Annotated in this window: 48 protein-coding genes, 1 tRNA gene and 1 pseudogene (2 of these 50 running past the window's edge); 23 read left to right on the forward strand and 27 right to left on the reverse strand. The window is 52.3% G+C overall.

Annotation, left to right across the window (positions count from 1 at the left end):
* The 3 genes in view from yjjG to AAIE03_RS14875 are tightly spaced (at most 19 nt apart) and all read right to left on the reverse strand, a layout consistent with a single transcriptional unit that may run on beyond the window.
* Positions 1 to 257, reverse strand: the 5' portion of a protein-coding gene (yjjG, locus tag AAIE03_RS14865) for a pyrimidine 5'-nucleotidase (RefSeq protein ID WP_014606646.1). The gene continues 424 nt to the left of window position 1, outside the view; 257 of the gene's 681 nt are visible here — the first part of the coding sequence; its start codon is at positions 255 to 257; its stop codon lies off the left edge, out of view.
* Positions 258 to 276: 19 nt separating this feature from the next.
* Positions 277 to 717, reverse strand: coding sequence for a ribosomal protein S18-alanine N-acetyltransferase (gene rimI / locus AAIE03_RS14870; protein WP_014606647.1), 441 nt, complete (start codon positions 715 to 717; stop codon positions 277 to 279).
* A complete protein-coding gene (locus AAIE03_RS14875; protein ID WP_013024509.1) occupies positions 689 to 1,099 on the reverse strand; it encodes a DNA polymerase III subunit psi in 411 nt (136 codons plus the stop codon). Before AAIE03_RS14875 ends, rimI begins: the two co-directional genes overlap by 29 nt.
* Before the next feature lie 105 nt (positions 1,100 to 1,204).
* On the opposite strand from AAIE03_RS14875, the gene rsmC reads away from it, so the two are divergent.
* Both rsmC and AAIE03_RS14885 read left to right on the forward strand, forming a co-directional pair.
* Positions 1,205 to 2,236, forward strand: a complete 1,032-nt coding sequence (rsmC, locus tag AAIE03_RS14880; protein ID WP_019106889.1) for a 16S rRNA (guanine(1207)-N(2))-methyltransferase RsmC — start codon at positions 1,205 to 1,207, stop codon at positions 2,234 to 2,236.
* A gap of 161 nt (positions 2,237 to 2,397) precedes the next feature.
* A tRNA-Leu gene (locus tag AAIE03_RS14885) sits at positions 2,398 to 2,484 on the forward strand.
* A gap of 73 nt (positions 2,485 to 2,557) precedes the next feature.
* Here AAIE03_RS14885 and AAIE03_RS14890 read toward each other — a convergent pair.
* Positions 2,558 to 2,794 carry a DUF1435 family protein gene (locus tag AAIE03_RS14890; RefSeq protein ID WP_014606649.1) on the reverse strand — a complete coding sequence of 79 codons (237 nt, stop codon included), beginning with the start codon at positions 2,792 to 2,794 and terminating at the stop codon, positions 2,558 to 2,560.
* Positions 2,795 to 3,046: 252 nt separating this feature from the next.
* On the opposite strand from AAIE03_RS14890, the gene AAIE03_RS14895 reads away from it, so the two are divergent.
* Together AAIE03_RS14895 and AAIE03_RS14900 are read left to right on the forward strand one after the other, a co-directional pair.
* Entirely contained in the window at positions 3,047 to 4,144 is a 1,098-nt protein-coding gene (locus AAIE03_RS14895; RefSeq protein WP_013024506.1) for a GGDEF domain-containing protein, read from the forward strand.
* A 212-nt stretch (positions 4,145 to 4,356) separates the two neighbouring features.
* Complete coding sequence (locus AAIE03_RS14900) at positions 4,357 to 4,821, forward strand: YbaK/EbsC family protein (RefSeq protein WP_210451072.1); 465 nt, start codon at positions 4,357 to 4,359, stop codon at positions 4,819 to 4,821.
* On the opposite strand, the gene AAIE03_RS14905 is transcribed toward AAIE03_RS14900, so the two are convergent.
* The 4 genes from AAIE03_RS14905 to AAIE03_RS14920 form a co-directional block, all read right to left on the reverse strand.
* On the reverse strand, positions 4,818 to 6,038 hold the full coding sequence (locus tag AAIE03_RS14905) for an MFS transporter (RefSeq protein ID WP_498563064.1): 1,221 nt from the start codon (positions 6,036 to 6,038) through the stop codon (positions 4,818 to 4,820). The two genes, AAIE03_RS14900 and AAIE03_RS14905, sit on opposite strands and share 4 nt — an antisense overlap.
* Positions 6,039 to 6,234: 196 nt before the next feature.
* The gene (locus tag AAIE03_RS14910; protein ID WP_491652794.1) at positions 6,235 to 7,221 is read right to left on the reverse strand and encodes a nucleoside hydrolase; all 987 of its coding nucleotides are present in this window, start codon (positions 7,219 to 7,221) and stop codon (positions 6,235 to 6,237) included.
* Positions 7,202 to 8,257 carry a LacI family DNA-binding transcriptional regulator gene (locus tag AAIE03_RS14915; protein WP_491652795.1) on the reverse strand — a complete coding sequence of 352 codons (1,056 nt, stop codon included), beginning with the start codon at positions 8,255 to 8,257 and terminating at the stop codon, positions 7,202 to 7,204. Before AAIE03_RS14915 ends, AAIE03_RS14910 begins: the two co-directional genes overlap by 20 nt.
* Before the next feature lie 46 nt (positions 8,258 to 8,303).
* Positions 8,304 to 9,698: an MFS transporter gene (locus AAIE03_RS14920; protein ID WP_019106379.1), complete on the reverse strand. Its 1,395-nt coding sequence runs from the start codon at positions 9,696 to 9,698 to the stop codon at positions 8,304 to 8,306.
* A 585-nt stretch (positions 9,699 to 10,283) separates the two neighbouring features.
* Between AAIE03_RS14920 and AAIE03_RS14925 the strand changes: the two genes are divergently transcribed.
* Positions 10,284 to 10,838 carry a histidine phosphatase family protein gene (locus AAIE03_RS14925; RefSeq protein WP_072136387.1) on the forward strand — a complete coding sequence of 185 codons (555 nt, stop codon included), beginning with the start codon at positions 10,284 to 10,286 and terminating at the stop codon, positions 10,836 to 10,838.
* Here AAIE03_RS14925 and AAIE03_RS14930 read toward each other — a convergent pair.
* The gene (locus AAIE03_RS14930) at positions 10,835 to 11,785 is read right to left on the reverse strand and encodes a YncE family protein (protein ID WP_014595272.1); all 951 of its coding nucleotides are present in this window, start codon (positions 11,783 to 11,785) and stop codon (positions 10,835 to 10,837) included. The genes AAIE03_RS14925 and AAIE03_RS14930 overlap by 4 nt on opposite strands.
* Before the next feature lie 506 nt (positions 11,786 to 12,291).
* On the opposite strand from AAIE03_RS14930, the gene AAIE03_RS14935 reads away from it, so the two are divergent.
* From AAIE03_RS14935 to AAIE03_RS14945, 3 genes are all read left to right on the forward strand, one after another.
* Positions 12,292 to 13,305, forward strand: a complete 1,014-nt coding sequence (locus AAIE03_RS14935) for a glycosyltransferase family 32 protein (RefSeq protein WP_013024498.1) — start codon at positions 12,292 to 12,294, stop codon at positions 13,303 to 13,305.
* Between the two features lie 203 nt (positions 13,306 to 13,508).
* The gene (gene opgB / locus AAIE03_RS14940; protein WP_491652796.1) at positions 13,509 to 15,800 is read left to right on the forward strand and encodes a phosphatidylglycerol--membrane-oligosaccharide glycerophosphotransferase; all 2,292 of its coding nucleotides are present in this window, start codon (positions 13,509 to 13,511) and stop codon (positions 15,798 to 15,800) included.
* A 250-nt stretch (positions 15,801 to 16,050) separates the two neighbouring features.
* The gene (locus AAIE03_RS14945) at positions 16,051 to 16,485 is read left to right on the forward strand and encodes a CCDC90 family protein (RefSeq protein ID WP_230957789.1); all 435 of its coding nucleotides are present in this window, start codon (positions 16,051 to 16,053) and stop codon (positions 16,483 to 16,485) included.
* Between the two features lie 22 nt (positions 16,486 to 16,507).
* On the opposite strand, the gene AAIE03_RS14950 is transcribed toward AAIE03_RS14945, so the two are convergent.
* From AAIE03_RS14950 to AAIE03_RS14960, 3 genes are all read right to left on the reverse strand, one after another.
* Positions 16,508 to 17,215 (reverse strand): GNAT family N-acetyltransferase, encoded by a 708-nt coding sequence (locus tag AAIE03_RS14950; protein WP_041931038.1) that lies wholly within the window; start codon positions 17,213 to 17,215, stop codon positions 16,508 to 16,510.
* A gap of 143 nt (positions 17,216 to 17,358) precedes the next feature.
* Positions 17,359 to 17,865, reverse strand: coding sequence for an RcnB family protein (locus AAIE03_RS14955; RefSeq protein ID WP_014595268.1), 507 nt, complete (start codon positions 17,863 to 17,865; stop codon positions 17,359 to 17,361).
* Between the two features lie 131 nt (positions 17,866 to 17,996).
* A complete protein-coding gene (locus AAIE03_RS14960; RefSeq protein WP_210452967.1) occupies positions 17,997 to 19,139 on the reverse strand; it encodes a serine hydrolase domain-containing protein in 1,143 nt (380 codons plus the stop codon).
* A gap of 473 nt (positions 19,140 to 19,612) precedes the next feature.
* On the opposite strand from AAIE03_RS14960, the gene AAIE03_RS14965 reads away from it, so the two are divergent.
* Together AAIE03_RS14965 and AAIE03_RS14970 are read left to right on the forward strand one after the other, a co-directional pair.
* Positions 19,613 to 20,281 (forward strand): YecA/YgfB family protein, encoded by a 669-nt coding sequence (locus tag AAIE03_RS14965; RefSeq protein ID WP_014606658.1) that lies wholly within the window; start codon positions 19,613 to 19,615, stop codon positions 20,279 to 20,281.
* Between the two features lie 79 nt (positions 20,282 to 20,360).
* Positions 20,361 to 20,579, forward strand: a complete 219-nt coding sequence (locus AAIE03_RS14970) for a hypothetical protein (RefSeq protein ID WP_146109178.1) — start codon at positions 20,361 to 20,363, stop codon at positions 20,577 to 20,579.
* On the opposite strand, the gene AAIE03_RS14975 is transcribed toward AAIE03_RS14970, so the two are convergent.
* The 4 genes from AAIE03_RS14975 to AAIE03_RS14990 all read right to left on the reverse strand — a co-directional run bounded on the left by AAIE03_RS14975 (position 20,557) and on the right by AAIE03_RS14990 (position 24,747).
* Positions 20,557 to 21,267 (reverse strand): FadR/GntR family transcriptional regulator, encoded by a 711-nt coding sequence (locus AAIE03_RS14975; protein ID WP_013024491.1) that lies wholly within the window; start codon positions 21,265 to 21,267, stop codon positions 20,557 to 20,559. The two genes, AAIE03_RS14970 and AAIE03_RS14975, sit on opposite strands and share 23 nt — an antisense overlap.
* Before the next feature lie 99 nt (positions 21,268 to 21,366).
* A complete protein-coding gene (locus AAIE03_RS14980; protein WP_498563065.1) occupies positions 21,367 to 22,764 on the reverse strand; it encodes an MFS transporter in 1,398 nt (465 codons plus the stop codon).
* A 142-nt stretch (positions 22,765 to 22,906) separates the two neighbouring features.
* The gene (gene idnD, locus AAIE03_RS14985) at positions 22,907 to 23,938 is read right to left on the reverse strand and encodes an L-idonate 5-dehydrogenase (protein WP_498563169.1); all 1,032 of its coding nucleotides are present in this window, start codon (positions 23,936 to 23,938) and stop codon (positions 22,907 to 22,909) included.
* A 41-nt stretch (positions 23,939 to 23,979) separates the two neighbouring features.
* On the reverse strand, positions 23,980 to 24,747 hold the full coding sequence (locus AAIE03_RS14990; RefSeq protein WP_024472364.1) for an SDR family oxidoreductase: 768 nt from the start codon (positions 24,745 to 24,747) through the stop codon (positions 23,980 to 23,982).
* Between the two features lie 324 nt (positions 24,748 to 25,071).
* Here AAIE03_RS14990 and AAIE03_RS14995 point away from each other — a divergent pair, with 324 nt between their 5' ends.
* On the forward strand, positions 25,072 to 26,325 hold the full coding sequence (locus AAIE03_RS14995; protein WP_013024487.1) for an enolase C-terminal domain-like protein: 1,254 nt from the start codon (positions 25,072 to 25,074) through the stop codon (positions 26,323 to 26,325).
* Positions 26,326 to 26,548: 223 nt separating this feature from the next.
* Here AAIE03_RS14995 and AAIE03_RS15000 read toward each other — a convergent pair.
* The 3 genes and pseudogenes from AAIE03_RS15000 to AAIE03_RS15010 all read right to left on the reverse strand — a co-directional run bounded on the left by AAIE03_RS15000 (position 26,549) and on the right by AAIE03_RS15010 (position 33,846).
* Positions 26,549 to 30,303 (reverse strand): annotated as a pseudogene (locus AAIE03_RS15000) (beta strand repeat-containing protein).
* A 458-nt stretch (positions 30,304 to 30,761) separates the two neighbouring features.
* Positions 30,762 to 32,099, reverse strand: coding sequence for an ABC transporter ATP-binding protein (locus tag AAIE03_RS15005; protein WP_014595259.1), 1,338 nt, complete (start codon positions 32,097 to 32,099; stop codon positions 30,762 to 30,764).
* 10 nt (positions 32,100 to 32,109) lie between these two features.
* Positions 32,110 to 33,846 (reverse strand): ABC transporter permease, encoded by a 1,737-nt coding sequence (locus AAIE03_RS15010; protein ID WP_210512020.1) that lies wholly within the window; start codon positions 33,844 to 33,846, stop codon positions 32,110 to 32,112.
* A 958-nt stretch (positions 33,847 to 34,804) separates the two neighbouring features.
* On the opposite strand from AAIE03_RS15010, the gene AAIE03_RS15015 reads away from it, so the two are divergent.
* From AAIE03_RS15015 to AAIE03_RS15055, 9 genes are all read left to right on the forward strand, one after another.
* Positions 34,805 to 34,942: a hypothetical protein gene (locus tag AAIE03_RS15015; protein ID WP_019105056.1), complete on the forward strand. Its 138-nt coding sequence runs from the start codon at positions 34,805 to 34,807 to the stop codon at positions 34,940 to 34,942.
* A 330-nt stretch (positions 34,943 to 35,272) separates the two neighbouring features.
* Complete coding sequence (ssp4, locus tag AAIE03_RS15020) at positions 35,273 to 36,241, forward strand: Ssp4 family T6SS effector (RefSeq protein ID WP_013024482.1); 969 nt, start codon at positions 35,273 to 35,275, stop codon at positions 36,239 to 36,241.
* A gap of 5 nt (positions 36,242 to 36,246) precedes the next feature.
* On the forward strand, positions 36,247 to 36,843 hold the full coding sequence (locus tag AAIE03_RS15025) for a hypothetical protein (protein WP_064373173.1): 597 nt from the start codon (positions 36,247 to 36,249) through the stop codon (positions 36,841 to 36,843).
* Positions 36,844 to 37,003: 160 nt separating this feature from the next.
* Positions 37,004 to 37,600, forward strand: a complete 597-nt coding sequence (locus tag AAIE03_RS15030) for a hypothetical protein (protein WP_217268067.1) — start codon at positions 37,004 to 37,006, stop codon at positions 37,598 to 37,600.
* 133 nt (positions 37,601 to 37,733) lie between these two features.
* A complete protein-coding gene (locus AAIE03_RS15035; protein WP_498563066.1) occupies positions 37,734 to 38,324 on the forward strand; it encodes a hypothetical protein in 591 nt (196 codons plus the stop codon).
* 440 nt (positions 38,325 to 38,764) lie between these two features.
* Positions 38,765 to 39,601, forward strand: coding sequence for a 5-dehydro-4-deoxy-D-glucuronate isomerase (gene kduI, locus AAIE03_RS15040; RefSeq protein ID WP_013024477.1), 837 nt, complete (start codon positions 38,765 to 38,767; stop codon positions 39,599 to 39,601).
* Positions 39,602 to 39,656: 55 nt separating this feature from the next.
* A complete protein-coding gene (gene kduD, locus AAIE03_RS15045) occupies positions 39,657 to 40,418 on the forward strand; it encodes a 2-dehydro-3-deoxy-D-gluconate 5-dehydrogenase KduD (protein ID WP_013024476.1) in 762 nt (253 codons plus the stop codon).
* A gap of 419 nt (positions 40,419 to 40,837) precedes the next feature.
* Entirely contained in the window at positions 40,838 to 41,917 is a 1,080-nt protein-coding gene (gene bglB / locus AAIE03_RS15050) for a beta-galactosidase BglB (RefSeq protein WP_013024475.1), read from the forward strand.
* Between the two features lie 29 nt (positions 41,918 to 41,946).
* Entirely contained in the window at positions 41,947 to 44,436 is a 2,490-nt protein-coding gene (locus tag AAIE03_RS15055) for a hypothetical protein (RefSeq protein WP_498563067.1), read from the forward strand.
* Between the two features lie 155 nt (positions 44,437 to 44,591).
* Here AAIE03_RS15055 and AAIE03_RS15060 read toward each other — a convergent pair whose 3' ends face one another.
* Both AAIE03_RS15060 and eat read right to left on the reverse strand, forming a co-directional pair.
* Entirely contained in the window at positions 44,592 to 45,932 is a 1,341-nt protein-coding gene (locus AAIE03_RS15060; protein WP_014606667.1) for an aspartate aminotransferase family protein, read from the reverse strand.
* Between the two features lie 63 nt (positions 45,933 to 45,995).
* Positions 45,996 to 47,360 (reverse strand): ethanolamine permease, encoded by a 1,365-nt coding sequence (eat, locus tag AAIE03_RS15065; RefSeq protein ID WP_498563068.1) that lies wholly within the window; start codon positions 47,358 to 47,360, stop codon positions 45,996 to 45,998.
* A gap of 243 nt (positions 47,361 to 47,603) precedes the next feature.
* On the opposite strand from eat, the gene AAIE03_RS15070 reads away from it, so the two are divergent.
* A complete protein-coding gene (locus AAIE03_RS15070; RefSeq protein WP_275234030.1) occupies positions 47,604 to 48,608 on the forward strand; it encodes a phosphotransferase enzyme family protein in 1,005 nt (334 codons plus the stop codon).
* Between the two features lie 129 nt (positions 48,609 to 48,737).
* The gene (qhpR, locus tag AAIE03_RS15075) at positions 48,738 to 49,802 is read left to right on the forward strand and encodes an AraC-like transcriptional regulator QhpR (RefSeq protein ID WP_024472325.1); all 1,065 of its coding nucleotides are present in this window, start codon (positions 48,738 to 48,740) and stop codon (positions 49,800 to 49,802) included.
* A gap of 331 nt (positions 49,803 to 50,133) precedes the next feature.
* Here the strand turns inward: qhpR and AAIE03_RS15080 are convergent, their stop codons facing one another.
* The 6 genes from AAIE03_RS15080 to AAIE03_RS15105 form a co-directional block, all read right to left on the reverse strand.
* A complete protein-coding gene (locus AAIE03_RS15080; RefSeq protein ID WP_498563069.1) occupies positions 50,134 to 51,462 on the reverse strand; it encodes an MFS transporter in 1,329 nt (442 codons plus the stop codon).
* Positions 51,463 to 51,538: 76 nt separating this feature from the next.
* Entirely contained in the window at positions 51,539 to 53,050 is a 1,512-nt protein-coding gene (locus tag AAIE03_RS15085; protein WP_254877216.1) for a xylulokinase, read from the reverse strand.
* Between the two features lie 24 nt (positions 53,051 to 53,074).
* Positions 53,075 to 54,115, reverse strand: a complete 1,041-nt coding sequence (locus AAIE03_RS15090; RefSeq protein WP_024472328.1) for a zinc-dependent dehydrogenase — start codon at positions 54,113 to 54,115, stop codon at positions 53,075 to 53,077.
* Positions 54,116 to 54,144: 29 nt separating this feature from the next.
* Positions 54,145 to 54,954, reverse strand: coding sequence for a class I fructose-bisphosphate aldolase (locus AAIE03_RS15095; protein WP_041457461.1), 810 nt, complete (start codon positions 54,952 to 54,954; stop codon positions 54,145 to 54,147).
* Between the two features lie 25 nt (positions 54,955 to 54,979).
* Positions 54,980 to 55,990, reverse strand: a complete 1,011-nt coding sequence (locus AAIE03_RS15100) for a D-2-hydroxyacid dehydrogenase (protein ID WP_013024465.1) — start codon at positions 55,988 to 55,990, stop codon at positions 54,980 to 54,982.
* 462 nt (positions 55,991 to 56,452) lie between these two features.
* The gene (locus tag AAIE03_RS15105; RefSeq protein WP_498563070.1) at positions 56,453 to 57,127 is read right to left on the reverse strand and encodes an EAL domain-containing protein; all 675 of its coding nucleotides are present in this window, start codon (positions 57,125 to 57,127) and stop codon (positions 56,453 to 56,455) included.
* A gap of 430 nt (positions 57,128 to 57,557) precedes the next feature.
* On the opposite strand from AAIE03_RS15105, the gene AAIE03_RS15110 reads away from it, so the two are divergent.
* Positions 57,558 to 57,671 carry the start of a GNAT family N-acetyltransferase gene (locus AAIE03_RS15110; protein WP_498563071.1) on the forward strand. It continues 366 nt past the right edge of the window, so only the first 114 of its 480 coding nucleotides appear in the window; its start codon is at positions 57,558 to 57,560; its stop codon lies off the right edge, out of view.

Below are 57,671 nucleotides of genomic sequence, written 5' to 3' on the forward strand. Positions count from 1 at the left end.
TCGTTAAGGATCGCCGGTGCCACGCTGAGTTTCTGCCCCCAGCCGACAAAACGGCGGGTCTGGAGCTCCAGTGCAGACAGCTGGCCATTTTGATACTCCACCCAGAGTGGCTTGTTGACCGCCTGGTAATCCGCAAAATCCTGGTCGGTGAACTGCACATCGTATCCGGCAAACAGACGTTGCAGGCCGGCAAACGAGTCAAAGTGAAACAGCGTGTCATCCGCATCAAACAGGATGCAATCCCAGTTATCTAACATCAAAACTCCTCAGAAACGGCTACAGCGTGAGCGCCATGATCAGTGCATCTTCACGGCCGCTGGCGGTGGGATAATAGTGGGGACGGCGGCTGACCTGGTTGAAATCCAGCTGTTCGTACAGCGCGATAGCGGGTGCATTTGACGCACGCACCTCCAGCCACAATGTCATGACATCGCGCGCAATAAGTTGATCGATTAAATGCTGCAGCAGCGCCCGGCCAAGGCCGCGCCGCTGATAAGCCGGGTCGACAGCAATATTAAACAGCGACGCTTCATCCAGAACCACCTGGGTGATCGCGAAGGCGGCCATCTGGTTATCGACATCCAACCGCAGATTCAGAAAACGTTCGCCCTGATTGCTGTTAAAGGTCTCTTCGCGCCAGGGGAATGCATGGCTGCGACATTCAATAGCAAAGGCCTCAGGAATCGCGTCAGGCGTGAGGAAAGAAATGGCTGTCATGTTCACACATCTGTTGCCAGAGCGCGCGCCGGGCGGCACCGCTGCTAAGCAGTTCATTAAAAGAAGCGCTGGTTAAGGCAACGCCATTAAAGGTTTGTTCGCTCTCAACGCCCAATAGCCAGCCCGCGCAGTTGAGCGTTTCCGGCAGCATTTGCAGCTGGTCAGGCGTCACAGTCATCACCTGCGTCGGTTTAAGACTGAGCGTGTGCAGGACATCACGCAGGATGGGTTCCTGCAAACCTGGCGGATTCTCCGCCACAATAATCAGCTGCGTATCCGGCAAAAGCCGTACGGCGATCTCGCCCTGGAGCACGCGCGGGCGGCGCAGTTGATACTGCGTAATCCCCATTTGCTGTAAAAGCCAGTCGCGCCTGGACGTCATGATATACCTGCTTTGCTCGCTGAATGCGACGCTATGCTAGCAAACCCATCGAACATGCGCCAACAAACCACTATAATCTCCGCTCAGATCTTACAGGAGCCCTACATGTCTGCTTTTACCCCGGCCAGCGAAGTCATTCTGCGCCACAGTGATGAATTTACCGCCCGCCACGTTTTATTTGCTGGCGATCTGCAGGATGACCTGCCCGCACAGCTTGAGACCGCCTCTTCACGCGTGCACACTCAGCAATATCATCACTGGCAAAACCTGAGCCGTCGTATGGGGGAACAGGCGCGTTATGGACTGGTCGCTCAGGCAGAGGATGTTCAGGGCTGCGATACGCTGGTTTACTTCTGGACCAAGAACAAACCGGAAGTGCAATTCCAGTTACAAAATCTGCTGTCTCTGCTGCCGGTTGGCTGCGATGTCTTTGTGGTAGGTGAAAACCGCAGCGGCGTGCGCAGTGCGGAAGGGATGCTGGAGCAGTGGGTGACCCTGGAAAAAATCGACAGTGCACGCCGCTGTGGTCTTTATCATGGTCGTCTGGAGAAGCAGCCTGCCTTTGATGCCTCGGCCTTTGGTAACAGCTACCAGCTGGATGATCTGACCGTTCATACGTTACCCGGCGTATTCAGCCGCGACGGTCTGGATGCGGGCAGCGCATTACTGCTATCCACGTTCACGCCGCACACCAAAGGGAAAGTGTTGGATATCGGCTGCGGCGCAGGCGTGATCGCCGCGTCGTTACCGGCGCATTCACCTAAAGTGCGCCTGTGGCTGTGTGACGTACATGCCGCCGCCATCGAGGCCAGTAAAGCCACGCTGTCCGCTAACGGCCTGGAAGGCGAAGTCTTTGCCAGTAACGTCTTTTCCGACGTGACCGGGCGCTTTGACATGATTATCTCTAACCCGCCGTTCCATGAAGGCACGCAGACCAGCCTTGATGCCGCCCAAACGCTGATCCGGGGTGCCGTTAAGCACCTGAACAGCGGTGGAGAGCTGCGCATTGTCGCGAACGCCTTCCTGCCTTATCCCCAGGTGCTGGACGAAGCCTTTGGCAATCACGAAGTGCTGGCGCAAACCGGCCGCTTTAAAGTTTATCGTGCGGTTTACGGTCGCGGAGCCAAAGCCCGTTAATACATTTTCTCTGCCTTTTTCGCCGTTTTAGCGCGTCGCCAGGCTGAAAACGTTGCTTTTTGCAGCGATCGTTTCCGTCTGGCGAAATATGTGTTGACGCATTGAGTAAAATCTCTAAAATGCGCCTCCGTGGTTGTAATACGGTAACGTATTGCGGGTATGCGAAGGTGGCGGAATTGGTAGACGCGCTAGCTTCAGGTGTTAGTGTCTTAACGGACGTGAGGGTTCAAGTCCCTCTCTTCGCACCAACGTTGTCATTCCCACTCTATTATCCCTGCATTTTCCTTTCCCTTGCGTTACCCGTTTCACTCCCCGGACAGACTACAGCCCGCTGAATTTGAAGCCTGTTGCCGCAATGCCGCCTGCCAGCGCGAGACAGGAAGGCAGCAATACATAGTGCCGCATGCGCTGATTAAACAACATAAGCAGAGTGAGCAATAACGCGATTAACATCACGATGCGCCACTGCTCAAAGGTAGGCTGCCATGCTGTTATTACCGGTATTGCCGCACATGCCAGCATACTTCCCCATGCACTATCCAGTTTGATACCGCGCATTGCCTTCCCCCTGACCACCTGTGAGCCGTTTTAGTCAATCCGATATGATAACCATTCCCATTAGCATATGATAATAATTCTCAACTTTCAGCTTGTTTTTTTACAGGCGGGCGGGAAGATGACAGCTAAACAAGAAAATGTTAAATTGCAACCGATTACACTTTTTATAACAGCAATATAATGCCTGTCGACCGGCTGAAATCCTGCGCCGGTTTTTGCTTTGTTATTTCAGGGCCGTCACGAGTATGAATAATGAAAATAGAATCTTATGATGAATTGAAACACAGCAAATACCGCCTCTCGTTGATGCTCTTTTTGTTTTTAAACGCATCCGTTTCGCTATTTTGTCTGCTCCCTTTGGCCGAAAATAATGAAACACAAATCACCGTGCCGGTGATGATGGTGGCGTTCTTTAGCCTGACCATGCTGAGCACGTGTTTAATAAAAACTAAACTAAAATTACCGCTGTTAAATCCCGTCGCGCTCATCCTGGGCGCGCTATGGGCATGGCATATTCAGTATCGCTATCATTCTGTTTTAATTGACGATGGCGGTTTTTTGATTGTCAGTCTGCTGTGCGTTTTTTTTATCAGCGCCATTGCACTGAGCGATTATTTGGTCGCGTTTTGCCTGCACATTACACCTTCCATGTTAACAGTGCTCATGCTGGATCACGGGCAACATCTGCCGTTGATTTTATTGACGATTGCCTTACCCTTGATTGGCTTTTCATTGCAACATCTGATGCGACGCCGTTCGGAAGACTTTACGCTGCGCTTAATGTATCAATTGTATGAAGAAAAAGAGTCATTCAGCGATCTCAGTATGCTAGATCCCTTAACAGGCTTATATAACCGACGCGGACTGAAAAATCGCCTTGATAACATTCTGGATAATCATGTCGGCAGTCATTATGTGTTGCTGTTAGATATCGACCACTTTAAGGCTTACAACGATAATTATGGTCATGCGATGGGTGATCAGGCGCTGGCACGCGTTTCGGTTGCCATTCGCGATGCGGTACGCTCACGCGATGTGGTAACACGTTACGGCGGAGAAGAGTTTTTAGTATTAATGACCAACGTCAATGCATCAATCGCTATGAAGCTGGCGGAAAGAATTCGCCAATATGTGGTGAATCTGGAAATTCCCCATTTGTTTAATGAGCGCGTTTCGACGCATGTCACCATTAGTGCAGGTATTGCGCCGATTTACGACAATGAATTTGATCAGGCCGTTGCCAATGCTGATCGCGCATTATACGTCGCAAAAAATCAGGGGCGAAATACGATTCTGGCCTGGGAAGATCTGCCCGGTGTTCCCAGCCCCGCGACGAGTGACGTCATATAAGTGCGTGCCGGATAGCCATGTTATCCGGCGGCACTTAGTGAAAACAGGAAGAGATAAAACCGTGCCAGCCCCTTAGCGCCCTCTCGTTTTGCCTCCGCCCTTCCCCAGCCCTCTCGCCGCTATGCATTCTGTTACCTATTCTTTCTCTCTCTCGTTTACACCGCTGCGGGCTTGTGGCAATTTTTACGCCTTCAATTAGCATGGAGAGAAAAATGAGCCTGGAGTCTGTACGCCAGTTTTTTGCCGAGCGTGCGCCGGAAATCGACATCATTGAGATGCCTTACAGTACGGCAACGGTAGAAATGGCGGCTCGCGTTCACGGTGTGGCGCCGGGACAAATCGCCAAAACCCTTTCCCTCAAGGTCAAGAATGAGGTGATCCTGGTGGTGACCCGTGGCGATGCGCGGTTAGACAACCTCAAACTCAAAGCTGCCCTGGGTGCCAAAGCGCGGATGTTAAGCGTGGACGAAGTGATCAACTGGACCGGGCATCCGGTTGGCGGGGTTTGCCCCTTTGGCCTGGAAAATCCGGTCACGGTATATTGTGATATCTCGTTAAAAAGCTTTGATGAAGTGTTGCCCGCCGCGGGCGCGGTTCACAGTGCCGTACGCATTTCGCCGCAGCAGATGGCTGAACTCACTGCGGCAAAATGGGTAGACGTCTGTGAAACGCGTTAATGTGTCTGCTTTGCCATCGCGCCGGAAATTTTAATTCCGCGCGTTTCGCGGCCAAAGGCGACAAAAACACAAATCAATACGGCCACGGTTCCCGCTACGATGGCCATACCAAGCCCGTAGTTGCCACCGTGCGCTTCAGCAATCCGTGACCGCAGCGTCGCGTTGACGGACGCAATGAGATTACCTAACTGATAAACAAAGCCGGGCAATACCGCTCTTGCATTCCCCGGCACCAGTTCGTTCAGGTAAGTCGGTATCACGCCCCATGCGCCCTGCACCATAAACTGCATCAAAAAGGCACCAAGACCAATAGCCCATGAACCGCTGGAAAAGGCCCACAGCGGCAGCACCGGCAGCGTCAGCAATGCGGCGATAATAATGGCTTTCTTGCGGCCAATACGTTCAGACAGCGTGCCGAAGAAGATGCCACCCAGCATAGCGGCAATGTTATAGCTGATGGCAATAATACTCACGGTGTGGGCATCAAACTGGTGCTGCACTTTCAGGAAGGTCGGGTAAAGATCCTGCGTACCATGACTAAAGAAGTTAAAGCAGGCCATTAACAGCACCATGTAGATGCAGATTTTCCAGTGCTGGCGCAGTATCGGCATCAGTGCGCTGCTCTCTTTGCGCTCACGTGCCGCCAGCCACACGGGCGATTCAGGGACGTTGAAATAGATAAAGGGTAACAGCAGAATCGGAACAGCCCCGATGAGGAACATGCCGCGCCAGCCCACCGCATCAAAAAATAAACCAAAGACGATGGATGCAAGCAGGTAACCGCACGGATAGCCGGCCTGGAAAAGTCCCGACATCAGACCGCGGGAGCGATCGGGAATGGTTTCCATTGCCAGCGAAGAGGCCACGCCCCAAATGCCGCCCATGGCTATACCATAGAAAATGCGGAAAGCCAGAAATGCAGCGAAGGTCGGTGACCAGGCAGACAGCAGTTCGAACACGGAGAAAAAGACAATGTTCAGCATTAAGATCGGCTTACGGCCATATTTCTCCGCCATCCGCCCAAACAGTAGCGCGCCAATCGGGCGCACCGCCAGCGTTAGCATGATGGCGACGGACACATCGGTGACAGAATTGTGGAAGTACTGAGCAAGGTTACTCAGTACAAACACCAGAATAAAAAAATCGAATGCGTCCAACGTCCAACTGGCAAAACAGGCGAAAGCCACGTTGCGCTGGGTCGATGTCCAGTCAAGCATACACGTCTCCTCTGTGAGACACTCTGGCGCATCGCCCATAACGTTCCTGGCCGCTGTCGGAGAGTGATGTAATTGTTAATCAAATGTATACATCATGTTCTAGAGGAGAGCGTACCGCGCAATTGTCAGGCAGTGGATCAGGCTGTAAGAAAGCGTGTCTGACGGCAGAGAATCCAGGCGACGAATCGCCTGGGTTTTACTCGGGGAGGTGGTTAAAGGCCTGCTCAATGATTGACAGCAGGAGCGCGTTATCCACACTGTGCAACACATGCACCAGCGCGCCGGCGTCAGGCGGAATACCCACGTCCAGACGCAGTGGCTGCCGATAGCGCCAGGTTTTACCGCGCGTTGCGCCCGGACGAAGCTCAATATCAACACGGTAGTCCGTTCCCCATGCCACGCGCTGATTAAGCAGCCAGGCGACGACCAGCGCATCATGGATCCAGCATCCGGCCAGGTGACGGGTTTGCATTGAGTAGTCTATCCAAGGCTGCAAGGTGTCATGCACAAAGCGCGTCAGCGGATGTTCGCGACAGGTCATGCGCGTCAGATCGTCCTGAGTCAGCAGCGTTTGCGTGGTGACATCCATGGGGACCAGCGTAATGGCGGCGCCGCTGTGTAATACCTGATGAGCAGCTTCCGGATCGATGCCGAAATTGGTGTCTTTGATGTAATCATCCAGCGCAAAAACGCCGCCCATAATCACTATATCTGCCACCGATTCCGCCATGTCCGGAAAACGCTGCATGGCCAGCGCCACATTGGTGAGTGGGCCAATCGCAATCAGCGTGATTTCGCCGGGGTTATCGCAGATGAGTTGCCCCATCGCCTGCGCGGCATCCGTTGCATCGGCCTCTAACATGGCAGGCTGAGGAACGCCCTGCCAGAGTGACAGCAGATTGAGCTGTTCAACCCGCTTGTCCAGCACAGCGCGCCAGGGGCCGGGATCTTCACACAATGCCTGACGGGCACCCTGCACGACAGGCACGGCACAGCCCAGCCGTGTCACCAAATCTTTGGCGACCCGCGCACCGACATCACTCGGCGTATTCCCTGCTACGGTGGTAATTAATTCTAACGACAGCCCTGGTGAGGCTAATGCCAGAGAAAGTGCAAGGCCGTCATCCGTGTTCGCCCCTGCAATACCATTCCCCGGATCACAATCAATAATCAGTCTTTTCATTATTTGGTTTATTTACTCTGGCCTGTGATGGCCGACAGCCACAAGATTCACCAATTTCAAGATGGTGTGGAAACGATTCAATGCGTGCCTCGCCATTCCACTGTTTCAACATATGGATAGCGCAGCGTGCCATCTCTTTTACCGGCTGACGCACGGTCGTTAATGCCGGAACGTGATAGGCAGACTGTTCTGTGCCATTAAAGCAGACCAGCGCGACATCTTTCGGCACGCGAATGCCGTGCTGACTCAAGGCGCGGATACAGCCAATGGCCTGGCCTTCGTTACTGGCAAACAGCGCGCGGGGCAGCTTCTGGCTGGCTATCATGCGTAGCGTTGCCTGATAACCGCCCTCACGGGTATAGGTAGTGGGGAAAATCAGTGATTCATCAATCTGTACATTGTGCGCCTGCATCGCGTCACGCCAGCCCTGAATACGATCCTGGGCATTCAGCATATCCAGCGGTCCGCTAATCATGCCGACCTGCTGATAACCATGGCTCAGCAAATGTGCGCACACCTGAAAGGCGGCTTGTCGCTCATCCACCCGTAACATGCTGACCCCGGGCTGCGCTTCAACCCGATCAAGCATAACCAGCGGTGTCCCGCTGGCTGTGATGATATCAATGAAAGGATGGCGATCCACGCTGTTATAAAACAGGCCGTCGACCTGACGATTCAGTAGCCCCTGAATCAGCTCCAGCTCCCGTTTGCGATCGTCGCCTGCATCACCAAGCAGCATTACATGCCCGTGATTGAGCGACTCCTGCAGCAGCATGTGCGCCATCGACGCGACAAAGGGGTTGCTGATATTCGGCACCACCAGCCCAAAGGTTTTGGTGTGGCCTGACGCCAGGGCGCGGGCGGAGGCATTCGGGCGATAGCCGGTTTGCTCGATGGCGGCAAGCACCCGCTGACGGGTGGCATCCGCGACCGGGCGTGGTCCGTTATTAATGACGTAACTGACCACGGCAACCGAGGTCCCTGCGGCTTTTGCCACGTCGTTGCGCGTGACCGTCGTTTTTACCGGTTTCGCCACTTCGCCCTCCTCATCTAATGCCGCTTGCCATGTAACTTCATCGTATTCAGATGGCGTCCTCTGGCAGATTAAGATCGCGCCCGCGCGTTTCCGGTGCCACAAAGGTGGTCAGGAAACCAATGGAAGCCATCGCTGAGAAATAGATCGCAATGGACCACCAGTGCCCGGTGTACGACAGCATCGCCGCCGCCACCAAAGGTGCAGTGCCACCTGAAATAATCGAGCCCAGCTCTTTGGCCACGGCCATCTTAGTATAACGGTGGTTCACGCCAAACAGTTCCACGCCCCAGGCCGCCTGGACGCCAAAGATGCCCAGAGAAGCCAGCGCCATGCCCACCACGATAACCGGGATAACAATCGCAGGTTCGCGCGTATCCAGCAGCGTAAAGGCTGGCCAGGCATAAATCATCAGCAACAGGCAAAAAACCCGATAAACGACCCGGCGACCGAAGCGGTCTGACAGCCAGCCGGCCAGGGGAATAATCAGGAAGCCAAGCAGCGAGGCAATAAAGACCGCCGTGGTCGGCACGGATTTATCGACCATCAGGACCTTAGCGACATACCCGACGATAAAACCCTGCGCCAGATAAGAGGGACCGTTTTCGCCAATACGTAAGCCGACCATGGTCCAGAAAGCACGGGTACGCTGAAAGAAGGGGCGCGTATCAACCGTCTGATGCTGCGTGGCGATAAGGTTCGCCCGCTCCGCTTCCAGTTGCGCTTTCTTGCGCTCGAACACCGGGGTTTCCCGCAGGTTGCGGCGGATCCACAGTGCCACAAGGGCAATGACGGCGCTGCTCAGGAAGGGAATACGCCATCCCCATTCCAGCAGGCTTTGTTTATCCATCTGCACCACCAGCAGCCAGACAAGCGATGCCAGCAGCGTGCCGCTGTTAGAGCCGAGGGCGATAACGGAAGACACCAGGCCACGCCGCTTAACCGGCGCATATTCTCCCAGCATCACGGTTCCGCCGGAAAGCTCAGCGCCTGCGCCAAACCCCTGACTGAAACGTAGCAGAACCAGACAGGCAGGCGCCCAGATGCCAATGGAGGCGTAGCTGGGAATCAAGCCGATTAGGGTTGTGGATGCGCCCATCAGAATAATGGTGGTTACCATGACGACTTTGCGACCTTTTCGATCGCCCAGCCAGCCAAAAAATAACGCGCCGATAGGGCGGGCAACAAATCCAACCGACCAGGTTGCAAAGCTGGCAAGCAGCGCCATGGCGGGGGTTTGTTCAGGAAAGAAAACATCACCGAAGATAATGCCGGCGGCGAGGCCATAGAGTGCGAAATCCGCGTACTCCATTGCCGTCCCTAACCAGCATGAAACCGTAGCGCGCCAAAAATCTTTGCGGCCGGCTGGGGTAATAAACCGCTCATCAGCGGCGGAGGTGGAAGGCTGTGCTGCCTGCTGCGTAACGGAGTGCTGTGCCGTCATAAACGCTGTCCCTTGAAAATATGCAGATCGATAAATGCCATTCCGAGAGACGGTTCCCTGACTACGAGCAGAACGCCCCGGTGGCGACATTCAGTTGGCTAACCATGATGAAAGGAAAGTTAAAGATTCCCTGGTGTTGGAATCCGCAGTATCGCGAGCTTCGCCGCTGTATATTTCAGCGGTCGTATTAATCTGGCGAATGTAACTTGATCCTCGATCGGCCTACCGTGCATCGAGCACCGTGAGCAATCACTGGAAGCTAGTGTATCTACGCGCGTAGATAAATCAATAGCCTTTGAGAAAATTTGTTAAATTTCCTTCACTATCAAGCTTCATTAATATGCCATTTTAAGCGCAAAATCAGGCGGTTAATCCCGACCCGGCGCACAAAAAAACAGCATACACCGGAACCAGAGGCACTTTTCTTTTAACATTAAGCCAAACTGGCTGTCTGACCCTTTCATCGCCTGATGTTGTCGCACATTGGTGTGACTGACTGATGACAGCACAGGCAGCGATTGCCACATAACGCATCCTCAGATATACCTGACTGGCGCATAAACCGGAGAACGCCGTTAAATCATTATGACCATTATCCTGATGCGACATGGTAAACCTGACCACCCTTTTGCCGGACGTTTAAGCGCACAGGGGCTGGCAGACTGGTGTGAAGCCTATGATCTGTCACTGGTGAGCGATGGCCCGCCCGATCGCAGCATCAGCATCGCCAGAAAAGCGGCGGTTGTGGTCTGCAGTCCTCTGCCCCGCGCCCACTCTTCGCTGGAGCGCCTCGGACTGCATCCCCATCACGTTGATGCGCTGTTCAGTGAAGTCGGTATTCCTTTGCTCCGGGCTGATCGCATTCAGTTACCCACCTTTGTCTGGCAGGCCATCCTGCGCGCCATGTGGTTTTGTGGCTATGCCGGGGAGACCGAGCCGCTGCAGCATGCGCGCGCCCGCGCCTCGCGTGCCGCCGATCGGCTGATCGCCCTGTCGCAGCAGGGTACGGTTTTGTTGCTGGGGCACGGCATTATGAACAAGATGATTGCCCGTGAATTGCGTAAGCGCGGCTGGCAGGCGGAAAAACACGCCAGCAGCCGCCACTGGAGTTCGGCCATCTACCATCGCCCCTTTATTTAACCAATTTGAAAGTAGCTCAGCGTTTCGTAGCCAGCCCCCACCTCGGTTGTCGCAAGAACGGTTTTCTGTACCAGATCAATGACGCTCAGCGTCCGGTTATCATCATGGGTGATCAATAGCCGTTTCTTGTCCGGACTGAAACAGCCATCCAGCGGCTGGTGAGTCAGCGCTATATGCCCCAAAGGATTCAGTAATTCATCAAAAAGCGTGACGATGGGTTCCTGGTGCCCGATCGCCATCAGATACTCGCCATCCGGACTAAAGCGAACCTTCTGACAGGGCTGTTGATGGCCTGGAAGCGCCAGCCGCTGGCGGATTCGATGGCTCTGGCGATCGACGACATAGAGCAGCGGCACATCGGCGGCGCTGGCGATGAGATAGGGATGCCTGGGTGATGCAGTAAGGCCTGAAACCGGGCCGGGCATCAGGATGGTATCAATGACTCGCCCTTCCGCTTCGCAGAGGTCGACGACGGTAATGGTGGCATCCTGCTCATTGTCGGTAAAGAGCTTGCGGCCGCTGGGCGAAAGCGTCAGGCGATGGGTATTATCAAGCGGAATGGGAATCGTCTTTTCAACACGGTGGGTAAGGGGATCGATCACCACCACGACAGTAGGATTTTCGCAGCACAGATACACTTTGCCGTCGCGCCCTAACTGACCGCTGTGCGGCGCTTGTGACGGTGAGAGGTCGATATAGTCATTAATCGCCCGCTGTCGTAAATCAATGACCGCCACTTTATGGCCAGGATGAGGCGCATCGCCTTGCATATCGTCACCGTACAGAGGGAGAAAAGCCTTTTCCCAGGGCGCGAGCATCAAAAGCTCGTGCAGTCGCGTTGGGATAACGTCCACGGCCTGGCTGACGTCAAAGGTGTCAGGATCGAGAAACAGCGCCCGTCTGGTTTGCCTGTCAATCGCCAGTAATCCTCGAGATTCAAACGGCATGTCATCTCCTTTTCGTCTGTATAGCTAAAGCGTAGACAATGACTGTCAGGCTGCGCACATCTGTAAATTCATTAATCATGCTGAATATTTCACTTATCTCGATTCCGCACTGATTCTCATACTCGCGCACTGTTTATCGGTTTCATGACAGAAAAACGCCCCCTCTGTCGATATAAAGATATTGCCATAGCGGAATAAAACATTAGCGTAAATAAATATTTATTTTTATTTCAGGCGAATGCTTATTTCCGTTTTATCCTAAAGTTTCCATCAGGAATAGCGAATTGTTGAATTGTGTTCTATTAAATAAATGAGTCGCGGCCGCTCACGTCACGCTTGTGCACAGAAACTGTCGTGGCTCGCCATTGAACCATCACCAGGGAAATACAATAAAAATTGCGCAGCGCAGCATGTCTGCGTTTATGGCGGTTTATATACGGGATGACAGCTTAAGCCCTTATTTTGCCGACTGGCATAAACACTATAATCAAAATAACAGGTGAAACATGAATTCACACCGCCGTTCCTTGCATCATCTCTGGCGTCAATGGGAAAAACTTGCTTTCACCAGCCGCATGCTGTGGACGATTAAACAACACCGGGCCGTAAGCGCGCCTGAATACGATCCTACGCTGGAACAGGACGTGCTGCTGGAATCCGTACCTAAGACCCTGCCTGCCATTGCTAAAAAAGTCTGGCTGTACTGGCCCGGCGACCGGCTACCTGCTTCCGTTGCCCTTAACGCCAGTAAAATTTGCCGTGATAATCCGGATCATGAGATCCACCTGCTTACCCCTCAGACACTGGGACAGTGGCTGCCGGATGTGCAATTTGTCTCTTCCGATCTGACTCCGCAGCTAAAAAGCGACATCATCCGGCTGGAGCTATTATTACGTTACGGTGGCATCAGCATCGACTGCAACACGTTGCTGTTCGAGGATCTTGCCTGGGTCCATCAGGCCCAAAGCGACCGCCCCATGGATGTGCTGGGATATTATCGTCAGCAAAACACGGTTAACCCACTCAGACCGATGATTGAAACCGGCTTTATCGCGGCGCCTGCTCAAAACCCCTTTATTCGTGAATGGCTGAAACAACTGGCCCCGGTAAAATACGTGGGGAGACAAAACTATCTGCTGGAGTTAATGAAACGCAGTGATTTCCCTGCAGTGCAACAGAATCTCAGCAACCCCGGTGACGAACTCACGGCGCTGGCACATCAGTTGGCTATGGATGAGCATCGTCGGGTTAATACCAGGTTACGTAAAGCGGAAGCCAGCGTCGGCTATTATCAGCAGGTGCATGCTGGCAGCAACGATGCCTGTGTGCGCTCTGTTCTGTTTCAGCAGCGTCCGCTCACGCCGCCGCCGGTCATCCGGCTCAGTGACAGTGCGCGCGCGCACCTCGATTTTAACCTGCGGTTACGCTTTTACAATCGTGCCAGCCTGGTCGGAGAAGCGATGCACGACAGCCCATCCTCTCCCGCCAGACTTTCAGCGCCGCAGGAACAACGCGCGTAATCCGCCCCCTGCCCGGCCGTTTCATTAGAAATCGCCGGGCACTTCGCCCCTGTTTAACGTCGAATTGACTGTACTGTGAGTCTGCAGCCAAATCTGCGCAGAGATGTTGCAGCCTGATGACAGCCACTATAGATTGAGTCAAAAATCCATGGAATGTCCCCCTGTTGATAAGAGACATATTCATACGATAAGAGGATTTGACGTTGTCTGAATTCGTGTCAGTGATACTTTTTCTGACCGCGATTGCTGTTTATTCCTGTAAAGCAGGCCGAAGCAGAATCTGGTTTTCCCTCACCTTGTGCTTGTTAATGCTGTTCGTGCTGCTCAACGCCACGCTGTTCGCCAGTAATTATTTTACCGGCGACGGCATTACTGACGCTGTAGTGTATACCCTAACGAACAGCCTCACCGGTGCCGGCCTGAGTAAATACGTTGTGCCCGCCCTTGGGCTGGTCATCGTGCTGTTTTTACTGTTTTGTGCACTGTCATGGCTGCTGCGCCGCCGTGAGCGGCCCTTTCATTCAGGCTGGAGCCTGGTGGCTTTTGCCTGTGCCGCAGGCGCGGTACAAACAACGCCAGCCTTTCAGCAAGTGAGTTCTCTCATTACCTCGCACTCACTGCGCGAAAACTCCGACTTTGCCACCGTCTATAAAGTCCCGAAAAAGCGCATTGCGCAGCCCGCACTTAACGTGGTGTATATTTATGCTGAAAGCCTGGAGCGGACCTACTTCGACCCGATTGCCTTCCCTGGGCTGGCTCCCGAACTCAGCCGGGAAAAAGAGCAAAGCATCGACTTCACCCAGACCGAGCAGCTTCCCGGCACGGATTACACCATTGCCGGTATGGTCGCATCGATGTGCGGTATCCCGCTTTTTGCCCCTTTCGACGGAAATGCTTCCGCCTCCCTTTCCAGTTTTTACCCACAGAACGTTTGCCTGGGCGATATTTTAAAAAATTCCGGTTATGAAAACTGGTTTATTCAGGGCGCTGACCTGCGCTTTGCGGGTAAAGATGTCTTTTTACGTTCTCACGGCTTTGACCCTGCGCGCCTGTACGGTTCACAGGAACTCAAAGACAAGGTTAGCGATCCCACCTACCGCAACAACTGGGGTTATTACGACGATACCGTGTTGGACGAGGTGTTTGAAACCTATGAGGCACTTTCGCGCCAGCAGAAACGTTTTGCGCTGTTTGCGCTCACGGTGGATACGCATCATCCTGATGGGTTTATTTCCCGAAGTTGCCAGCGCAAAAGTTACAGCTATGCGGGCAAGCCAAATCAGTCGTTCAGCGCCGTATCCTGCTCGCAGGAGCATATCGCACGCCTTATTGCCCGTATTAAGGCTTCTCCCTGGTTTAAGAATACCGTGATTGTGGTGGCATCCGATCATCTGGCCATGAACAACACGGCGCATCCCTTTCTGATCAAGCGTCCTCGTCACGATCTGTTTATGGTGATCCGTGGCGATCAACCGCAGGCAGAAGTGATAGATATGAAACGCAGTACGCTGGATAACGGCGCGACGTTACTGGATATTCTGGGCGGCGACAATGCGATAGGTTTGGGACGTAGCAGCCTGTCTGCAGTGTCGTTGTCGAGCCAGTTTGAGGATATGAAAACCAAAGTGTTGAGCTGGAAAGCCGATATCATTCAGCTGTGGAACTTTCCCAAAAAGATCGACAGCATCACGCTGGATCAGACGAAAAATACGCTCAGCTTTTCCGGGGCCAGCTTTGCCTTGCCCATTCTGCTGCGGGTGACGGAGAAGCATGTAGAGCCACTGCCTGAGGGGGAATATTCGGCGCCTTTACGTTATCAGCTGGCCGACTTTACCTCGGCGGAAAAGTTTGTCTGGGTCGATCGCTGCTTTAAAATTGCCCGTATCTGGCAACCGGCGCTGGCCCTGTCCAGCGACTGGTGCCTGGCAATGGGCCAGCTCGCGGGCCATCCCTCCGTCATGCGTATGGATAGCCCCCTGTGGAAAGGAAAGGTGCAGTTCCCGGCAGGCCCCCAGAACGATGCAAACTATCAACATGCCGTGGCGCAGCTGCGCATCGACGATAATGCGATTCGTTATGATGCCGACAGCTTTCTGTTCGCGGTTCCCGGCGCACCCGCAAGCGTGAAGCAGTTCAGCGGCCTTTCCCGTACGGAAAACTGGGGCCGCTGGTCAAACGCCAATCTTGCCCCGGAAGTGACCATAGAATTCGTTAACCCTTTGCCCGCCAGATTTGATCTGGTGATTACCGCTCGCGCCTATGGCCCAAATGCGCACCGACCCACAAGGGTGCAGGTAGGCGACACAAAACAGCCCCTGATGCTGGGAGAAGAAGCATCAACCCAGACGCTGCGTTTTGATAACACCCGCGGAAGCCATCGGTTAACGTTTATCCCACCAGAGCCGCAACTCAGCAATCTTAACAACATCGCAGGTCAGGACCCACGCAAACTCGGCATCGGTCTGATTACGTTAAAGGTTGTCCCCGTTCCCTGATGTTTATTCACGATGACGGTTAGCCCCCACCTTTTACACTGCCTGGTAAGCGGGCTGTGTAAAAGAGGCTAACTGACAACTTTTTTTTTGCGGCCCACCCCGCAAAAAGATGAAAACTACGCGTTTAACTAATTGATATAATGGAATTTATTTCGCAATATGTTTTTTATCTTCTGTGACCAGACCGGCTCTCCTGACATGATATTCAAATAACGTGATGAATCGGGAAGGCTCTTGAATGACACTCACCATGATGAATACACACAAAGCGTTTAAACGTTTACAGCGCGCAGGCATCAACGATCGCCAGGCAGAAGCGATGGTGGATATTTTTTCGGCATTAAAGCAGGACAATGCGCTGTCCCGTGCTGATGTCATGCAGGCTTTTCAGCGTCAGAATCAGCATATCTTTTCGCTAAGCACGCAACTGAAGAAAACGGAGTCGTGCCTCAGAACCGATGTGGATGAACTCAAGGCAGACGTCAGCGTACTCAAAACGGACGTTGCCGTGCTCAAGACCGATGTCAGCGTACTCAAGACCGACGTCGCCGAGCTCAAAACGGATGTCAGCGTACTCAAGACCGACGTCGGGAGTTTAAAAAACGATATGCGTTGGGTACAGCGTCTGCTGATGATCATGACCACCACGTTGCTTATGGCGACCATTAAATATGTGCTTGCCTGAGCCGTTACCCGCGCTTCAGGCCTTAACCTCGCAGAGTTTCCAGCTTTTCACGCTGTCGCCCGTCGGCTGTAAAGTTAGCCTCTGCCAGCCAGCGTTCCAGCCCATTTTTAACAGCTGGCCATTCACTGTCGATGATTGAGAACCAGCTTGTATCGCGCGTGCGGCCTTTATAAACGCGGGCCTGACGAAATTCACCTTCAAAGCGAAATCCCAGCCGAAGCGCGGCCCGACGCGAAGGCAGATTACAGCTGTCACATTTCCATTCATAACGCCGGTAGCCCAGTTGCTCAAAGGCATAACGCATCAGAAGAAAATGCGCTTCGGTCGCCATTCTTGTTTGCTTTAGCAATCGGGAAAAGGTGACATATCCCACTTCCATCACCCCATTTTGCGCATCAACACGCATCAGCGATAGCGTTCCGACGGCCTTACCGGTTTCAACATCAATGACGCTGAAATGCAACGGATCCTGACTCGCCTCCATCGTAGCAGCATGGGGGAGCCAGGCGGCTTCATCATTAAACGGCCCCTCAGAAAGATAGGTCCAGTCACGGCCATCTTCTGCCAGCGACCAGGCCTGCCAGAGTGCTTCAGCATGCGAAGCCACGCTAAAGGGCTCCAGACGGCAAACCTGACCTTGAAGCACCTCACGCTGAGGTAAGGGACGTGGCTGCCAGTCGGGCATGGATTGCCCTACAGGTTGACCATACTGATTGACGTGTTGCGACATCATGCCTTCTCCATTGCAGTGAATAAAAACACGTTGCCATGTTGCAAACACGTTGAGAAGTCATCACTGATAAAGACAGAAATAGAAAACGGCCGCTTAACGCGGCCGTTGAAAGAAGAGATAACTAACAAAGCGCCGCAGGACTATCCGCGGAAGAAGATATCGCCGGATTTACCCATAACGATCTTACCGGTGTCGTTAGTAATCAGAATGTAATTGGCATTGATATAAGCCCAGTGGGTATCTGGCTGAGGCGCAGGCAAATTACGTTTCTGCCACTCTGTGATGGTGTAAGTCTTGCTGCGGTACTTATCAGGCACGGTATCACCGATTTTATGCTCTTTATAATCAATGATAATGGTGCTGAGATCGTAATTTGGCTTACCTGGATTGCCTGCTGACTGCGAAGGCGTTGTTGGGGTAATACCGTCGTTAGAGTCAGAACTCATCGGCGCCTGCGGCTGGGCAGGTGCTGCAGCACCGGGCTGCGCGTTGTTATCGCCAGGTTGAGCGGTTGGATTGGCCGGTTGAATCTGCGGCGGCGGTGGCACATTGTCGGTGGTTTCACCCGCAGCCTGAGCGGCGGGGATCAGGCTCAGCGAGCCGAACAGTAAACCAGCTGAAATAAAAGCAATTTGAGTCCTGCGCATAATAATTTCCACATTGAATTGATTTTAATAACAGTAGACTACTCTGAAGACAATCTAAACAGGGCTGCGGTTCCGTCACTCATAAAGGTAAGTGTAAGGAATCACGACTCATTCTGGACCCAACCTACACCTTACCTGTCTTTCTCTGCCAGGTTAAGCAACAATGTGATACCAAGATAGTTGCTCCAGTTAAACGCGTTTTGCAGTACCACGATGGCATTGCCTGCCTGCTTGTCAAAACCGATAAAAGCCGAATAACCACCAATATAGCCGACCTGGTAGGTAATGTTCCTTCCTGCCAGCCTGTCTGTTACCCAGGCGATATTCTGCGTCTGTGCGCCCTGCTGATACACGCCTTTATTGATCTCAGCAAAGGCACGATTACGCGCCGGATCGCTGCCCGCAGTGAGATGTGCGCGCAGATAGACGCTCAGATCCCGTGCGTTGCTGTAAAGACTGCCCGCCGCGACCATATTACGCTGGAAACGCCAGTCCGGGGTGAGATCACCGCGCGGGATAAGCTTTGGCTGATCGCCAGCATGCCCTAACGCCCGTGTGGAAAAACCGCTTAAACGCTCAGGCACAAAGCTGGTGTTGTTCATTCCCAGCGGTCGGAAAATCCGTTGGTGGGCAAGCGTTTCAATATCACTATGGCAGCGTTCACGCAAAATATAGCCCAGCAGCGCATAGCCAAGGTTAGAGTATTGCGCTACCCGCTGACGCGGCGCAGAAAACTCCGCCAGGTATTCCAGAACGTCATCACTATCCAGGTTGCCATAAAAGTTCTGACCGCTGCGCAGATAGCCCATAAACTGCATAAACATCGGCAAATCCATATCCTGACGCGGCAAACCCGAGGTATGGGTCACTAACTGTAATAGCGTGATTTGACGTGCATCCTGGCTCAATCTGACGTCAGAGGGCAACAAATCGGCCAGCGTGTCACTCCAGTGCAGTTGGCCTTCGTTAACCAACTCAATAATCACCTCTGCGGTTACGCCTTTACTCAGTGAGCCGAGCGCAAATAAGGTTTCAGGCGTAATCGGATAGCGATGTACGTCATCGGTGACACCCGCGCTGTAAAACAAGGTGGGATTAAGATGATGGATAATTGCAATACTGATGCCGGACACCTGTTTACGCTGCATATAATGGCGCACCAGATCGTCCAGGTTGTCATGAAAATCGCTGTGCGTCAGATAAAGCTTGTCGCCTGCTGGCGCAGAGGTCTGCGACAGCGTGCCGCAGGCAGCCAATAACAGCGCGCTTATCATCAGAACTGCACTGCGTCTAAACAGGTGCCCGCATCCGCTCAACAGGCGGTGTAACCTCTGGGGTGAATACTCTTTTCTGGTCACGTCCTCGCGCCCATTTTATTGTTGTTATCAGGCACTGACGAACGTTCATATCAGCATCATGCCGGGGGATTATTCCGCTGTGCCTATATCGACACAGATTAGCCAAATCTTTATGCTTCTGGTCATCGTTTCCTACTGAAGGATGTCACCCCTGGCAGGACACACGTAAGGGAAACGAAGCAGGTTGGCGCCTGATATAGCCACGATCGTGCAGGAAAACGTATTGCAGGCCGCGAAGAGTAACATAGCAGGCCTGGTAATGCCTCTGCTGAGTCCGCTGCCGTTCAGGGCAACCCGACGACACTGCCATCAGCGCAATAAGCGTGTACACTGCGCGTTTTTACACGCAGTAAATTTTCTGCTGCACCAGACACGTTCGGAGATATCCCATGAAAGAAGGCCCGTTAAGCGAAAAAGAGCTGCAATGGCTCGAAGATATGCTGGAAAAATACGGTAGTGAAGCGTCGATTCTTGATGTTTCAGAACTGGATGGCCTGCTTACTGCCGTGCTTTCAGGTCCGACGACGGTAGAGCCAAGCCGCTGGCTGGTCGCGCTCTGGGGCGGCGAAAAGCATATTCCCAAATGGAGTAATGAGCGCGAAATGACGCGCTTTATGGAACTCAGTTTCCAGCACATGAATGACATTGCTGACCGCCTGTCTGAGTTTCCAGAACAGTTTGAACCCCTGTTTGGCGTGCGCGAAATGGAAGGTCTGGAATTTACCGTCGTTGAAGAGTGGTGCTACGGCTATATGCGCGGCGTGGCCTTAACCGACTGGTCTGCACTCCCTGCTGAACTCCAGGACTCACTGGACGCCATCGCCCTGCACGGCACAGAAGAGAATCTGGAAAAGGTTGATGCGCTCACGCCTGAAGAAATGGAAAGCAGCATTGATGCTATCCGCCCTGCCGCCCTGGCGCTTCATGATTACTGGATCTCACAGCCCGAAGCGATTCCTCAGGTGCAGCAGCCGGTCACTGCGGAAAAACAGCCGGGCCGCAACGATCCCTGCCCCTGCGGCAGCGGAAGAAAATACAAGCAGTGCTGCCTGCATTGATTGAAGAGGGAGCCCGGTCCACTGGCTCCCTTGTTTATTCTGCCACAGTTAACTTCACCACTCACGTCGGAAGAGCCCTATGGCTAACCTGCCGCTTCGCCCTCATTTCTTACAGAATGCTGGATCGCTACGTGCTCATGACCCAGACCAGCGCGTTACTGGCGATAAAACGGACCAGCAGGGCAATGGCAATAAGAAGCCTGTCACGGTGAATCCTGTTTTCCTCAGCCTGCAGAAGGGGTGGCTTTTTTCGCGTTCCCGCAGCGCGAAACAGCCTATTCCCCCTCTTCTTTTTTAATCATATCGATGGCGACCACGTTATGTTTCATCGCCTCATTCAGCACCTGTACCGCCGAGGACGCATCGCGGTTTTTAATCGCCATAAAGACTTTGATGTGCGCCTCAACACTTTCAAGCGTAATGCCCAGTGAGCGATTCAGTTCTTCAAGATAATAGTAATAAATATCTTTGATTGACTTCATCACGTTGTAAAACACGCTGTTATGAGAGGCGCGGATAATCGCCAGATGAAATTCGTAATCCGCTTCCGAATATTTCTTATAATCGCCTTTATTAATAAGCATGTTATTGAGCGCCTGCTCCAGCAGGCCAATATCCTCTTCTGTGGCATGTTCCACTGCCAGCTCAACACATTTAAACTCGACGGTCTGGCGAAAAACCATCATGTCGTTAAAGGCTTCCCGGCTCAGATGCATTAACGGTCTGGCATTGTGATTAAGCATCTGTGGCGAAAAGTCTTCACACACGTAACTGCCGCTGCCCTGACGGGTAATCACGATACCCAGATCGCGCAGGCGCTGCACCGCGCTGCGTATACTGACCCTGCTGACATTAAAAGAGTGCGTCAGCTCCGCTTCAGAAGGTAAACGCGTGCCTGCGGACCAGCTACCGTCCAGTAGCTTCGCCTTAATTTGCTCGAACACTTCGTTAACGACGTTCTGTTTCTGAATGGATTTTATGCTCACAACACCTTCTCATATGATGTCCTACATGACGCCATTCTATCTTATCCTTTCCAGCAAAGTCCTGCGCTAACGCAGTGACAGACAGGGTTCAACCTTGCCTTACTCGCCGCTTCCTGCCCGGATCGAGGGGGCAACAGGATGACAACCATCCGGCACGCCGCCCGAGGCATCGGCCTCTGCGGTAAGATCCCGATCCACCACCTCTGGCATTATCAGTGAAGCCAGCAGGCCGATACAGGAATAGCCGATCAGCATGATCGCAATCGGATACCAGGTGCCCGTGAGCTGGCAGAAAATACCGGCCAGGAGCGGCCCTAAGCCAGTGGCAAACAGCCCACCGATCTCCTTAGAGATGGCCATTTGCGCGAAACGGTTTCTGGAACCAAACATCTCTGCCATGGTGATCCCTTCAATCGCCGCCTGGCCCAACACTGCGATATTGTGAATGACGATCAGGCAAACCATGATGGTACTCACCGCCTGCGCGTTATCGACGATGAGTGAAATCATCGGATAAGCCAGAATAATCGAGCCCAGCGTCAGAATGCGGTAAGGAATACGGCGCCCTATCCGGTCTGAGAGCCAGCCGATAAGAGGAATTGTCATAAATCCTATTACCGAGCTCACCATGATGGCATCGGTGGGAACCGCCTTATTGAACAACAGCGTCTGAACCATATAACCCGCCAGAAAGGTCTGGATGATGCCCGAGTTACCCGCCTGACCAAATCGCAGCCCGGTAGCAATCCAGAAGGCTTTGCCTTTGATTAACTGGAAAACAGACTGTGCCGGCTGATCGTGGGGCTTGACGGTGGCAGACTCGGCAACGTTTTCAAACACCGGACTTTCTTTCAGGTTGAAACGCAGCCAGATAGCAAATCCCATCACGACGAAACTGGCCAGGAAAGGAATACGCCATGCCCAGGCAATGACTTCGTCATTGGTGAAGAAAAAGAACATAGCCGCCCAGATGGCGGTTGCGCTTAACGTGCCGCAGTTGGTGCCCATGGCAACCAGCGAGGCAATAATGCCCTTTTTCCCTTTGGGCGCATATTCAGCCAGCATAGTGCTGGCACCCGATATTTCTGCACCGGCGCCTAATCCCTGAATAATACGCAGCGCCACCAGCAGCAAGGGCGCTAAAATACCCACCTGCTGGTAAGTGGGTAATACGCCAATTAAGGTGGTACAAACGCCCATTAAGGCGATAGTGATAAACAGGACTTTTTTTCGGCCAACACGGTCGCCCATTTCCCCAAAAAAAACGGCGCCGACGATTCGCGCGATATAACCTGCACCGTAGGTTCCCATTGCCAGAATCAGCGCCATCGCACCCGACTGTTCGGGAAAAAAGACTTCATGAAAAACTAACGCCGCACCAAGAGAATAGAGCTGGAAATCCATAAATTCTAACGTTGTACCCAGCCATCCTGATACGGATGCCCGGACCAGATCAGAGGTATTACGTTCTGTGGTGTTGGTATTTAAATGACTCATGTTTTCACCCTGAGGTCGACGATGCGTTAACAGGCGACTAAATGACAGGCGAGTGCCGCTTACGCGGAGCGTGAGGATCTCTTCACCCGCGACAATCACCGATGTTTTAAGCCAGAGTAATAACTACAGGTTCTGAGATATTTTATGAAAACTGAACTAATACTTTTGAATGTTGTGTTTTATCACTGGCCGCCTTTAATGCCGCCTCAATATCGTGATAGGCATAATTGCCGGAAAGAATCGGACGCGGATCGATAATGCCCTTTTCCAGCCATTTCACCGCCACATCAAATTCATCGATAAAACGGAAGGAGCCTTTCCAGCTAATTTCTTTTACCAGCATCTGCGCTACCGGGAAATTAAGCGGACTTTTTCCCATCCCAATTTGAACCACAACGCCGCCAGGCCGCGTAACCAAAATACTGGATTCAATCGCTGCTTCGGCTCCGCTGGCTTCCAGCGTAACGTCGAAATATCCCCGATTTTCACCGTAGCGGGCAACGGCGGCACGATCGCTCGCATCCACTGCCGAGTCAGCCCCCATTTCTACCGCGATGCGGCGGCAGCGCTCGCTCGGATCGAACGCCACGATCTCTGCCGCGCCGGAAGCGCTTGCGGCGGCAATCGCTAAGGCGCCGATGGGGCCCGCGCCCATCACCAGCACCCTTTTCCCGACGATGCTGCCTGCCACGTTGAGCGCATGGATCACGACGGCGGTAGGCTCAGCAACGGCCATGACGCTGGCCGGAACCTGCTCATCATAAGCCACGCACTGCTTCGCAGGCACCACGACATATTGTGCAAATCCACCATTCACGTGCGGAGTGAACTGGGCGCTCCCCATAAAGCGCATGGTGGCGCAGGCATTCTGTTTACCTGCCCGACAATACTCACACTGACCACATGGCTGTGATGGATTAATCGCGATTTTTTGTCCCGGTTCTAGCCCTGATGCTGCCGGCGCCTGGAAAATCCGCCCCACAAATTCGTGACCTATCACCAGCGGTTGCTTAATCACGGATAATCCGGCACGTCCTTCATGGTAATAATGAATATCCGAGCCGCAGATGCCGCCGCACTCCACTTGAACAACGACATCATCATCCGAATACTTCAGTTCGCGCTGCTCAACCGCGATCTCTTTTTTGCCCTTTGCCACGCAGGCATGCGTCATTATGCTGTGCACATGTTTTTCCTCTTCCGGGTCAATAACGCTTACAGCACGGCCAGCCAGCCGCCATCCACGTAGATAATCTGACCATTGATATAATCTGAGGCAGGCGATGAAAGAAAAACGGCCGTACCGGCCACTTCTTCTGGCCGTCCCCAGCGCTGCGAAGGGTTACTGCTTTTCACCCAGCTGTCGAACCGGGCATCGTCCACCAGCGCACTGTTCATGTCTGTCAGGATATATCCCGGCCCAATCGCATTGGTCTGGATATTAAACTGCGCCCATTCGGCCGCCATTGAGCAGGTCAGCATCTTAATGCCGCCCTTGGCAGCGGTATAAGGTGCAACGGTTGGCCTGGCTGCCTGGCTGGTCAACGAACCGACATTGATGATTTTGCCGCCCCGATCGCGGGCAATCATGCGTTTGGCTGCCGCGCGCGAAACCAGAAAGGCGCTGGTGAGGTTGGTATCAATCACCTTTTGCCAGTTTTCCAGTTCCAGCTCCAGCATGGGTTTGCGGTACTGGATCCCGGCATTATTTATTACGATATCGACTGCGATGCCCTGCTCATCCAGACTGGCGAACACCTGCTCTATCGCGCTTTCACTGGTCACATCAAACACCCGGCCGGAGACGCGATAGCCTTTATTTTTAAGCTGTTCAACGGCCTCGTTCAGCACCGCTTCACGCGTGCCGTTCAAAATAACGTCTGCCCCGGCAGCGGCTAATGCTTCGGCGTAGGCAAACCCCAGGCCGCGGGAGGACCCCGTTATCAAAGCCGTTTTACCGGTCAGATCGAACATTGCAGTCATAATCCACCTTTAAATATGTATGACAACTATCTTATTAAGGTGAATTTTCCGGCAGATTAAATCAATACACAAAGCGTATTTATGAGGCACATATCACAAATGCTTAACAGAAAAACCCATCAAGTCATTGTATTTAATAAACATAAAAACAATGCATTTAGCCTGAGACGTTTCATTAGATCGCCGTCACAAAAATAGCAGTGCAGAATTCAAGCCGGATAAATTTATGATAGAAAGGCAATGTTGTATGACAACATACCATTAAACCCTGCGTAGCAGCGATGAGTACGGTGCGGTTAATGTTCTGAATAATAAGGAGCTAGTGTGAGCAATCTGTTCATCACCAATGTAAAAACAATTTTGACTGCGCCGGGCGGCATCGATCTGGTGGTGGTTAAAATTGAAACTAATGAGCCCGGACTGTACGGTTTGGGTTGCGCCACCTTTACCCAGCGCATTTACGCCGTACAAAGTGCCATTGATGAGTACCTTGCCCCGTTTCTGATTGGCAAAGATCCCGCCAGAATAGAAGATATCTGGCAGTCCGCCGCAGTGAGTGGCTACTGGCGCAATGGTCCGGTAATGAATAATGCCCTTTCCGGCATTGATATGGCGCTATGGGATATCAAAGGTAAACAGGCTGGCCTGCCGGTTTATGAACTGCTGGGTGGGAAATGTCGCGACGGTATTGCGCTCTATGTGCACACCGATGGCGCCGATGAAGTTGAAGTGGAAGACAGCGCTCGCGCCAAAATGGAAGAAGGCTACCAGTATATTCGCTGCCAGATGGGCATGTACGGCGGTGCCGGTACTGATGACCTGCGACTGATTGCCAATCGCATGGTGAAAGCGAAAAATATTCAACCCAAGCGCTCGCCTCGCACCAAAGCCCCGGGGATCTATTTTGATCCGGAAGCCTATGCGAAAAGCATTCCGCGTCTGTTTGATCATCTGCGCAATAAACTGGGTTTCAGCGTGGAGCTACTCCATGATGCCCATGAACGTATTACGCCGATTAATGCCATTCATATGGCTAAAGCGCTGGAGCCTTATCAGCTTTTCTTCCTTGAAGATCCGGTTGCTCCCGAGAATACGGAGTGGCTGAAAATGTTGCGCCAGCAGTCTTCCACGCCGATTGCAATGGGCGAGCTGTTCGTTAACGTGAATGAGTGGAAGCCGTTGATCGACAATAAGCTGATTGATTATATCCGCTGTCATATCAGCTCGATTGGCGGTATCACACCGGCGAAAAAAATCGCTATCTACAGTGAATTAAACGGTGTTCGCACCGCCTGGCACAGCCCTGGGGATATCTCCCCGATTGGGGTTTGCGCAAACATGCATCTGGATCTGAGCTCGCCTAATTTCGGCATTCAGGAATACACGCCAATGAATGATGCGCTACGTGAAGTCTTCCCGGGCTGTCCTGAAGTGGATCAGGGCTATGCTTACGTCAATGACAAGCCGGGGTTAGGGATTGATATCAACGAAGCGCTGGCGGCGAAATTCCCCTGCGAGGGCGGCAATCCGACCTGGACGATGGCCAGGACTCCGGATGGCACAGTCTGGCGTCCCTGAGTCACCAGGTCTTTTTGCAGAGGCTCAGCAATGGGCCTTTTTGCTTTTCCCTGGCATTGTTGGCCTGGCCGGCCTGGACCACAACAGGCCGTTCAGGTCGGCTTTACTGTGTTCAGGGACAGATAAATAACCAACAAGAACACGCTTCTCTGCTTTTTTAAGCCTGGTCTGCGCGCTGTATAAACCTCCCGTCCCCTCGCGAACATTCCCTCTGTTATGGCGATTATTCTTCGGGTTTATTCACGATATTATTGTCCTCATCCATCTGGTAAGGCATATCCGCTTCTATTCCCCCCTTTCCGGTTTTAGCGACCACGTTAGTGTAGCGCTTTCCATCCCAGCAGCGAAAAATCAGAACTGAGTTTTCCCCGGCGGTCAGGGTTGAACCATTGCTTCCTATCAGCTTGCTACGGCATCCGGCGGTGAGAATGCTGTTGATGCCCGCCGTCAGCTTGCTTCGGTCTCCCGCCATGAGGATGCAGTCATTGCCTGCCGTGAGTTTGCTGCGATCGCCAGCGGTGAGGTAGCTGTTGTTGCCTGCCAGAAGCTTGCTGCGATCCCCGGCGGTTTGGGTGCTGTCCGCTCCGGCAATCAGCTTGCCGCGCTCTCCGGCCATTTGCACGCTGTCTGCCCCGGAGATCAATGTGCTGCGATAACCCGCCGTTTGTGAGCTGCCCTTTCCCGCAATCAGCATGCTGCGGTTGCCGGTGATCTGGGTGCTTTCCGGGCCAGCAATCAACGAGCTTCGGTGGCTGGCGATCTGATTACTGCCATATCCCGCCGTCAGACTACTGCGTCTGCCCGAAATCAGGCTGCTTCCGTAACCGGCGGTGAGTACGCTGCGAAGTCCGCTGATCAACGTACTGCCATAACCCGCCGTCAGGAAGCTGCGAATACCGCTGGTCAGCGAACTGCCGTAGCCTGCGATCAGGGAGCTGTCGGCGCCCGCCGTTGCGGTACTGCCGTAACCTGCCGTTAGCGTACTACTGTGCTCGGCCGTTTGCGTGCTGCCGTAACCGGCTGTCAGCGTACTTTGATAACCCGCCGTCTGGGTACTACCGTAACCGGCAATCAATGAGCTGTCATAACCGGCCATTGAGGTACTGCCGTATCCGGCAGTCAACGAACTCTGTTCTCTGACAGTCTGCGAACTCCCGTAACCAGCCATCAACGTACTTTTAAAACTGGCGGTCTGGGTGCTGCCGTAGCCTGCGATCAGTGAACTCTCATAACCTGCCGTAGAAGTACTGCCGTAGCCGGTCGTCAGATCGCTATTCTCCTGCGCCGTCTGGGTGCTGCCGTAACCGGCCGTCAGGATGCTGTTGTAACCCGCTGTCTGCGTGCTGCCATAGCCCGCAATCAGAGAGCTGTCGGCACCGGCGGTTGAGGTGCTGCCGTAGCCCGTGGTCAGATCGCTGCGCTCCTGCGCCGTCTGGGTGCTGCCGTAACCGGCCGTCAGAATACTGTGATAACCGGCGGTCTGCGTGCTGCCGTAGCCCGCGATTAACGAGCTGTCGTAACCCGCCGTCGAGGTACTGCCGTAGCCCGTGGTCAGATCGCTATCTCCTGCGCCTGCGCCGTAACCGGCCGTCAGGATGCTGTTGTAACCGGCCGTCAGGAGCTGTCGGCACCGGCGGTTGAGGTGCTGCCGTAGCCCGTGGTCAGATCGCTGCGCTCCTGCGCCGTCTGGGTGCTGCCGTAACCGGCCGTCAGGATGCTGTTGTAACCCGCTGTCTGCGTGCTGCCGTAGCCTGCAATCAGGGAGCTGTCGGCACCGGCAATCGCCGTCTGCGTACTGCCGGCCGAGCTGTCGGCACCGGCGGCGGTTGAGGTGGTGGTCAGATCGCTGCGCTCCTGCGCCGTCGTGCTGCCGTAACCGGCCGTCAGGATGCTGTTGTAACCCGCTGCTGGCCGTCTGCCGCTGTCGGCACCGGCGGTTGAGGTGCTGCCGTAGCCGGTCGTCAGCACACTCTGTTCGCGCGCCGTCTGCGTACTGCCGTAACCCGCCGTCAGGCTACTGTGATAGCTGGCGGTCTGGGTGCTGCCGTAGCCCGCAATCAGGGAGCTGTCGGCACCGGCGGTTGAGGTGCTGCCGTATCCCGTGGTCAGATCGCTGCGCTCCTGCGCCGTCTGGGTGCTGCCGTAACCGGCCGTCAGGATGCTGTTGTAACCCGCTGTCTGCGTGCTGCCGTAGCCTGCAATCAGGGAGCTGTCGGCACCGGCGGTTGAGGTACTGCCATAACCTGCGGTGAGATCGCTGCGCTCCTGCGCCGTCTGGGTGCTGCCGTAACCGGCCGTCAGAATACTGTTGTAACCGGCGGTCTGCGTGCTGCCATAGCCCGCGATCAGGGAACTGTCGGCGCCGGCGGTTGAGGTGCTGCCGTAACCGGTCGTCAGCACACTCTGTTCGCGCGCCGTCTGCGTACTGCCGTAGCCCGCCGTCAGGCTACTGTGATAACTGGCGGTCTGGGTGCTGCCGTAACCTGCAATGATTGAGCTGTCCGAGCCTGCCGTGCCGGTGCTGCCGTACCCGGCAGTGAGGTCACTGCCTTCTCTCGCCGTCTGGGTACTGCCGTAGCCTGCCGTTAGCACACTGTTGTAGCTGGCTGTCTGCGTGGTGCCATAGCCTGCGATCAGTGAACTATTTGCCCCGGCTGTAGACGTACTGCCATAGCCGGTGATGAGATCGCTTTCGTTCTGCGCGGTCTGTGTACTGCCGTAACCCGCTGTCAGCGTGCTACCGTAACCCGCTGTCTGGGTACTGCCATAGCCCGCGATCAATGAACTTTCATAGCCTGCCGTAGAGGTACTGCCATAACCTGCAGTAAGATCGCTGCCCTTCTGCGCGGTCTGGGTACTGCCGTAACCGGCTGTCAGCGAGCTGTCTTCGCCCGCCGTCTGTGTACTGCCGTAACCGGCGATCAGGGAGCTGTCGTCACCCGCCGTACCGGTACTGCCGTAACCGGCCGTAAGGTCGCTGCCCTTCTGCGCGGTCTGGGTGCTGCCATAACCGGCTGTCTGGGTGCTTTCTTCCCCGGCCGTCTGGGTGCTGCCGTAGCCCGCGATTAATGAACTGTCGGCACCCGCCGTGCCGGTACTGCCATAACCGGCCGTAAGATCGCTGCCCTTCTGCGCGGTCTGGGTACTGCCGTAACCGGCTGTCAGCGAGCTGTCTTCGCCCGCCGTCTGGGTACTGCCGTAACCGGCGATCAGGGAGCTGTCGGCGCCCGCCGTGCCGGTACTGCCGTAACCGGCGGTGAGATCGCTGCCTTTCATGCCGGTCTGCGTGCTGCCGTAACCCGCCATCTGGCTGCTCTCTTCACCTGCGGTTTGGGTACTGCCGTAGCCCGCGACTAATGTGCTGTCTGATCCCGCTGTACCGGTGCTACCATAACCGGCAATTAATGTGCTGCTATCACCCGCCGTCTCAGTACTGCCATATCCGGCAATCAGCTGACTCTGATGCGTGCCGCTGAGCGTACTGCCATAGGTTGCGATTTCAATCGTTTGTGTCGGCTGCGTACTGCCTGATTCGATGGTCGCATCAATATCATCTGTTACAGGGAGCGATCGATTGCCTGCCTTTACCTCTGAAGTGACATCAGGCGCTCCAGGACCGGCCTGCATTTCCGTAGAGGCAACGTAATCAGCCCGATGGTGCAGGATAAATTGCATCGCACTGGTTTTCGTTCCAACGTGAAGAACCTCAGCACGGGGAAATTTAATCCAGCCATGAGTTTCAATAGCGATACACTCATCGGCATCCACTTCAGCGACAACCCACCTGGCATCAGCGTGCAGGCTCAGCGGTGAATCCGATCCTTTTCCCCAGATTAGCCCCGTTAGTCCGTTCTCAAAGCCTTTAACCGGCTTCCAGTATTTACACTCTACGATACCGCTTAACGGCCAGATGATTCCGCCGTGATCGGCCATATTATTAGCACAGGTACGTAATATTAAAACCTTGTCTTCTTTCATGTCTAAACCTTCATTTCGTTAGGGCATGAAAACAGTCTTACTCCTCTGGTTTTAAAAGAACCTAATCCTAATTGTTTAACCATCGCCCAACTCACAAACATTAATGAGATCACGAAATATTAATAAATAATAAATTACCGCCACTTAATTTTCAGAAACCATAAAATTAATAAATAAAACAGAATTAAATATTCACCAATAATCAATTTCCCCCAAAATAATAAGAGAAAAAAACACGAACAAGCCAGTTAAACAACTGGCTTTCAATGTGCAGGCAATGAATTATAGTCATCAAATACCACAATAAACCATTTACCTCTGCGGAATAAGAACAGTGTAAACCGCGTTTATTTATCTTTCAGAAAGGATTATTGCCTTGAGAATCTTTCAGGCACCATCCCGTGCAGAGTAACGGGATGGTGTAAGGGATAGCGCAACGTTTTGCTGAGCGAGCAGAATTAAAACTCAACGTCTTCCAGACTAAAATATTCGGTCTGATCGTTATAAGAGAAGATCTCTGCATAGCGGCCCCAGTTGATCACGCTGTCCAGCGTCTCTTTGGCGGCGCTGTCAGCCAGTGAGTCTTCCAGCTCCTGCTCGAAACGCATGCGTGGCGCACGATGACCGGGACGTTCATCCAGCACGGTTTTAATCAAGGCGGCCAGCGGCACATAGCGCAGCAGATGATCGGCAAACATGACTTTGCGCTGCTGGGTATCCGATTCGGCAAAAACCCGGGCAGGTGGCGTCAGGAAAATATCCCCTTCCCTGACGTCGGCAAAGCCCAGTGACTGTAGCACTTCGGCTATCGGGAACAGCTCATCGACCTCCAGATGCAGCGAACGCGCAACATCCGGCATGTCTGCACGACCGTGATAGGGCGCGGCCGCCAGGGTTTCAATCAGGCCGGCCATCAGGTTAGTTGATACCTGCGGCAGGTGCGTGCCCAGCCTGAGGCTCTTTTTCACATTATCGCTGGTTGGCCTGGCGGTCATCTGCGTGTACACATCATCAACCAGACGACGGAATGCGGGATCAAGGCGATTGCGAGGATGGCCAAAGGGCACTTTGATTTCAGCCACCACGCGTCCAGGATTCGACGACAGCACCAGAATGCGGTCGCACATAAACACGGCCTCTTCGATATTGTGAGTGACAATCAGCACCGACTTCATCGGCATCTGCCCTTCGTTCCACAAATCGAGTAAATCCGTACGCAGCGTTTCGGCGGTTAATACGTCCAGTGCAGAGAAAGGCTCATCCATTAATAAGAGAGTGGGATCAACCACCAGCGCGCGAGCAAAACCGACACGCTGACGCATTCCGCCTGACAGCTCGCGTGGGTAGGCGTTTTCAAAACCGTCCAGGCCGATCAGGTCGATGGCTGCCAGGGCGCGTTTTCTGCGCTCCGCTTTTTCCACGCCCAGCGCCTCCAGGCCAGCTTCCACGTTTTGCAGTACCGTCAGCCAGGGAAACAGCGCAAAGGTCTGGAACACCATCGCCACGCCTTTGGCCGGCCCGTTAAGCGGCTTGCCCAGATACTCGACCGCGCCCGAACCTGGCGTGATCAGGCCAGAAATGATGCGTAACAACGTGGATTTCCCTGAGCCTGAACGGCCCAGCAGACCGACAATTTCCCCTTCCTGCAGGGTGAGATTAACGTCATCCAGAATCAGTACTTCACCATGCGTTTTATCATAACCGTGCTTAATGTCTTTCACCGTCAGGACCGCTTTGCGCCCTTCTGGTTTCCTGTTCGACACGTCTGGGTTCAGTGTGGGTGGATTATTTAACATCAGATGTCCCTTAATTGGCACGGAATTTTGATTCGGCGTACACGTACAGCGGTCGCCACAACAGACGGTTGAACAGGGTGACAAACAGCGACATCACCGCGATACCAAGAATGATTTTGGGGAAATCCCCGGCGGCGGTGGTTTGTGCGATGTAGGCACCTAAACCGTGCGCCGTGACCTGCGTATTCCCCCACTGCACAAATTCAGACACGATGCTGGCGTTCCACGCGCCTCCGGAAGCGGTAATCGCGCCCGTAATGTAATAAGGAAAAATGCCGGGCAACATCACCTGGCGCCACCATTGCCAGCCACGGATATGAAAGTTCGCTGCGGCCTCTTTGTAGTCATTCGGAAACGCAGTAGTCCCTGCCACAACGTTAAACAGAATGTACCACTGGGTGCCGAGCACAATGAGCGGTGACAGCCAGATATCGGGATTAAGATGAAAATGCACAATCATAATCACGAAAACCGGGAACATCAGGTTTGCCGGGAAGGCTGCCAGAAACTGAGCCACGGGCTGAATCTTGCCCGCCAGAGCAGGCCGCAGGCCAATCATTACGCCTAACGGCACCCATATCAGCGACGAAATCAGAATCAGCACCGTCACGCGCAATAAGGTAATCAGCCCCAGCGTGAAAACGTGTTTCACCTCATCCAGCGTCACGCCGATCTGAACGTAAGTAATGACCCGGTACACCACATACAGGGTCAGTAAAATGACGAACGCGCCCCAGACAATGTCACCCAGCCTTGAAGCGCGGCGAGTATTGTTCTCGAAACGCACGGGTGCCACTGTCGGCCAGCGCCATGAGATACGCGCCAGCGCGGACAGCAGCAGCCGTAGCGGCGTGAAGACCTGATGAATCAGACGGGTTCGACGCATTAAATCGCGCACCCAGGAGGTTGGCGCATTGCCTGAGCGGGTGTTTTCCATGCGGAACTTATCTGCCCAGGCGACCAGCGGTCTGAACAGCAACTGGTCGTAAGCCAGAATCACAATCACCATGGTGAGTAACACCCAGCCTACCGCGTGGATATCTTTATGCAGAATAGCCTGCGCCAGATAGCCACCGACACCGGGCAAGGTAAAGGTGTTATTGCCGACCGTGATCGCTTCAGAGGCGACAATAAAGAACCAGCCGCCTGACATCGACATCATCATGTTCCATACCAGCCCCGGCACAGCAAAAGGCGCATCCAGCTTCCAGAAACGTTGCCATCCGGTCAGATGAAATCCGCGCGAGACTTCTACCAAATCGGCTGGCACGGTGCGCAGCGACTGATAGAAGCTAAAGGTCATGTTCCACGCCTGGCTGGTGAACAGGGCAAAGATGGCCGCCAGTTCTACGCCCAGCACCTGCCCCGGAAAAAGCGCAATAAAGAAGGTGACGGTAAAGGAGATGTATCCCAGCACCGGCACGGACTGCAGGATATCCAGAATTGGCACCAGCACCTTTTCAGCACGGCGGCTTTTGGCGGCCAGCGTGCCGTAAATCAGGCTGAACACCAGGGAAGCCAGCATTGCCACCAGCATGCGCAGCGTGGTGCGCATGGCATATTCCGGCAGATTAGTGGGATCGAGCGAGATAGCCTGGGTTTTTAAACTGTCTATCGGCATCAACGTTTGATGAAAGCCGACCGCGACCATAGCAATCAGACAAATGATCAAGGGAAAAGCCACGGCATCCCAGACGTTAGGCAATAACCGTCTGTTGGCCGCCAGCATGGTGAATCGGAAGTTCATGAACCCTCTCTTCTTTTCATCACGGGAGCGACTGAATTATTTCAGGTGAGGGATTATCAGGCAGGATTGTTAAACGTATGCTCACCTGATGACCGGGTTTTTATTAATTTTTTGTGAAAGCAATACTGGGCGCTTATCGCCCATCCTGAAATGCATTAATTTCCCATGAAAAACCGGATCTCCAATGTCGTCAGGACGCTTCAAACCCCAGATGGTTAGTGAATCACAGATTAGCTTTATCACTATGATTAACCCGTTACAAGAGTGTTAATGACACCCGAGGATTCATCATATCCTGCTACATCACCCCTGATGGATGAATGCCGCGTCAGGCCTTATTCAGGTGATAACAATCAGGGAGGTGCCGACATAAAATATTAGAAAAATTGAAGCAGAGATTGCTTGCCTGCGTGTTGATAAATATGGCGCTAAATCAGGCTTAAAATCTTACCTTAAAAAATGAGGCCTGTTCACTTTTGTAAGATCCACGCCTTGCGACGGGATGACAACACTGGAGGCCATAAACTTCCCGCTCAAGTAATGCAGGCGATTTCCACATTGATGTTCAAATGAAGACCGAGTCTTAAACGTTACGATGTGTAAACCTGATGAAAAGAACCCGCTTTAAAGGCAGGACGCAACGACATAAAGGCTTTCTTGAAATAACGCTGGATATAAAACGGATATTCCCTGTCCGACGGACAGACAGGGAAACGCTTTTTAGTTATGTACTTTGACGGGTGTACATTTTGGCACGGTAACAACGGGTTCCTGCCCCAGGATCCCGGGGATCATCTGAGACTGACAGTCAAAAATGCGACCTTTATCTGTAGTGGCGCGATAAGAGAGCATTTGAGAGCCCAAGGTATCTGGTTTAGTCGCGGATACATTAGTTACAGTGATTTCATCGGAAGAGCTCAGACCCAGCATTTTTGCTGTCTCAGCCTGAAGGGGAGGAATGGCTTCATTAGATGACATCGTGCTACAGCCACTCAGCGCAAGCAGAGAAAAAGCAACAAGTACCCTGTTTTTCATGATTTTGTTTATCCCAAACATAGTAAAAGGAGAGGTTAAAAAAACTCAAGCATTTGATTAATTCCTGCACGATAGTTTTAAACCTTTCTGCCACATTAAAGCAACATATTATGTAGGCCGGGTTTGACCCGTTTGGCTGAAAAAAGGCGTTTAACCGAGCGCCCTGTAAACAAGTCGCCGCCTGGACATGCTGGATTGTCATGAAATGTAAAGCCGGATTAATCACTTGATAAGCAACAGACTTCTGACAGAGGGATGACTGACAAGGACGGGGGCAGTAACACATTGATGGCTCTAATGGATCATTAAGACTATTCTTAATTAATTCGTTTCCGCTGCGCTTTACCCTTGACGCTTCGCAATCCGGTTTTCATCAGCAAGGAGTGAGCTAATGGCCTTACCAGGACAGTCTTCAAACAATCTTCCTGACTACAATATCGCGCGACGACTGGGCATGGTGTCCGCAGATGACATTGATTTCACCGCTTTGGCCAATCGTCTGGATTGCACGCGGGATTTCAGTCAGGTGGGCATCATCTATTCCGATGGCCGCGAACAATGGCTTGTTCGCCCTTCGCGTCGCTACGCTTCGTCGAACCAAAGTAATGTAAGTCATGTGGTGATTACGAAGGTTCCGACTGTGACATCTCAGACGGCAGCCAAATCCATCACCGACACATTGAGCAAGCCCTCTCTTGCGAATGAAATAACGTCCACTGCGTTTTCATGCGGGGCTGCTGTAGCTACTGCATTTCTCGCGATCGCAGCAGGAAGTACGGTGCCATTGACAGCAGGCGCAACAGGCGTTGTTGCTGGGATAATCGCAGCCGGAACATTTGCGACTGTAGGTCAGTGCATCAATGGCGGCGCCCGATTACTGTTAATCAGTGCAGGCCATGAAGAAAGCGTCAACTGGATAGATAGTCAGGGTTGGTACACAGCGACCTGTACCGCTTTGGATCTTATTTCTTTGGCAGGCGCAGGTGCAGGACTCAAAGGCATATTTGATACTTACAAACTGATGCGAGGCGCTTCTTCCGCGCGCGCAATTGAGTGGTTAAAAACGTTGAGCAGAGCAGAAAGGAAGCGGATCACTCAAGAGATCATTCGAATTCAAAACCCAGGTATCTCAAATTCCGGCATAAAAGCGATTATGCATATGGGTGGCTATCCAAAGCGCTTTCCAACAGAGGCGTTGCAGAAATCACTACAAAAAGAGCTAGCTAACGCAATTATTAACACCTCTGCATTCGCTGGCAGTGCTTTGACGGGTACTATTCGTAATCCACAGACTGTATCACAATCAGGAAAGTATATTATAGGATTACTCCAGTCATTTAACGCTACAGGAATTAATTGATATACATGCTAAAAAAACTAAAAAAAACACTTACCTTAAGTAAAAGTTATAGCAAAAAAATTGATACATTTGACATTGCCAAACTGGAAAAGGTAAAGGATGAAATGATTGATGAAATGGAAGAACCTGTCGGTTGGCATACCATGGGACTTCCGCTTGTCGCAAGCTGTTTTCTGGCTATATTCAGTTTTGTCATTCCTCAGACGTCTTTATGGCAAGGCATATATACGCTAATGGGCTGGCCAAAATATGCCTTAATGATTGGCATTATGGTTGCCGCTTTTTTTTATGCTTTCCTTGTTGTCCTGTCATTGTTATTTATCTCGAAAGGCAGTTATGTTTTTTTAAGATTTCATCTACTTGTCCTTGCGATAACAACTTTATTCTCTTTGTTCTTTGTCTGTTACTGTTTCTTTTCATGGCTGACAGGCTCAGGCGTGCATGCGTTACTGTTTGGACTTTCATTTCCGGGACTGTTTGCTGCCTGTCTTTCCTGGAAGTGTCTGGATACTGACATGTTTTATCGCATGATTGCTTACTGCTTGCATAATCGTGCATGGCGCAAGCAAATTGAAGGACAAAGAAAAAATCACGCCTCGTAAAATAAGGAATTTTCAGAACTGGAAATTCAATATTTATGGCCTCGTTTCGGGGCTATTTAATTAAAAATCAGTTACAATACTACCGCATATTGACCTGATATTAGTGGATGAAATCAGCACTAAATTTTTTAATAAAAACGCGCATGGCAGGCTCATTATCATGTTTAAACATCTAAAAAATGCATTAGCGCTCAGCGAAAAATTTAGTGCGAAAATCGTAAAGGGGAATGATGAACAACTTGAATCCGTTAAGGATGAGATGATGAATGAGATGGATGCTTCTATTGGATGGCATACTATGGGCATTCCTCTAATAATAAGCGCAATACTCACAGTAGTTAGTTTCTCTCTGCCTCAAATTTCTATTTGGCATGGAATTTCAAAATGGATGGACTGGTCAAAAAACGCTTTTTTCATCGGCGCTATGATCACGGACTTAGTGGGTTGCATTATTATCATTCCATTAATGGCGGTCGTTGGTAAAGGGCAATATCTTGCGCTAAAAAGCTATGTTTACATAGCCTTTAGCACTGCTACATTAGCAATATCCTTCCTAATATATACGATATTAGGAACATTACTTGGTGCAGACATAAAAACCACACACTTAATAGTTTCAATCATTGGCGTCATTCTGATAATACTAAGTTTTATGTGTATTAATAGTTTAGTTTTTTATCGTATGATTGCTTACTGCTTGCATAATCGCGCTTGGCGTAAACAAATTGAAATGCAAAGAGAAAAACCACATCTCTAAAAGAGAGGAATTTATAGCCTCGCTTCGAGGCTTTTCCGTTGAAGCATACTTAAAAATTAAAAACATGGTGACCCTATTTTATTAAATAAACACATCCTGTATTGATAAAAAACCAAGGAAGTTTTTGATAATCATGTTTTATAATCTGAAAAGTTCATTAGCGCTTAGCAAAAAGGTTACTGCACAAATTAGTAAAGCTAATGATGAACAACTTGAATCCATTAAAGATGAGATGACAGATAAGATGGAAGTGCCAATTGGATGGCATATTGTGGGTATCCCTTTAAGCTCAAGTCTAATATGCTCACTGTTTTCTTGTGCGATGTCTCTGATGCCATTAGGCATTAAAATGATCGATAACTTCAATTGGCCTAAATATCCTACATTGACAGGCGTATTTATCACTTCGATTATTTATTGCCTGTTCGTCTACATCTCTGCATTTTCCATAGTCAGGGGCTTCTATCACGCTATAAAGATATACCTTGCTATTTATGTTTTTACAACAACACTGGCAAGCCTCAATTTTATATTTGATATAGTCGCAATTTATCAGGCCCGAATGCACAGTGCATGGCTAATTAGCTCTTCTGTTATCAGCATGCTCCTCATTATTTTTTGCATTAGATCCCTTAATAGCAGGATGTTTTACAAATCTGTTGCATATTATTTGTTTGCACGCGCCTGGCGTAAAAAGCTGTATCGGCAAAAGTATAAACCCTGAGCGTTAAATATATTTTCTGACTATAAAATCTTTACATAATACTATTTATAACGAACGTGTTATTAAGATTATAAATTCTTTCAAAATTTGGTAAATCAATGTCACTTTAAAAGTATCAAGAAAATCCTCAAGAAGTATTAACAAAAACAAATCAACATTAACAACCATCTAATAATATAAATATTAAAACAACTGATAAAAATCATAAATTAATAAAGCTCACATGCATTTCACTTTATAATTAACAAATTAAATTACATGAACACCTCACACCCCATAAAAAAACCAGAGCCATCTCACCAATTCAATTTAAAAATAAAACATTGTTTCAATTTTAATTGAAAAGAGATTTTTTGCCGAATAGGATGCACAAAAATGAATTCATGCTGCTTTAATTCATTACTGAATAAATTTACTTGCACCACTAACGGGAGGTTAACGTGGAAGTCAGACAAAGCATTCATAGCGCCCACGCCAACGCGCTGGATACACAAGGATTACGCGATGAATTCTTGATTGAGAAGATCTTTGTGCCCGATGAGTTCACCATGGTGTACAGCCATATCGACCGTATCATTGTTGGCGGCGTGATGCCGGTCGGCCAGGCTGTCGCGATAGGTAACGATGTGGGTAAGCAACTTGGCGTCAGCTATTTTCTGGAGCGTCGCGAACTCGGCATGATTAATATCGGCGGGCCCGGTCAGGTCACCATTGATGGCGAAGACTATGAGATCGGTCATCGTGAAGCGCTGTATATCGGCAAAGGTGCCCGAGAAGTCCTGTTCAGCAGCCTGGCCCCCCATCGTCCCGCGAAGTTTTATTACAACTGCGCACCGGCGCATAAAACATTGCCCATCCGCAAAGTGACGGCTGGCGATGCCGCTGCCGTCACGCTCGGCGATAACCTCACGAGCAATCGCCGAACGATCAACAAGTATCTGGTTCCTGACGTCCTGGAAACCTGCCAGCTCAGTATGGGGTTAACGCAACTTGAACCCGGCAACCTCTGGAATACCATGCCGTGTCATACCCACGAACGCCGTATGGAAGTCTATCTCTATTTCGATATGGATGATGATGCCTGCGTTTTTCATATGATGGGTGAGCCGCAGGAAACGCGTCATCTTCTGGTTCACAACGAGCAGGCCGTCATTTCACCGGCCTGGTCGATCCATTCAGGTGTCGGTACGAAAGCCTATACCTTTATTTGGGGAACAGTCGGTGAAAACCAGGTGTTTGATGATATGGACCACATATCGGTCAAGGATCTGCGCTAATCCTCACCAATGCGCCGCCTGTCAGAAGCAGGTAGCGCGTGAATAAGGAGTCCACATGATACTGAATGCGTTTTCTCTTCAGGACAAAATCGCGGTGGTTTCGGGCTGCAATACCGGCCTGGGTCAGGCTATGGCATTGGGACTGGCTGAAGCCGGTTGCAATATTGTTGGTATTAATCAGGTTGAACCCGACGAAACGATTAAACAGGTGACCGCGCTGGGACGTCGCTTCCTTAGCCTGAAAGCTGATTTGCGTAACATTGACGTTATCCCCTCTCTACTGGACAGCGCCATCGCCTGCTTTGACCGCATTGATATTCTGGTGAATAACGCGGGCATGATTCGCCGTGAGGATGCCATCAACTTCAGCGAACAGGACTGGGATGATGTGATGGATCTGAATATCAAGAGCCTGTTCTTTATGTCGCAGGCCGCCGCCCGACATTTTATTGCCCAAGGGGATGGGGGCAAGATCATCAACATCGCCTCAATGCTCTCTTTTCAGGGCGGGATCCGCGTGCCTTCTTACACCGCGTCTAAAAGTGGCGTAATGGGCATAACCCGCTTGCTGGCCAACGAGTGGGCGAAGCACCGTATTAATGTCAACGCAATTGCCCCGGGCTATATGGCAACCGATAACACGCAGCAACTGCGCGCTGATGCACAGCGAAGTGCCGAAATCCTCGATCGCATTCCCGCCGGTCGCTGGGGAAAACCAGAGGACCTGATGGGGCCGGTGGTATTTCTTGCCTCACGGGCTTCTGACTATATGAATGGCTATACGATTGCCGTCGATGGTGGCTGGCTCGCGCGTTAAGGCTGAGCATTAAGCCTTTACGTCTGCCCGGGCGAGCCTGTCGTTATGCGTGAATAATGATGCCAGGCAGCCCGATTAATCAGGCAGGCAATCGCATCATTAAAGCCGGTTTTACTCTCTTATGAGAAAGAATAATGATTGAGGCCAGAATAGTGACCCTGAACGCCAACCGTATGAATAAGTCAACATATCTGGTTAATGTAAAACTGGCTTCTTAAGGCCAGCCGATAATGATGACGTCATGGGATTTCATTTCCCAGAGAAACCTATGGATAACCGTTATTCCCGCCTGTCGAGGCGAATAAGGAAGTTACGGTTACGGTTACGGTTACGGTTACGGTTACGGTTACGGTTACGGTGAATAATCACAGAAATATAAAAAAACGAGTAAGGATTTATACAGCATTGAGGGAAACATAATGGAATTATTATCAACAGCCCGCCAACTTGATCGGTTACTGAATGGATTTACACAGCTAAAAGACGAAGGGAAATTTAACGAACCCAATATGGATGGCACAGCGGGGGATTACATCTCATTTGCTCACTGGGAATGGCCGCAGGGCGTTGGCCTGTTTGGTCTGGTGAGATTATGGGAGTTGACCCGTCGCGACGATATTTACCAAATCATTGAAAACTGGTTTCAGCAAAATATTCAAAAAGGCCTGCCCCCGTTAAATATTAATACCACCGCCCCCATGCTGCCGTTATCCCTGCTGTGGGCACATAACCGGGCACCACATTATCAAGCGGTGCTGGATAGCTGGGCCGACAGGGTAATGACAGAGCTGCCGCGCACCCCGGAACAAGGCTTCCAGCACGTGGTGTCCGACGGCATTAACCCCATGGAGATATGGGATGACACGCTGTTTATGGTGGTGCTGTTTCTCGGCCATTACGGTGTAGCTTCCGGACGACAGGCGCTGGTCGATGAGGCCGTACGCCAGTTTTTACTGCATGCCCGTTATCTTAACGATCCGCAGACCGGTTTATGGTTTCACGGCTGGAGTTTTACCGAGAAGAGCCATTTTGCTCAGGCCCGCTGGGCGCGGGGAAATGCCTGGATAACTGTCGGCATTATTGAGTTTCTGGAACTGACCCAGCTTCGCGGCGGCGTCCGTGACTATTTACTCGAATGCCTGAAAACGCAAATTAATTCATTAATCACGCTGCAATCTGAGAGCGGTGCATGGCACACGCTGCTCGACCATCCAGACAGCTATGAAGAAATATCGGCTACCGCCGGATTTGGCTATGGCTTATTAAAAGGCGTTCGTCTTGGCTATGGCGATGAACGTTGGTTGCAGGCAGGTTTACAAGCCTTGGGCGCGGTACGGCGAAATATTGACAGCAGCGGCACAGTCCACAACGTCTCTTATGGCACCCGCATGGGAAGAACCCTGCAGTTCTATAAAGACATTCCGCTACAGCCAACCGGTTATGGCCAGGCGCTGGCTATTTTATGCCTGACCGAAGGGTTAAGACATTTTAAAAAATAACAGGACGTCGACACCAGGAGAATATCATCATGGACCAGAACCATTATTGTTACTTCCCCCTTAACCAGAATGAAGCCGTTCGCTACTGGCAGTTATCCGCGATTTCTTCACAGCGCTATGATGTGCCCAATGCGCCGATGTCCGGTGAAATGGATCCGTTTTTCTTTCTGAGCCAACATAAAAATTTTATTCCCCATACCTATCCCTGTCGGACGCAGTTTCAGCAACACTATGCCGGAAAAAAGCCCACTCCTTTCGGCGATACTACCCTGAAAAACTGGTGGTTCCCTTTCGGTTCCGATCGGGTCGATTTATCAGGTTTCTGGTTCCGGGCCACGCGCATCGGCGCTCAGGCAGAAACCTGCCTTGTTGCGGAACAACGTGGCCTGTACCGTTTTCGGCTGACCACCTGCGGTGCCGCCTGTATTACGCTGAACGGCGGTGATGTGGCATGGCAGGCAGACTATCAGCGTAATCTGGAAAGCACCGTTGAGTTCGCGCTCATGCTGGATGCCGGAGTGAACGCTATTGCGGTCTGGTTCGATGACCTGGCCGAACGCGATGTGCGCTTCTTTTTTCAACTGGACTATGTTGAAGGTGCGCCGCTGCAGGTGGCACTGGCAACACCGATTGAGGCAGATCGGGTGCGGCAAATGGAAGCCCTGCTCGAAGGCATGGCGTTTGAACAGCCGACCTACACAGGCGGCACCGTTCGCCTGTGCTTCCCAATCCCAGCCCCGGAAACGCTGAACCTGAATATCCGCGTGCAGGGCGACTTTATTTCGCTAGACCAGCCCGTACTGCTCAACGCGGTTTTACATCAAGGCGAAACGGTGGCTGAGATTGCCGAAAGCGACGCGTTGCCGGCTGATTTTCGTCATTTCGTTATCAGCATGGAAAAAGACAACTTTCATATCAGGCGCACCCTGGGCGTGGAGATCTGCCATGCAGAGCAACAGGCGCAGGTGCCGAAAACGGCAGACGCGCGTGCAGACGAAGCGCTGATGCATGTTGCCCTGCACGGCGAATACAGCAGCGTAAAAGCGCTGGCCCGGCTAGCCTGCGGGAGGGATGACACCGAAACCCAGAAAATGCTGGAAGGCGTTTTAACACCGGTTGAAGAGTGCCATGACTGCGCCGACTTTACGCTTGTACCGCTGCTGTGGTGCCGGATCCAGTGGGCGGATCGCATTGCCGCTCCCGTTCGCGAGAAAATGGATCGGGCGATTTTAGCCTTTCGTTACTGGATGGATGAGCCGGGAAATGACGTGCAGTGGTACTTTTCTGAAAACCACGCGCTGCTGTTTCATACCGCCGCCTACCTGGCGGGAAGCACCTTTCCGGATAAAACCTTTGTGCGATCCGGCCGCCTGGGCTATGAGCAGGCAGAAGCAGGCCGTCAGCGCGTGCTGGCATGGCTGGATCACTTTGAACAATGCGAGATGGCCGAATGGAATTCCGCGCCTTACTTCCCTATCGATCTCAAGGGATTAACCGCCCTCGCCGCCCTGGCACCGGATGCCGATATCGTTGCCCGTAGCCAGCGCGCTATCCTTCGCCTGCTGGAACAGATAGCACGCTCTTCCCACCAGGGCATGCTCACCGCATCGCAAGGTCGTTCATACGAGCACACGCTGCGCGCAGGTCGCTCGCTGGAGCTGTCCGCAATTTCGCGCCTGTTGTGGGGCAAAGGCAACGTTGGCTGTCGCTTTCATGCCTTACCGCAGCTGGCACTACTGTTAAAGCAGGGCAAACTGACGCACTCACCTGAACTGGCAAAGGTGGCGGTATGGCGAGGTGACAGCGCGCTGGAATGGTATTTCGCTCAGGGGCTTAACCGCATTGCGCGCCTTTACCACTATAAAACCCGCGACGTGGCAATGGGTTCCCTTGCCGGATACCGCTGGGGCGAATGGGGCTATCAGGAAACCCCGATTCATCTGAGGATCGGCGAGACGCCTGAGGCGCAGATCTGGATCAACCATCCAGGTGAACGCCTGCACAGTGGCTTCGGGCGGCCTTCCTACTGGGGAGGATGTGGCACGCTACCGCGCGTGCAGCAGTATCGCGGCCTGGCGATCGTTCTGTTTCGTGTTCATGAAGGGCAGCCTGATTTTTCTCACGCCTGGCTGCCGCAGCGCTATTTTGAAGACGTGCGTTGCTACGATAAACGCATTCTGCTGCGCAGTGGTAAAGGTATGGTACAGATCTCCGGCAACCGCGCGTTCCAGCGGATCGCTCATGGCCCGACACAGCACTGTGAAGTCCGCTTGCCGGGGCAGGAAACCTGCTGGCTGATTCGCCTGAATGACGATCCGCGGCTGGATAACCTGGCGGATTTTGAGGCGCGATTTGCACAGCTCACCGTTGAGCGGCGCGAAGACGGCACCTTTTACGTCAACGATCCGCAATATGGCGAGGTGTTTTTCCAGCCAAACGGCTGTGTTTTCGGGCAGGGGAGGTTACTGGATCCTGACAGCTGGACAATTTCCGGCGACAGCCACGAACTCCCCTTGTAATTCTGCCGTGCCAATCCCTGGCATCAGGTTTTACGGATATCGCCAGCCCGGCTGACGTCGGGCTTTATCCGTGCAGTGATGACGGGCGTTATGCGACGCGTGCAGCATTCAGCAAAATCATCCCGTTACCGCCCTGTCCTGTGCCCGGCAGCGGCCTATCCCTGCAGTTTTTTCAGGCAGCGATCCATCGCGCTGACTACCCAGTCGATATCATGCGTCTGGAAGCACAGCGGCGGCCGAATCTTCAGCACGTTGCCGTAAGGTCCGGCGACAGACGTCAGCACACACTCTTCGCGCAGCGCCTCGACCAAATCGAGCGCCAGCCGTTTGTCAGGCTGCTTCGTCTCTCTGTCCGTGACCAGCTCAAAGCCAATAAACAGGCCAGCGCCGCGCACGTCGCCTACGCAGGCATAGGTATCCTGAAGGGACTGCAGGGCCGCTAACAAAGCTTGCCCGGTTTTCAGGCTGTGCGCCTGAAGCGATTCCTGCTCGATCACATCCATCACCGCGTGCGCCGCCGCCATCGACACCGGATTGCCACCAAAGGTATTAAAATACGGGAGCGAGTCACTGAAGGCCGCCATAACCGGGGCTTTCGCCATCAGACCGGATACGGGAATACCGTTGCCCATCGGTTTACCCGTGGTCACCACGTCGGGCACCACACCGTGGCGCGCAAATCCCCAGAATGATTCCCCTGTACGGGCAAAGCCGGGCTGAACTTCATCGGCAATAAAAATTCCGCCGTTTTGATGGACGACGTCGATCGCCTGCTTTAAAAAGCCCGGCTGGCCGGGCAATACGCCGTCCGAAGAGAAAATGGAATCCGCCAGAAAGCCCGCAAACTTGATGCCGTGCGCGGCCATATCATCGATCTGTTTCTGAATTTCGTGGGCAAACCAGGCCCCCTGATCGGCGGGCTGAATGCGGTAAAAATCTGGCGATGCCACCAGCCGGGTATGCGAAGACAGCGGCTGGCCGCTGCCCAGAGCCGGTGATACGCCGGACGTCAGCGCGCTGGTGCCGTGATAGGCCTCTTTCGAAACGATAATGCCCGTGCCGCCGCTCCACGCATGCGCCATACGAATCGCCAGATCGTTTGCCTCGGACCCTGTGCACATGTACATGGCCCGATCGATGGCCGCCGGCATCGTTGCCAAAATGCGCTCGCTGTAGTCCAGAATAGACTCATGCAGATAACGGGTGTGCGTATTCAGCCGCATCATCTGCTGGTGCACGGCTTCCACGACCGCCGGATGACAGTGGCCGATGCTGGCGACGTTGTTATACATATCCAGGTACTGTTTGCCCGCCTGGTCCCAGAGATACTGCCCCTGCCCGCGCACCAGATGCACGGGGTTACGGTAAAACAGCCGATATGACTCGCCCAGCACCTTGCTGCGTTTGTCGGTTAACTGGCGAATCGCCGGGGCCAGCGCTTCCGCGTTTTCTGCACGAAAGCTGTTGGTATCCATAATGGTTGAACGTACCGTCATCATCACTCCTCGGATTCAATACTGTCGCTGCCGTACATCAGTGCGCGGCAGCGTCTGTCTGCGTTAGTCGATCTCCGCCGCGACAGAGGTTTGCGCGATCGTGCCGCGCCGGGACTGGGTCGTCAGGAAATAGAGGTAACCCACGACCATAAAGGCCATAAACAGCGCGCCAATCTCCGGGTTAAACCACAGCATCGCCGCCAGGCAGATCAGCGATCCGCACAGGGCAATGGCAGGGATCACCGGATAACCCGGCGCACGGTAACTGCGCTCCAGCGTGGGAGCGGTACGACGCAGCTTAAACAGGCTCAGCATGCTCATGATGTACATCACAATGGCGCCAAACACCGACATCGTGATCATGGCGGCGGTCAGGCTCATGCCCTGAAAGCTGATCCCGTCAGAGAAAATGGCCAGAATGCCCACTACGCCACCGGCCAGAATGGCGCGGTGCGGTGTGTTAAAGCGTGAAAGCTTCGCCAGGGCGGGCGGCAGATACCCTTCGCGGGCCAGCGCAAAGAACTGGCGGGAATAGCCCATGATGATGCCATGAAAACTGGCGATCAGGCCGAATAAGCCAATCCACACCAGCATGTGCATCCAGCGCGAGTCATTCCCGACCAGCATTTTCATCGCCTGAGGCAGCGGATCGTTAATGCCCGATAACGTACGCCAGTCGCCTGCTCCACCGGCAAACACCATCACGCCAATCGCCAGCACCACCAGCGTTAAAATACCGCTGATATAGGCGCGGGGAATGGTGCGGCGGGGATCTTTTGCCTCTTCTGCCGCCATCGCGACGCCTTCAATCGCCAGAAAGAACCAGATGGCAAAGGGGATCGCAGCGAACATACCGGACACGGAAGCCAGCGAGAAGGTTCCCTGGCCCGCCCAGCCGTTCGCGACGAAATTCGCCAGGCTAAAGCCGGGCGCCACAACGCCCATAAACACCAGTAACTCAATCACGGCAAGCAGCGTAACCAGCAGTTCAAAGGTCGCGGCGATGCTCACGCCGATGATATTCAGCCCCATAAACACCAGATAGGCGCACACGGCGATAAGCTTGGGATTAATTTCAGGAAACTGCACGTTGAGATAGGCGCCAATGGCCATCGCGATAGCGGGAGGCGCAAACACAAACTCAATCAGCGTGGCGATTCCGGCAATCAGCCCGCCGGTGTCGCCGAACGCCCGGCGGCTATAGGCGAACGGGCCGCCCGCCTGAGGAATAGCCGTTGTCAGTTCGGTAAAGCTGAAGATAAAACAGGTATACATGACGGCAACAAAAAACGTCGTGACCAGAAAGCCCAGCGTGCCCGCTGTGCCCCAGCCGTAGCTCCAGCCGAAATACTCACCCGATATCACCAGCCCCACGGCAATGCCCCAAAGTCGCAGGGTGCCCAGGGTGGGTTTCAGTTTCTCTTTCATCACTGCGTTCCCCGTCTGTGTTAATTGAAAAATGCTGCACAAAAGCTGTCGGGTAGATGATGGACACAGTGGGAAGGGAAAAACTTGACCGCAGAAAACAGAACGCCGTGATTTAAGGTCAACTTGCCCCTGGCCTGGCTGCCAGGTGCCTGCCAAAGTCAATTTTCCCCTGCTTTCAGGTCAAGCGTGCAGGCAGGGTTCAGCGCCATGCTGGCCCTACACGCAGAAACCCGGGAGCCGGACATGAGCCATAAACAGTACGATACGCTGAGTAACGACACCATCCTTCAGCTTGCCCACCGGGCATTAGTGAACTATCCCGCCTGTGCACAGGCTGAGGTCAGGCTGCTGTGTCGCTCAGAAAACGCGACGTTATCTGTCAGCACGCCGCAGGGCCGCTACGCGCTGCGCATTCACCGGGGCGATTACCACGCGAAGCAGGATATTGAAAGTGAGCTGCTCTGGCTGGACGCGCTTCAGGCGGCGGACATCAGCGTCCCCGCTGCCGTAGAAGATCGTCAGGGTGAACGCATTCAGGTCCTGCCGCTGCCCGATGGCGGCGAACGCTATGCGGTGCTGTTTCACTGGATAGAGGGCGATATGCTGACCGACAGCGTCGATCCGGCTGCGTTTCGTCAGCTCGGTGCCATTACTGCCCGTCTGCACCATCACAGCCGGAAATGGCAGAAGCCGCAGGGGTTTCGCCGCATCATCTGGGATCATCATACGATGGTGTCTCCGGCAGGCCACTGGGGCGACTGGCGGGACGTTGCGGGGTTACCCACCGCTGAACACGCGGTGGTAGAAGAAACGCTGGAACACGTGCGCCGCCAGATGCTGGACTTCGGACAGTCACCTGAACGCTATGGGTTGATTCATGCCGACCTGCGCCTGACCAACCTGCTGGTGAATAAAGGCGAAACCCGGGTGATCGACTTTGATGACTGCGGCATGGGCTGGTACCTGCACGATCTTGCCGCGGCCATCAGTTTTGTTGAGCATCATCCGAGTGCGCCGCAGTGGGTGGAAAACTGGTTACGCGGTTACGAACAGGTCGCACACATCAGCGATCGGGAACTGGCTATGATCCCTGCCATGCTGATCCAGCGGCGTATCCAGTTGACGGCCTGGGTGGCTTCCCACCGCGAAACCGAGATGGCGCGCAGCCTGGGCGATGGCTGGGCCAGCCACACCGTCCGGCTGTGCCAGCGCTATCTTGAAGGTGCCGCGCTGCCGATTGGCGTTTAACGCACCGCCGCAGTGCCTGATCGCGGTGCAACACGGAAAGCGAATCGGGTAAGCGATTGTTATCGCGTGGTTTCCAGCTGGTACGTTTTTTGCAGAACTCTAAGACGTTCACTTTTTGCGGAAAACAAGATGACCAGCAGAGTTCCAGAGGCCGCGTTAACGGCCATCTCCGGCGCAGGCGGCCATCGCGGTGTGTTGTCTGCCGCCGCAACGGGCTTAGGCGAATTTATCAATGCACAGGGCGGCGATGTCGATCGCATTTTCGGGATCAGCGGGATCGATCCCGATATGCTCGCCTGCCCAACGCTGAGCCTGGACCTGGTCAGCTATTGCCGGGTGCTGGAGGAAGCAGCAAGCCAGGCTGGCGTGGACAACTTTGGTCTGCAATACGGTCATCAGTTCCGACCCCAGTCACTGGGGCTGATCGGCTATATTGGCTTGTGTTCGGCCACGCTGGAACAGGCGCTGCGGAACGTCGTCAATGCCTTTCCCTTTCATCAACACAACACCTGCATCCGGCTGACCGAACGCGGCGACTGCTGGCAACTGGATTATCAGGTTCGCCATGGCGTGATCCTGATGCGCCGCCAGGATGCCGAGTTAACGCTGGGCATGTTCCTCAACCTGATCCGCCATGCCGCAGGTCGGCACTGGGCGCCGCGGGAAGTGCATTTTGAGCATCCGCGCCCTGAGCACTGGCACGAACACTGTAAGGTGTTTGATGCCCCGGTTTACTTCGATCAACCCTTTAACTCGATGATCATCGCGAAAGCGGATCTGAACCGGAAAATGCCGGATCATGATCCGATGCTGCTGCTGGTGATGCAGGATGCCATCCGTCGGCTCAGCCCGCCCGTGGTCCGTCAGGACACCGTTAATCAAACCCGAACGGACATTCATCTGCAACTGCTGAACGGCGAACCTTCACTGGAAATCATCGCGGAAAAACAGGGGTTATCCGCCTGGTCATTGCAACGGCGCTTACGTGATGAGCAAACCAGCTTCTCGGCGCTGGTGGACAGCGTACGCAAAGAAATGGCCACGCATTATCTCAAACAGCATCATCTTTCTGTTTCCGAGATGGCGCTGCTGCTGGGCTACTCTGAAGTCAGCGCTTTTTCACGCGCCTTTCGCCGCTGGTTCGGCTGCAGCCCGCGCGATTGCCGCAAGTCTCAGGACGGCCTGTTTCTGTAGTCACTCAATGACGGCGGTACAGGGGAGCGCCGTATCTTTCACAGCGCAGGCCTCCCCAGCACACATCTCAGAATACGGTAAAACCGCAACGCTGGTTGTTATCGACGGCACAATGAAAAACGCACCGAGCCGTACGCGCAGGATCGGTGCCTTTCCCGAATTCAGCGTTTTGCCAGCGTTCGTTAACGTACGGAGCCAACATGACCACCTTGCCCTACCGTAAACAGGATTTTCCGCTGATGATTCACACAATTCGCTGATACGGCGTCATGCTCTGCTTTGCTGACGGGCAGTGGCGTTTCTGCCTCTCTCAGGATTACGCTGAGATACCTCACTTCGGCTCATCAATAATCAGCAGCAATATCAGCCCAATCACGGCGCAGATGCCGAAATACGTAAATACTGAACTAAATTGCCCGGTCTTATCCAGTAAATAGCCTGCCGCCATGGGTGATACAAACCCGCCCAGATTGCCGCCGCTGTTCACCAAAGAAATGGCAATAGGGTAATTTTTCCGGTCTACAACGCCCATGGGATAAGCAGTAAATGCAGGCCAGCCAATATTGAGTAACAGCCCCACCATAAATAATGCCCCCGCAACCATAGCAGTACTCTGCGGCACGTGGATCATCACAACCATCATGACAATGGTCGCCAGCGCAGTGAAAATCATCGTGGGCTTACGACGTCGTCCAAAAATCTTGTCCGATATCCAGCCACCAAAAATGGAGCCAATAAATCCACCGACAAACGGCATCGCGGCGACGAAGCCCATTTTTACAAAAGAGAATCCCTTCTCTGTCACCAGATAAGAGGGAATCCAGGTCAGGATACCGTACATGATGCTGACCATCATGAAATAGGCGATAGTATTTCCCCAGACATTGCGCGAACGAAAAATTTTGGCTGCGGAATCAAGCGGCTTAATCTCCCTTACCCGAATGAGCTTATCTAATGTGGCAAAACGGGTATGTTGCACAATATTCTCAACGTTAACCTCATTCCCGGACGCTGTTTCAGATGCCCGGATATACTCCAGCTCACTGGGAGAAACAAATTGACTCTCTTCCGGTTTTGATTTGACCAGAAAATACCATATCACCGCCAGAAACAGGCCCGGTATGGCAAACAGGAAAAAGACCCAACGCCAGCCAAGAGTTAAAGAAATCCACACCACAAGAGGCGGGACGATGATCGGCGCAAACATGGTAGAGGCAATATAGATGCCGGTTGCCGTCGCCTTTTCTTTTGGTGGGAACCAGTTGTTAATGGTTGATGTTAATCCTACCGGCGTTGGTGCTTCGGTAACCCCTAACCCAAGCCGCATCCATTTTATGGAAAGCGCCGAGGACGCGGTACCGATTAACCAGGTAAATGCCGAGAAACCGAGAATAGAAAGTGTCACGATTCCACGTACGCCGCGTTTAGCCAGCAGAAAACCGGCTGGAATCTGGCACAGTGCATAACCCAGAAAGAACATACTTGCAATTTGACCCGCTTCGAAATTGGTCATATTAAATTCTTCAGTAATGAAGGGTAATACTGAGCCTATATTTGAACGATCTGCATAATTGACGGCATAAACAGCAAAAATTAATGCCAGCACCACCCAGCGAAAATTCGTGGCGGGTTTACCTTGTGACAGAGGAGACGTTTTCATAATTTTCCCTTTGGCAAAAGAAACAATAAAGAGACGTTATAAATAACGATTCTTGTTTAGTTATTATTTTAAAAAACTATTGCGTGCTTTTATTACCTGCTAACGAATGCATAGTTGATTTAAGTATCGGGTAAAGTGATTCGTAAATGCGGTAATGGTTGCGGTAAAGGGCGAGTAATTTTTTATCCTCACTGGGTTTAAAACTGGCCTCTTCCGTTTTTAAGATAGGCAGGTCGGGATCGTTAATACCGCAGAAAAAGCCGGCCCCGGTTGCGCCTGTCATTGCCGCACCAAATGCTGCCGCATCGCTGGTTTGGGCAAGGTTATATTCAATATGAAGAATGTCTGCCTTTATCTGAGTCCATAATGCATTACGAGAACCGCCTCCCACACTTAGGATTTCATCAAGCCTGACGCCCCACTTTTCATAAGCGATGTCCAGGATCTGTTTCATACCATAAGCCGTTCCCTCCATTGCCGCGCGGATTAAATCGTTTCGTTTGTGCGACAATCTTAACCCCAGCCAGGCACCTGAAGCCCGCGTGTCCCATAACGGACTGCGCTCTCCGGCCAGGTAAGGGAGATAAATCAGCCCATTTGCGCCAGGAGCAGACATCGCGGCCAGATTTTCCAGTTCGCTGATATCCTGTATTTCTGGCCATAACGCATGATTAAGCCAGCCAAAGGTGCCGCCGGTGGTGGACATCGCGCCATGAGCCAGCCACTGATTAGGAACAATGTGGTAACGATTCATGAAACGGCTGTCGAAGTTTGGCGTTTCAAGACAAAACGTTATCACGCCTGAGGTTCCGGTGGACTCAAAAGCCGTTCCACCATCAATGAGTCCTACAGAAAACGCGGCCGCAGCGGTGTCGGCAGAACCGAGAATCACAGGTACACCTTCCATTAAGCCGGTTCTTTTACTGACCACTGCGCTGATGTGCCCCACCACGGATGTGCATGGGTAGATTGGCGGCAGGATATTATGGTCAAACTGCCAAAACCTCAGAAGATCGCTTGACCATTTTGGTGCAGAAGACAAAACCACAGCGCCAGAATAGGCCGCCTGAGTGGGATCAATGCCCGTTTTCCTGGCCCCAAGCTGCAGCGCAAGATAGCCATTAAGCAGCACGACGTTGTGGACTTTTTTCATTAACTCAGGCTGTTCTTTCTGCAGCCAGCCCAACGTTCCCACCCAGCAGGCAGAAGGTCCGGGGCTGTTATGCGTCAATGAACGGACATACTCTTTTTCCTCGCCCAGCGTTTGGCTAATAAACGCGTCTGAACGTCCATCCAGATAAGTGATCGCGTTACACACGGGCTTACCTTGTTTATCCAGAAAGACCAGCGTTGGACACGCGACAGAGAAGCCAATGGAGACAATATGTTTAACTTGCGCCGTCACCTCTTTAATCGCGTCTTCAACCTGTAATCCGTACGCCTCAACGGCTATTTCATGGCTTAAGGCTGTCTCCGATATAATGTTTACCTCACGTGAGGCCTTAGCCAGCAACTCCCCGTGAAAATTGAATGCACAGACTTTAACGCCACTGCTTCCCGCATCAATACCAAGAAAGGCTTTATCCATCGCGACTACCTCCATTGGCTGACATTAATCGTTGTGAATAATGACCTTCACAGCATCACCCTTTTGCGCATAGCGAAGCGCTTCATTTATTTCGGATAAGCTAAAACGGTGAGTAATTAAGGCTTCGACATTGATTTGGCCCGATGAAATTAGCCCAAGTGCCTTTTCATAACCTTCCCGGCTTAGCGCACTGGCACCGGTAATGACCAGTTCGTTGTAGTGGATAAGATTGACATCCACATCGGCCGTATCCTCTTTTGAGAAACCGGCAAAGAGGTTGGCCCGACCGCCTTTTCGCAGTAATTCCAGAGACGGATTCACCAGCGCGGGAAGGCCGATAGCCATGATCGCCACATCCGCCCCCAGCCCAGACGTCTCAGACATGACAATGGCTTTCAGATCCTGTTGGCTGGCGTCAACCGCATGGGAGGCACCGCATTGCAGGGCAACACTGCGCCTGTTTTCATTGAGGTCGCTAACAATGATTTTTGATGCACCTGACCGTTTCGCCAGCGCGACATGCATCAGTCCTATTGGGCCTGCGCCAAGAATCACCACCACATCACCCAGGTGGATACCCACGTTTTTCTGCCCGTTAATACAGCAGGCTAAAGGCTCGGCCAGAGCGGCAGCATCATAGGAAACGCTATCGGGTAATTTGAAAACATTGCCTGCCTCAAGGGCGATCGCCGGTATTTTGACGTACTCAGCGAATGCACCATCAAACTCGTAACCTATCGCCTGACGATGTTGGCAAACATTCTCTTTTCCACTGCGGCAATACAGGCAGGAACGACAAGGAATAACGGGATCAACAGCAATGCGATCCGAGATCGAAAAGCGCGTGACATCCTGCCCGACCTCAACCACTTCACCTGCAAACTCATGCCCGATAACCGAAGGAAAACGTACCCCTTTTGTTTTCCTGCCGGTTATGATGCGGCTGTCTGTACCGCAGATCGCCGCTGATTTAACACGCATGACCAACTCACCTTGCGCGGCCTTGGGCGCATCAACGTGAATCACGTCAAGTTTGTTGGCCTCGAATAGCACTGCTGCTTTCATACTCATATCCTCGTTTGTGCTGGCGCGACTCAGTTGCCGCCGGCTTGTTTGTAAACAGCAATCGCCTCATCTACGCTGCTGTCGTCATTAATCATGGCGTCCAGTGCGCGGATGACAGCCGTGGGATTGTCGTGCTGCCAGACAAAGCGGCCATAAGTCACTCCACCCACGCCGACATCCAGGGCTTTACGGGTGTTGGTCAGGAAGCTCACCAGATCGTTTCCCATGTCGCCTCCGGCCAGGGCAACCTTTGCCGGACAGGACGCCACGACCTCTTTAAAGGTGTCAGCCGAGCCGGACCACAGGGTTTTAATAATATCGACCCCCAGCTCAGCCCCCGCGCGGACGCAGTAAGCCAGATGTTTGGCATCGAACGGATTTTTCACCATCGGCCCTTTAGGATAGATATGGGCAACAACCGGCAGCCCTGCCGACCCCGCCGCTTTGGTTATTTGGCCCAAAAAGGTCAGTTGCTTTGCCTGCTCCGGCCCACCCAGAATGCAACCCACCGAGATGGCATCTGCTCCCACGCGAATTGCTTCGTCAACATCTGCGACTGGCGTATCAAACGCCTCGTGATAAGGGATGGCGTAACTGGTGGCTTTCATGATGATGGAGACATCCGTGTCGGCATAAGGCGCAAAGGATTTTTCGATGATGCCTTTGTGCATCGTAATCGCATCCGGTTTACCGGCGACAACCTTGCCCATGACCTCGTTTATCGGGCCAATTCCGGGTAAAACGCCGCGCGTAATGGGATGGTCCATGGTGATCGCCAGCAGGCGGCCTGATTTTTTATTTAGCAGTCGCTTTAAACGGATTTCTTTTCCCAAAAACATAATGACTCTCCTGGTGTTATATTGACTACGGATTAACGATATTCATTGGTTTACCCTCTAACCAGGCATTCACATTGTCGATGAGCTTGTCGGCTAACAACTGAATGGCTTCCTGGCTGGCCCATGAAATATGTGGCGTTAAGATAAAATTCGGGAGTTGCGTGAGTTTCATGATCGGCGAGTCCTTGTCTGGCGGCTCGTTTTTTGCCACGTCGAATGCGGCCCCGGCAATACGCCGAGTCATTAATGCACGGTATAAATCTTCTTCATTGACGATTCCACCGCGTGCCGTATTAATAAGCAGCACCTCTGGCTTCATGAGCGCAAATTCATTTTCAGCGATCATATTTTCCGTAGAAGGTAATAACGGACAATGAAGTGATAAAACGTCGCTGGTTTTCACTACCTCTTCGAAGTCGGTATAAAGCGGCCCCATATTGCTGACCCCTTTATAGGCAGCAAAAAGTACATTCATTCCCAGACTTTTGGCTATGTCGCCCACGCGTTTACCCAGCACGCCATCACCAATTATCCCCAGCGTTGAACCGGCCAGATTTTTAATGCTGAAATCGAAAAAACAAAACTGACCTGCCTGCTGCCAGCGCCCTTTCTGTACCGCCTGGTGATAGGCCGTAATGCTGCGGCGCAGGGCAAATATCAAGGCAAAGGTGTGCTCAGGTACGGTATCTAGCGCATAACCTCGAATATTCGAGACGGGAATGTTTCTGGCTTTACAGGCGTCGATATCAATCGCATCGAAGCCTGTTGCGGCAACGGCCACAAATTTGAGATTGGGTGCCTGCGCGATCAGCGCTTGCGTTAACTTTACTTTATTCGTAATAACAACGTCCGCTTTTGCAATGCGTTCAGCGCATTGCTCAGGTGACGTTCTTGCATGCAAAATTAAATTATGCGCGCCATGAATCGCCTTTAACCTCACGCTCCCGGGGAGCGTCGCGTAATCAAGAAAAACAATATTTTTATCATTCATTGCATGAGCATCCTGTGAATGTCTTGATACTCCATCATTATCCACACAGACATTCAGCAGGCTATATGCAAAAAAACATAATAAAGCACAATAATTATCATGCCTTCTGTGTAATTAAACAAAATGCTGCGAGACATCTCGCACAAACTGCTTTAAATTTCATTGAAGCCGTAATAAAAATGATCCGTCTGCACGTGTCGTTCAGATTCACCCTGTATTTTTAATTACCGCTCACTTTATTTAGCTGAACACGTTAACGGAATACATTTTGACGCCGGATTCGTCACGGCGTTAAACCCGCTGTTGCTGTCAGGAAAGCAGGCTCAGGTAGCGGGAAAAAAAATGAAAAATATCGTGAGAAGGGAGAGGATAGCTCGCCTGACTTATGGCGGGCCGGGATGCCGCCCAGAAAGGCTACAGAGCAGGCATAGCCTGGTGAATGGAAGACTGGGGCAATCAGGCCGCGGGCTGAAACGATCATTTTGGGTCGACGGCTAAACGGGATCGTCAGCCCAATGCATCAAAATTAACGGCTTCGAACAGATAGCCCTGAAATGCCGCAGCATGCGGTTTTGCAAACTGAAAGTAGGTATCCTTCTCTACGCCTTCGACGATGATAAACTGGCAGTAGTCTTTAATTTGCGTCAGCGTCGTTTTCCACAATGGGCTGTTGTGATGTTCCCAGAAAAAGTGCTTGTCGATTTTAACGGCTTCATACAGTCCTTTCTGTAAACAGGGAAAATGCGAGGAGGCACTCCCAAAATCATCCAGCCATAAGGTGTAATTATTATATAACTTTCGCAGTAAGGGATTATTTAGCCCTTCAGCCAGACTGGGGAAGCTTTCTGAGACTTCGATGCGAAGAAAAGAGTGCGCTGTGGCGAGCTCGTAAATATCCCGTTCTTCCAGCAGCGCAAAAGCCATCTCTACATCTACATTGACAGAACACAGCAACTGGTGACTTTCAAAAAAATGTCTTTTTTGGTGAATTAAGCACAACTGCTCTCTCAGGAGCCTTATTTTTTGTTCTTTATTCATTTTACTTATATGTAAAAAAGGCGTCCCTGGTGTGGCAAATCGGGTTAGGACTTCAACGGCAATACGTTCGGATTTCAGGTTTACGATGGGTTCAGCAATGAACCGCCAGGCACGGTTATTATTATCAAGATTCTGGATTTCCATTCCCATGCTCTGATTAACGGTGTTGAAGTGGATTGATTATTGATCGCCTTTAGCTATCAATCAAATGAATTTTAACGGATTAAACTATGATTAAACCTATCAAATCCCAAAAATCGATCGTTAAACCCTTGTTATTTAATGATGAATGGCAAACTATAAAACTCCAGTTTTCCATGGACCGCATTTTTTGCCGGTCATCCCTGTGAGGCAATGTGTCCCGATTAATTCCTTTCAGAGTACAGGGGAAATGGGAACAGGGCTGGGTTCAATCGTCCCGGCGGCCTTAAGGCCAGTGTTAAACAGAAGAAATTGACAGACAGATGACAGACCGATGCCAGCCAAATGAAAAAAACGGGTTAAAAACCGCTTCCGGGAAATACAGAGGTCAACCCAAATATTGGCGACTTGAAATACCGCGGTCCAGACGATAATGTGTTCCAACTTCACCGTCATGTTATACAGAACGACCATGTCTCTTTCCTTTTTTAAACTTGAACCCCGGCACCTTAAAGAAATATATGAAATACGCTTTTCCGTAACGGAA

This window comes from Pantoea sp. Ae19-2 (assembly GCF_059801205.1).

What these genes read in the sequence shown, in the direction of transcription:
- AAIE03_RS14935 (WP_013024498.1), top strand. Translation starts at nt 12,292, where the DNA reads ATGAATTCACACCGCCGTTCCTTGCATCATCTCTGGCGTCAATGGGAA.
- AAIE03_RS14930 (WP_014595272.1), bottom strand. Translation starts at nt 11,785, where the DNA reads ATGCCGTTTGAATCTCGAGGATTACTGGCGATTGACAGGCAAACCAGA.
- AAIE03_RS15025 (WP_064373173.1), top strand. Translation starts at nt 36,247, where the DNA reads ATGCTAAAAAAACTAAAAAAAACACTTACCTTAAGTAAAAGTTATAGC.
- AAIE03_RS14955 (WP_014595268.1), bottom strand. Translation starts at nt 17,865, where the DNA reads ATGCGCAGGACTCAAATTGCTTTTATTTCAGCTGGTTTACTGTTCGGC.
- AAIE03_RS14960 (WP_210452967.1), bottom strand. Translation starts at nt 19,139, where the DNA reads ATGATAAGCGCGCTGTTATTGGCTGCCTGCGGCACGCTGTCGCAGACC.
- AAIE03_RS15070 (WP_275234030.1), top strand. Translation starts at nt 47,604, where the DNA reads ATGAGCCATAAACAGTACGATACGCTGAGTAACGACACCATCCTTCAG.
- AAIE03_RS14980 (WP_498563065.1), bottom strand. Translation starts at nt 22,764, where the DNA reads ATGAGTCATTTAAATACCAACACCACAGAACGTAATACCTCTGATCTG.
- AAIE03_RS14945 (WP_230957789.1), top strand. Translation starts at nt 16,051, where the DNA reads ATGATGAATACACACAAAGCGTTTAAACGTTTACAGCGCGCAGGCATC.
- AAIE03_RS15005 (WP_014595259.1), bottom strand. Translation starts at nt 32,099, where the DNA reads ATGTTAAATAATCCACCCACACTGAACCCAGACGTGTCGAACAGGAAA.
- AAIE03_RS14950 (WP_041931038.1), bottom strand. Translation starts at nt 17,215, where the DNA reads ATGTCGCAACACGTCAATCAGTATGGTCAACCTGTAGGGCAATCCATG.
- idnD (WP_498563169.1), bottom strand. Translation starts at nt 23,938, where the DNA reads ATGACGCATGCCTGCGTGGCAAAGGGCAAAAAAGAGATCGCGGTTGAG.
- ssp4 (WP_013024482.1), top strand. Translation starts at nt 35,273, where the DNA reads ATGGCCTTACCAGGACAGTCTTCAAACAATCTTCCTGACTACAATATC.
- AAIE03_RS14990 (WP_024472364.1), bottom strand. Translation starts at nt 24,747, where the DNA reads ATGACTGCAATGTTCGATCTGACCGGTAAAACGGCTTTGATAACGGGG.
- bglB (WP_013024475.1), top strand. Translation starts at nt 40,838, where the DNA reads ATGGAATTATTATCAACAGCCCGCCAACTTGATCGGTTACTGAATGGA.
- kduD (WP_013024476.1), top strand. Translation starts at nt 39,657, where the DNA reads ATGATACTGAATGCGTTTTCTCTTCAGGACAAAATCGCGGTGGTTTCG.
- AAIE03_RS14900 (WP_210451072.1), top strand. Translation starts at nt 4,357, where the DNA reads ATGAGCCTGGAGTCTGTACGCCAGTTTTTTGCCGAGCGTGCGCCGGAA.
- AAIE03_RS15085 (WP_254877216.1), bottom strand. Translation starts at nt 53,050, where the DNA reads ATGGATAAAGCCTTTCTTGGTATTGATGCGGGAAGCAGTGGCGTTAAA.
- AAIE03_RS15010 (WP_210512020.1), bottom strand. Translation starts at nt 33,846, where the DNA reads ATGAACTTCCGATTCACCATGCTGGCGGCCAACAGACGGTTATTGCCT.
- rimI (WP_014606647.1), bottom strand. Translation starts at nt 717, where the DNA reads ATGACAGCCATTTCTTTCCTCACGCCTGACGCGATTCCTGAGGCCTTT.
- AAIE03_RS14895 (WP_013024506.1), top strand. Translation starts at nt 3,047, where the DNA reads ATGAAAATAGAATCTTATGATGAATTGAAACACAGCAAATACCGCCTC.
- AAIE03_RS15090 (WP_024472328.1), bottom strand. Translation starts at nt 54,115, where the DNA reads ATGAAAGCAGCAGTGCTATTCGAGGCCAACAAACTTGACGTGATTCAC.
- rsmC (WP_019106889.1), top strand. Translation starts at nt 1,205, where the DNA reads ATGTCTGCTTTTACCCCGGCCAGCGAAGTCATTCTGCGCCACAGTGAT.
- AAIE03_RS15060 (WP_014606667.1), bottom strand. Translation starts at nt 45,932, where the DNA reads ATGACGGTACGTTCAACCATTATGGATACCAACAGCTTTCGTGCAGAA.
- AAIE03_RS14905 (WP_498563064.1), bottom strand. Translation starts at nt 6,038, where the DNA reads ATGCTTGACTGGACATCGACCCAGCGCAACGTGGCTTTCGCCTGTTTT.
- AAIE03_RS15015 (WP_019105056.1), top strand. Translation starts at nt 34,805, where the DNA reads ATGGCTTCATTAGATGACATCGTGCTACAGCCACTCAGCGCAAGCAGA.
- AAIE03_RS14970 (WP_146109178.1), top strand. Translation starts at nt 20,361, where the DNA reads ATGGCTAACCTGCCGCTTCGCCCTCATTTCTTACAGAATGCTGGATCG.
- AAIE03_RS14875 (WP_013024509.1), bottom strand. Translation starts at nt 1,099, where the DNA reads ATGACGTCCAGGCGCGACTGGCTTTTACAGCAAATGGGGATTACGCAG.
- AAIE03_RS14890 (WP_014606649.1), bottom strand. Translation starts at nt 2,794, where the DNA reads ATGCGCGGTATCAAACTGGATAGTGCATGGGGAAGTATGCTGGCATGT.
- AAIE03_RS15035 (WP_498563066.1), top strand. Translation starts at nt 37,734, where the DNA reads ATGTTTTATAATCTGAAAAGTTCATTAGCGCTTAGCAAAAAGGTTACT.
- AAIE03_RS15095 (WP_041457461.1), bottom strand. Translation starts at nt 54,954, where the DNA reads ATGTTTTTGGGAAAAGAAATCCGTTTAAAGCGACTGCTAAATAAAAAA.
- AAIE03_RS14920 (WP_019106379.1), bottom strand. Translation starts at nt 9,698, where the DNA reads ATGACGGCACAGCACTCCGTTACGCAGCAGGCAGCACAGCCTTCCACC.
- AAIE03_RS14910 (WP_491652794.1), bottom strand. Translation starts at nt 7,221, where the DNA reads ATGAAAAGACTGATTATTGATTGTGATCCGGGGAATGGTATTGCAGGG.
- AAIE03_RS14965 (WP_014606658.1), top strand. Translation starts at nt 19,613, where the DNA reads ATGAAAGAAGGCCCGTTAAGCGAAAAAGAGCTGCAATGGCTCGAAGAT.
- AAIE03_RS15080 (WP_498563069.1), bottom strand. Translation starts at nt 51,462, where the DNA reads ATGAAAACGTCTCCTCTGTCACAAGGTAAACCCGCCACGAATTTTCGC.
- AAIE03_RS15030 (WP_217268067.1), top strand. Translation starts at nt 37,004, where the DNA reads ATGTTTAAACATCTAAAAAATGCATTAGCGCTCAGCGAAAAATTTAGT.
- AAIE03_RS15105 (WP_498563070.1), bottom strand. Translation starts at nt 57,127, where the DNA reads ATGGAAATCCAGAATCTTGATAATAATAACCGTGCCTGGCGGTTCATT.
- AAIE03_RS14925 (WP_072136387.1), top strand. Translation starts at nt 10,284, where the DNA reads ATGACCATTATCCTGATGCGACATGGTAAACCTGACCACCCTTTTGCC.
- eat (WP_498563068.1), bottom strand. Translation starts at nt 47,360, where the DNA reads ATGAAAGAGAAACTGAAACCCACCCTGGGCACCCTGCGACTTTGGGGC.
- AAIE03_RS15055 (WP_498563067.1), top strand. Translation starts at nt 41,947, where the DNA reads ATGGACCAGAACCATTATTGTTACTTCCCCCTTAACCAGAATGAAGCC.
- qhpR (WP_024472325.1), top strand. Translation starts at nt 48,738, where the DNA reads ATGACCAGCAGAGTTCCAGAGGCCGCGTTAACGGCCATCTCCGGCGCA.